This is a genomic window from Neobacillus niacini, from assembly GCF_031457145.1.
Classification (GTDB): Bacteria; Bacillota; Bacilli; order Bacillales; family Cytobacillaceae; genus Neobacillus; species Neobacillus niacini_J.
This window is the reverse complement of sequence record NZ_JAVDVZ010000011.1, coordinates 55,921-113,591: the sequence shown is the minus strand read 5'-3', so window position 1 is coordinate 113,591 and position 57,671 is coordinate 55,921. Positions and strand designations below refer to the sequence as shown.

Sequence of the window (57,671 nt, the reverse complement as noted above, 5' to 3'; positions counted from 1 at the left end):
AATAGTTTTAAAGTGCCAGGCTTCCTATACCCAGTCCTGTCTCTTCCTATTAGCTCATTTTGTCAAATCTAGTGATTGGTAGGAGAAGTGTGAAAGGTGGAAGCCTGATGAAGGTTAAGATGAAAGCTTGGTTAAAACAATATTTTAAAACAATCCAACTAACTACTAGACGAAAAAAATGAACATTCACCAAATAGAGGACTACCTAATTAATGATAAATGTAAGGACTCGATTCGTTATCAAATTGAAAATGGCCACCGTTCTTTTGTTCAAGTTATGAATTCGCTTACGGATGAAGGGGTGGTTTCTCCCATTAAGAAAAGCTCCTTAAAGGTGATGAGATATTTCTTGCTAATGTTGGGGCCACTTTATTGCAGCGATTGCAGCTGACACTGGACGATCTCAAAGCAAGAGTTTATGGGGAACCCTTTGCTTTCTGGCCAGCGCCAACGGAAAAAAAAGGGACAGCATGAAATGATCTCATTAATTGAGCAGACGGAGAAGTTATTAGAAGAATGTGAAAAAGTATAAGGAACTAAGCTAAATAAAAAATCCCGCCAATCGTAGAATTGGCGGGATTTTTTTAGGTTAAGCTTTGCTCATTGCGTATTTTTTCAAGCAAGGCCTGACAGCCGTCTGTAACCAGCTGATAAGTTTCCTCAAAGTCTCCGGTGTAATAGGGATCAGGAACATCTTTGTTATGTTGTGTTAAATCGAGCAAACGAATGATTTTCGGATGTTGAGGTTTTCCGGTAATCTCAAAAATGTTCTTTACATTGCTCTCATCCATACCTATTATATAGTCGAACTTTTCAAAGTCTTCCTTGGCTAACTGACGTCCGACAAGACCGTTTGATGAAACGTTGTATTTTTTTAAAATGGCAAGAGTTCCTTTATGTGGAGGAGAACCTATATGCCAAGAACTAGTGGCAGCGGAATCAACGGTAATTTGGTTAGACAAATTTTCTTTTTTCAGTATGTCACGAAACAATGCTTCAGCCATTGGTGATCGGCAAATGTTTCCCAAGCAAACAAATAGTACATTAATCATTAAATTAACTCCTTTAACCTATTAAACTAAGTTTAATACTCCATAATGACCATTCTAAGTCAGTTATCAAGGATTGTAAAATGAAAAGAACCTTAAGTGGTTCATGATTACCTCATTACTATAAAAGCCATGGCTAGCCTTGCCATGAAAAAAGTTTAACTTAATCAAAAGGGTTGGATTGTTTTTGGTCATAATCTGCTCATCCAAATAGTAGAAATGTTATAAGGATTGTTTTTATCCATATCAATCATTTGGTTGAAGATCCTTCTAAATTATCAACTTATATTAGAATTTAGCTAAATAAGGAGGAGTTTATGTTGAAATCGATTGGAATCTTAGGCGTAGGTCAAGCAGGTGGGAATATCGCAGAAATTGCATCAGCCTTGAATTTTCCAACTGCTTTGATTAATACGAATCAACGTGATGGGGTTGTAAACACCCGGGTAGAAAAAAAGTTTTTCGTTACAGGGTATAATGGTGCTGGTCAAGATCGTTCTTTAGGGTTACGGGCGCTTCAAGAAAACTATAAGGAGATCATTGATTTTGTGACCAGCTCCTTTAAAAACATCAAGCTTCTTTTAGTTGCTTTTTCAACGGACGGTGGCACCGGGTCTGGGATGAGTCCGATGTTAATTGATTTGTTAATTGATCAGTTGCCTGGTGTCAAGGTAGGGGCGATCGCGGTTATCCCTGAGCGAAATGTATTAGCGGGAAATCGCATCAATACCGCCGAGTGTATCGAAGAAATTTCCAATATAGAAGGCATTTCTTCTGTATTCCTCGTCGACAATGATCAAATGCGTAAATTGAAACCACAATCCAGTAAACATGAAATTTACCTTTCTGCTAATCTTCAAGCTATGGAGGCCATAAACCATCTTCTGAAAATAACGAAGAAGAGTTCATTCTTTGGAAATTTCGATGAAACCGATCTAATGAATATCCTTGGTTCAAGAGGAGTAACATTGATCTCTTCCGCTCCGATAACGGACGCGAAAAATACCTCGGAGGTCACCAAGAAAGTGCAGGTTTCTTGGGAGAACTCGATTTTCTGTCCTGTAGAATCACAAGGGGTAATCCGAGCTGGGCTTATCTATGAGGGACCAGAGAACATTTCAAAACTGATTAATGTACCATCCATCTTTGAAAGAGTGGGGGAACCGCTGCAATTATTTGAAGGAACCTATATCACAGAATCTGACCCTACGATCACAACCATACTTGCTGGACTTTCGTTCCCAACACGCCGGATGCTTTCTGTTGAAGAATCCCTAGAAAAAAACAAAGAACGATTAGAGGAACTGGTGAAAAAGGAAAATACTCAAAATTACGAGTCTGGTATCCGATGGGCATCCAACTTAAAACTTATAAAACAGGAAAGAAAGCCAGTATCTATCACTTCCAAGTTAAATAAGTATCAAGGTAATTATAGTGAGTAGAAAGAAACACAGCGGACACATTATAACCAGAAAATACTTTTGTGCAAATTAAAAAAATAAGGCTTACTTCGCTAGGTAAGTTCTACTTTTAACAAAAAAGATACTAACGTTAATAAATCCACACAATTTATTTCAAATACATGAAATAAATTGTGCGGTTTTTTGTTATTCTATCAATTCGGATCAAAGAGTCGTTTCTTTAAATATAGTCTAGCCCCTTAGTTGCTAGGGGCTTTAGCTTTTTGCGTTCCTAATGAGGGAAGCCATATTAGTTTTCTAAAAAAGATGCTGAAAACAACTTGAAGTGTGTCCCTAAAAGCTATGCTTTTGAGACACACTTTTTTTCTAACGGCTAGTGAAAATATTAGCATTTTTAATCCTCTTATTAGGGATTTAATGGTAAAATTAATTAAATTAAAACGAGGTGGGAATCTAATGAGTGATAAAAATAAGATTCAGAGTAAAAAAAAGAATAAGGAAAGCTATATGATTTCGGGTTTTATTGGTGCTGCAATTGGTGCAGTTTTTGGGTTAGTATCTTATGTGAAAGATTGGATCTGATTAGCAGGTTATAATAACTAGAATAGAGGGAGTTGCTTTGTTTGGAAACAATCCAATCTATGTTTAAGCATTTGCATTGGTCTAATCAACGAATTCTTGAAACCTTACATAACGGTGAAGAGAACAAGAAGGCGAATAATCTCTTTTCCCATATACTACATGCAGAAAATGTTTGGTTTACTAGGTTAATAGGGACAGATAGTTCGCATTTACCGATTTGGGCAGAGATTAGTTTAGAATCGTGTTTAGGTCTGGTTAATCAAAATAATCTTAACTATACTGCATTCCTTTCAAATTTATCCAATTTGGAACTTGATCAACTAGTCACCTATAAAAATAGTAAAGGCACAGAATTCCGTAATTCCAAAAGAGATATCTTAACCCATGTTGCTCTTCATGGTCAGTACCATCGTGGACAGATCAATCAGCTTCTAAGAGCAGCAAAACTAGAACCTATAAATGTTGACTTTATTACATTTAGAAGATGATATAGTTATAGATATTTATTAAAAACGAGTGCATGGCACCTTCCAATTCGTTGGTGCCATGCACTCGTTATTTAATTATTTTTTATTGTGTGAAGGGTCACTTAACCATGATTTCAGATATTCAATGAACTTTTTCGTAGCTGGAGCAAGGGACTTAAAAGATGTAGCTGCAATACCAATGGTACGATAATTTTCTCCCTCTAACTTAAGAGTCCGAACGTTTGTTGGAACCTGATGTAAAACCATTTCAGGAAGTATACTGATTCCCATACCATTTCTAACCATTGAAATAATTGCCTGGTCATCTGAAAGTTCAAATTTAATATTAGGGGTAACATTGTTTTCTTTTAAAATTCGTTTTAGATCGTTATCGCTCCCTTTTTTTGACTTGATTAGAGGCTCTTCTTTAATCATTTCAAAACTAATCTCATTTTGTTCAGCAAGCGGGTGTTCATTTGAGAGGATACAGAGCATTTTATCTTTTTTTAATGGAATCACTTCAAAGTTTTGTGAAGTCGGTAGAGACACAAAGCCAAAGTCAACCAAACCAGTTGATATCCAATTCTCGACGGCATCATAATCCCCCTCCAGGAGTTTGACCTCGATAGTAGGGTGAGCCTCATTAAATATTTTCATGATTTCAGGGAGCCAGTGAATGGACACACTTGAAATCGTTCCAATCCGGACTGTACCGATTTCCAGCCCATTGATATTAGCTATTTCTTGAACCATTTCTTCATTCAACATTAATATATCACGTATGTATTTTAAGATGCGCTTTCCGTTATTGGTCAAATGGATACCTGAGCGTCCTCGATTGAGTATAGAAAATCCCCATTCTGATTCAAGGCTGGTAATGGCATGACTTATAGCAGATTGACTTAAACTTAGTGTTTCACCGGCTTTCGTAAGGCTCCCTAATTCCACGACAGTACTAAATATCTCAAACTTAGCAAGAGACAGTTTGACCACTCCTTTTACATGAAATTTATTCATGTCAATCTTCGAAAACATTCATTTTTCTAATCTTAATTTTACAATTATACTTAATAATAATCAATTCGTGAAAGGATAGGTGACCTAAAAATGAATCAAAATAAATTGTCTGGGATAGGATCAAACACCCAATTAAACGCAGATATCATAATGCTGATCGTTACTATGATTTGGGGGTCATCATATTTGTTTATGAAGATGGGTCTCGATTCCTTTCAAGGGTTTAACTTGATAGCATTACGTTTTGGCATAGCGTTTATTTTAGCTGGAGCTGTATTTTACAAGCGCTTCATACATATTGATAAGAAAACATGTTTTTATGGATTTTTATTAGGAACAATCTTGTTCTTCATCATGTCTGTTGTTACGATCGGATTAAAATTCACAACTATTTCAAATGCGGGATTTTTATTTAGCCTTTCAGTAGTATTTGTCCCGTTATTCTTAGCGATCTTTTTTAGAAAAAAACCAGAAAAAAAAGTTGTTTTGGGCGTAGCCGTTTCTATAACAGGAATTGCTCTTTTAACATTAAATCATGAATTAATGATCAATTCCGGAGACTTCTTAATTATATTAGGTGCAGTATTTTATGCCATTTTCATCATTGTTATAGATAAGTTGACGAAAAATTGTGATTCCATCACACTCGGGATTTTACAACTTGGCTTTGCCGGGGCATGGGGGTTACTATTTTCATTATTTTTCGAAAAGCCACATCTGCCTAACACAACAGAATCATGGGTTGCGATATTGGCTTTAAGCATACTTTGCAGTGCAATTGGTTTTATCGGTCAAGCCTATGCTCAAAACTATAGCACACCAACGCACACAGGTTTTATATTTTCATTAGAACCCGTTTTCGCGGCATTATTTGCTTTTATTTTCGTAGGTGAAACACTCCCAGTCAAAGGGTATTTAGGAGCCATTCTTATCTTAGCAGGTGTCTTAACGGCTAAAATCAATTTTAAAATGTTTTTTATGAGAAAAAGATTCAATCAAACAGTTGACTCTTCTGAAGCGTAGGATGATGAGATTGATAGTTATTTATATTTATTTAAAACGAGTGCCTGACCCCATCCAATTCTTTGGTGTCAGCCACTCGTTTTTCTATTAATTTTTATAGCATGGGACTTGATGCTTTCATTAGAAAAATCATTCATTGTTATGAAACCTGATTTGGATGAATATAATCTATTAAAATAGGAAAACAAGTTGTAAATTGGAGGAGGGAATGAAATTTGGATAGTTTAAGATTTAGCCAGTTGAAGGCATTTGTTGAATTGGAGTATATGGGTCGACACGATATCATCCCACAATTCCATTTCCATACAGAAGATTTAAAATGGTTTATTGAGCAAGCGGAGAAAGCTGGGCGTTTTGAACGAACGTTAAGAATGATTGCAGAAGGAATGAACGGGAAGGAATCCAGTGAATTAATTGAAATAGCAAGTAAGGCATTAAAAGATTAGGGATGGGGTGCCTGGCATTTCAGTGTCGAGTTAGAGAGAGTTGAATTTGTTAGGCAGATAAACAAAGGAAATATGCAGATTAAATGGGATCTATGCAGGTATGCGATAAGAATTGGCAGGTGGAGGACCTATTTTGGCAGGTAAGAGGATTTTAATCAAAAAAGGTCATAGAAAAACCACACCTAGATGCAGAATCCACGCAAAATTTCTAGATAAATATCCATATATTTGGAAATCCGAATGCCTATGCCAGGCATTTCAAAGTCGAGTTTGGGTGGGTTGAATTTGTTTGACAGATAAAGAAAAAATGTGCCAAACACCATCCAATATTTTGGTTGGTGCCTGGCACTCGTTTTTTCAGTCGATACATGCACAAAAAACTCTAACCTGAATTTACTGTTTGTTAGTCATTAAGTGAGTATTAAAGGATTTTTATTCGTAGAGGCCAGAAGGACCATCAAAAGATGGCCCTTTTTTACTTAAAATGTCCAAAGATTGTTTATCTGGTTTTATGTATCTTTGAAGTTCCCAAGGATACATTTATTCTTCATTTTATTCTTTATTCCAGGCTGCTGTGTTATTCGCAATTTCATTTTTGTAGGAATCGGCAACTGATTTCGGAATTAAGTCTTCAATAAGTAATTTATCAACAGAAGCGTTCATTTTATTAACCCAGTTTTCCCTAGTTCCATATAGCGTGTTTAGTTTGTCAGCACTAAACATGGTCATAAAATCACTTTGAACCATGTAAGTAGCTAACGGATTATCCGCAAGAGGATGACGGATTCCGCCTATAACATTGCCATGTTCATCTCTTGGGAATTTACCAGTTGCATCTACATTTACCCATTTATCATCAGCAGGTGGGAAGTATTGCTTCGGATCTGCATTAGGATTATTTTTCTTTGCAACAGCATAATCATATAAATTTTGCAACGCACCATTTACAAACATATCGATGTGCAATTCACTTTTAATGGTATTTGGCAGTGTGCTGGTCGGGTATGATCTTGGTTTTACCCCAGCCTTTACAAGCGCATCATTGTTTTGAATGATCGGCGAGATGGCATCAGAGTGAGGGGCACCAGATACCTCATAAAGTCTGAAAATATCATGCTCACTGTTTTGGTCCTTTTTTGTTTTATAAGAAGGGAATAGACCTTTACCTTCTTTGAAGCCAAATTCTGCTTGAGACATAACCACCATGGTCGGAACACCCATTGGCTTATAAATGGTTTTTGGACTTTGATCATTTGTAGCTGGTATTATCGCTGTTGGCTGAATCGCAGTTGGAACTGCTCCAACCCAATTATAGTAGCCATCAAACATGTATTCATCTGTTTTAGCGTTATACAAATATGGTTGGAACACATTTGTGTACGTATTCTCATACATACCGGATTGACTTTGTCCGCCAAGGAATACAAAATCAGGTTTAGTCCCAAGGATTTTCTTGCTTTGTTCATCATCATTTAGTGAGACACCCAGCTGTGAAAGCATATCCCAGAATAAGCCATTTTCGTATTGCCCTTCATTATCGGCGACCCAATCAATGTCTGCATAACGTACAGGATCAAATTTTTTCAACGCTGTTACATTTACATCTTTAGAAGTAATACCAATATACCCATGCCCATTTTGCATGTAGTATTCCCAGCTTCTTCTCCATGTATCTTCCATATCAGAATTATTGGAGGCGTTTAAAATATCTACATAAACTGCACCAGAGAAATTTTCCATATCCTTAGGCATTCGTACGATGATTCGATTTGTGTAATCATAAGGTCCACTTTTGATTGTGGGTACATCATTGCCTTCGACTTTTCCAAGCTCGTAAACATTGGCTTCCCCTGAAAGAAAGAATTCTTTTTCGGTATAATCATAGTCTCCCCAAATATCGACAGAGCCGACTGAATCCAGCATCGAATTATATGGATGGCTTAAGCTTGGGTCTGCCGCAACATCTGGTTCTTGTTGGTGAAAACCGATTTTTTCATAATTAAAAGGCTTTTCCACAATCTTGGTTGGTTTTGTATTAGCAGTATCGTAAATCTTTTGGGCATCTGGTCCGCCAAAGCCTTTCTTTTCATTTGCATATTTGACAAGTTTGTCATAGCCTTCTTTTATAATATATCTTTCTTTTAATAGTTTTTTAGCTTGTTCAATAAATGGCTTTTTGTAATCTTGTGTATAATCAGGATACAATTTTGCTATTTTATCAGCAGTAAAGAATACCATGCTGCCATTTGTCTCAAAAGGCAGGCCATTTCGGCTTGCATAATAAGTGGCGATCGGATACTCAATCATCGGCGCACGAATACCGCCAAGAGCATTACCATGTTCGTCTGTTTTTGGAGAATATATGGTTCTGCCATTTGAATTAGATTCGTTGTAGTTAATCCATTTGTCTTGAGCAGATGGAGCTGGAGTCCCCTTGGTTGCCCATATATGCATGTTTTCTTGAGCAGCATTTACGAAAATTTGGAGATTTAAATCGCTTTCATAATGTCCAGGATCATACACCTTTGGAGGTCTGCCAACCCCGTTTCCAAGAGCAATCTCAGCGCTATTAGGAATAACTGCTAGAGTAGGGTCTGTATGCGGTGTACCTGCCACTTCATAAAATCTAAATTTATTTTTAGCCGTCGAAGAATCTGCTTTTCTTTCATACTCAGGAAAATTTGGTATGTTACCAAAACGGTGTTCAAATTCTGACATGATTACTATATAAGGGACACTTGTGTCTGAGTATGTAACTTTAGGCTGCGGCCCATTTGAATGTACATTTGTTGTACCAGGTCCAACCAAATTCATATACCCGTTAAACAACGGCTTTCCGTTATTAGAATTATTTAGCAATTTATCAAATAATGTAATGTAAGTATTCAAATAAAAGCCTGATTGACTCTGACCAGATAAATAAACATGTTCCGGAGAAAGACCGCCTAATAGATCGCCAGCACTCTCGCTGCGAAGCTTCGTACCCAATTGAGAAAGCATGTCCCAGAAAAGGCCATTTTCATCTTTACCATTTACTTGCCAATTTAGGTCTGCATATCGTTCACTGTCGAACCTTTTTAATGCATTAATGGTATCTGTTTTCGAAGTAATCCCAATATAGGCATGCCCCTCATTCATATACCAATCATAACTTCTTCCAAAGGTATCTTCTAAATCAACACCGCTAGATGCATTTAGTATATCTACATAGACCCGGCCAGAGAATTTAGAAGGATCCTCAGGGAATCGTACAATCATTCTTGTTGTGTAATCATTGTTGGAAGATTTGATATACGGTTCATTTTTTTCATTGATACTATAAACATTTGCTTTACCGGAAAGGAAAAATTCCTTTTCCTCGTAGCCATAGTCATTCCAAATGTCTACTTTGCCGCTAGAGCTATACATAGAACTAAATGGGTGACTAATATCAGTAGGCTCGCTATGGAAAGTCATGCCCTCACCATAAGGTATTTCTTTAAGTGTTGGTAGTGCTTTTATGGAACTCTTGATCTTACCATAATCCTTGTGCGCATTTGCCTTTTCAAGTGAAGGCTGTGCCTGGTTGTTGCCATTAGTGGCGGCTATTGCCGGGAAGCTTCCGCTACTAAGAAGCCCAAATAACAATGTTGCTGATAGAGCTGCTTTGGTAACCTTTTTAGCAAATTTCATAATATCCCTCCATATTCTTTTTCTTCCATAATGCTGTATTTAACAATCACACCCCCATAAGTTGGAAACTACGTTATTTTTATGTAAACGTTTCCAATACCCTTGATTATAAAATTTTCTAAAAAGCAGTGGGCATAGGTTATTTTTAGATGAATTTGTGTTTTTTTAATATTTTGAAAAAACACTAAATTCTACCTATTACTTAATATCTATCAAGCTAGAGAATCAAAATACAAAATGAGTATAGAAGACCTCTTGAATTTGGCTTCTTTGAATGAAAAGTGATATTTCCGAACCCAATTATTTTACATTATTGATTTATTAAAGAACAAAAGACGATAATTAAAAGGGATGGCAGGTCATTAGTACTGAAAAATAGCTTTCTACTGTTACAATGAGAGAATTAATGAAAGAATATTACAGTATGTAGAAAGGAGTTCCACATGAAGCTGATTGATGAGTACTTTGAAACAGCGATGGAAGCCTGGAGTATGATGCAAAAGACTTCGGGTGATGAAGGGGCAGAATGGGCAGAAAGATTTGAACGCTACTTTTATGAATTTATCGATGAATTGAAGAAATGGTGGGCTACCCTCCATCCAAAGCTTACGAATATAGATGAGGCAGAGGAGTTACCTGAAATAAAAAAGTGGTTGGAGCAAATCCCTGCACCTGTTCAACTAAATTTTCTTACAGAATTAGAGGATATTTTGGATGGAATAGACACAGAACGTTTTGATTAAGAAGTTGAGTATGATGGAGATGTGTTGTTGTATTAACGACCAATTCCTATAAAACTAATCTGTGATTTGTACTTTATATATTGTATGCCAGATTAAATAAATATAAAAGAGGATGCTTAGCTTGGAAACAATCCAGTATATATTAAAGCATTTACATTGGGCTAATCAACGAATTCTTGAAACCTTACAAAACGGTCAAGAGAACAAGCAGGCGAATAATCTCTTCTCTCATATTCATCATGCAGAGAATGTTTGGCTTACGAGATTAAAAGGAATAGATAGTTCACATTGGGTAGCAAGATTTATTGAATAAAAACAAATGCCAGGCACCATCCAATTTTTTGGACGGTGCCTGGCACTTGTTTTTTTTATTAATTACTCCTTTAAATTGTTGACTTCATTAAACAATTCATCATAGACACCTAGAAAGGTGTCTACAAGTGGTGATTCTTCATTTTTTCTCCAAACCATGGAAAGGTCCATCGTTGCTGTATCATCTAAAACAGGCCTGAACACAACCCCTGTATTGCCATACTCAAGGGCTAGTGTTGTGACCAGTGATATTCCCATCCCTGTGGATATGAGGGTGAGAATTGTAAAAATCCCTTCGGCTTCTTGGATAACGTTAGGACTAAACCCTGAACGGTTACAAATGGAAATGATGGTATCATAGTAGCCTGGCTCATTTTTACGGTGTGTCATGATGAAAGGTTCACTTTTCAGTTCTCTAATATCTAGTGGTGATGTGGATTTTGCTAATGGATGTGTTGAAGGTAATGCCACTACAAATGGTGCATAGCCGACTAATCGAGAATTCAAGTTGCTGCTTTCAATAGGGGGACATACAAATCCTAGTTTAATCTTGTTTTCTGTTAACGATTGAATCTGACTAGCCGAAGAAAGAAATTGTAAAACGACCTCTACTTTTGAATATCTTGAACGATAGGTTCGAATTAAGTTTAATAGAAGTTTACTCAAAATTCCTGTGTACCCTATAATTAATTGACCTTTTTCACCCTGATGGATTTTTCGAACATCATTACAGGTTCTTTCAAGTTTATTAAGAATTTCATAGGAGTGTTCTAGAAAGTACTTGCCTGCTGGTGTTAATTCCGTATGCCGTTTTGTCCTATTAAATAATTTCACTTCTAACTCTTTTTCTAATTGAGCAATTTGTTGACTAAGGGGTGGTTGACTCATATTTAAACGTTTAGCAGCTCTGCCAAAATGTAGTTCTTCAGCAACTGCAACAAAATAGTGTAAATGTCTCAACTCCAAAATGATCACCTTATTTTTCTAGAATAATATTTTCTGAATATTAATGCGATTGTATCATATATTAGACCGATAAAAGAAGAAAGTGGTAGTATCAAATTATAAAACAGAAAAGTATTCAGATTTTTCAAACGATTAAACTTCGTTGGACTGAATCTAGTTTACTGAAAAAAACTCAAAAGGGGAGGAATCCAATGAATCATTCCATTCTAACTTTAAACGATTTTTTCAACAATTTGTTTCAAAATCATGGAGACAGACTGGCTGTGCATTTTCAACATCAATCATTCACCTATCGTGAACTACACAAGCAAGCTAATAGAGTTGCTCATGGATTGATAAAGTGTGGGGTAAAAAATAATACCAGGGTTGCTCTGTTATTATCCAACACTCCTGAATACTTGATTAGTGAATTAGGAATCTTCTTTGCAGGTGGAACAAAAGTCCCTTTAAACAACATGCTTGGAGAGAACGAAATTCTTTACATTTTAAATGACTCTGATGCAGAAGTTTTAATTGTTGAAGAGCAATTTTTCTCCATTATAAAAAACATCCAGATGGAATTACCAAAAATGAAGACGATTGTAGGGGTTGGCAGGACAGAACATTTGCCCTCTCCATTTATTTCATGGGAATCTTTCCAGGCGAATGAACCAGAAGCTATGTTAACTGTTTCAACTAGCCCTACGGATCTCTCGTTAATCCTTTACACTGGCGGTACCACTGGAAAGCCAAAAGGAGTAGTACATAATCATCAAGGAACCGTTCTAACCTCTCTTTCTATGGCCATTGAGACGACAATGCAAGAAGATGAAAAAATTTTATTGACTACACCATTGCCGCATGCAGCTGGACTTTATTTATACGCGGGTATGGTAAAAGGCGCTCAAATTTTTATTGAAAGTAAATTTGATCCTGAGAACGTATTGGAACATATTGAAAAAAATAAGATTACCTTCTTAAGTACTGTCCCTACCACCCTATATCGATTATTTGATTTTATGGAAGATAAAAAATTTGATGTAAGCTCGATACGAACCATTCAATATGGGACAGCACCTATTGCAGCAGATCGGTTAAGACAGGGCTTGGAAATATTTGGTCAAGTTTTTCTTCAAATTTACGGATTGACTGAAACACAAAGTGCTGCAACATGGCTTAAGAAAGCGGATCACCGCACCGATGAGGAATATCAAAAAATATTACAAAGTTGTGGTAAATCAACGATTATGAGCAGAATTAAGATAGTTGATGAACTTGGAAATGAAGTTAGCCGCGGTGAAGAGGGTGAAATTGCCGTCAAAGCACTGACAAATTTAATTGGTTATCATAAACTTCCTGAAAAAACGGCTGAAACCATAAAAGATGGTTGGTTACACACTGGAGATGTGGGAGTGATGGATGAGAAAGGATACGTCTATCTGCTGGATCGGAAAAAAGATATGATCATTAGCGGCGGCATGAATGTATATTCTTCGGAAGTTGAAAATGTCATCCAAAAGCACCCGGATGTTCGTCAAGTAGCCGTTATTGGTATTCCGGATAAGGATTGGGGAGAAGCTGTCACAGCCTTTATTATCCCTAAAAAAACTCCAATAAATGCTGAAAACATCATGCAATATTGCAAGAATAACCTTTCAAAATATAAGGTTCCCAAAGCAATTAATATTGTTGAAGAACTGCCGCTAACCCATTATGGGAAAGTTGATAAAAAAACATTACGTGCACCTTACTGGGAATTCGCAAGCAGAAATATTTAACCGTTTTCAAAACCAAAATTAATTCGAAGGGGTTTGATGATGATAGCCTACAACACTCTATTGGTAGAACGTAAGAAACCAGTCATTACGATTACGTTTAATAGACCTGAAAAAGCAAATGCCATGAATACACAAATGAATGAGGAACTGGATGAAATTATTTCTGAAATACGAAAAGATTCAGATTATAAATTCATTGTATTTACCGGCAATGGAAAGACATTTTCGGCCGGTGCAGATATGAATGAGCTATTGAACGGAATAGAAGATCATGCGCTAAGTTCTTCCTATATTAGGGAAGATCAGATTAACCGACATGAGTTTTTAAGGAAGTTTGATGCACTCGATCAAATAACGATAGCAGCAATAAATGGTCCGATGTACGGTGCTGGCTTCGTTTTAGCGATGGTTTGCGATTTTCGTATTATGGCAGATAGCGCAACAGCTTGTCTCCCAGAGGTTGAACGGGGATTATTTTTTTCAGGTGGAGGTACACCTCGATTAGTAAATCTTATAGGACCGGCGAAAGCAAAGGAATTAATTATGTTATGTGAAGTCATCGACTCTGCCGAAGCTTTACAAATTGGTTTAGTAAACAAAGTAGTACCTTCTCAGGAATTAACGTTTGCTACTGAAGAATTAATAGGTAAGTTGAACAGGAATCCTTTTTCAGCTATTCGATTAACAAAAAAAATAGTCAATGCAGCAACCCCGAGATTTGAAAATCTACTTTTTTATGAACCAGAATTACAAGAACATATGATGTTGCATGGAGAGGCGAGGGAAGAAATCGATAAATTTGTTGCCAGCCAGAAAGAAAAAAGAAGTCAAAACAGTAAATAAAATAGGGAGGAAACAAAAATGAGTAATGAATCTTTATACCAAAAATCATATTTTTCACGTCTAGGAGAATTTAGTGACTTAACCCCTGATACTTTTAAATATTTTATCAGATTTGATCATTATGCCTTAAAGGAAGGTGCAATTCCTTCAAAATTAAAGGAGTTAATTGCGATAGCTGTCGCCCATACAACTGGATGTCCTTACTGCATCGACATACATGTAAAAAATGCGAAATCTTTAGAGACTTCAAAAGAAGAAATGGCTGAAGCCATTATGGTAGCAACTGCATTAAAAGCAGGATCAGCGCTTGCACATGGGGTGAACGCGCTCAATAGCTTCGATAATACGGATGATGAAGAATTGTATAAACGAGCATATTTTAATAGATTAAAAGAGTTTTCGAATTTAAATGGTGATGTTTTCAAAGCATTTGTGGATTTTGATCAGCAAGCTATGAAGTCTGGCTTACTTAGTGTTAAGGAAAAAGAACTTATTGCGGTTGCAGTGGCACATACTACTGGCTGCCCATATTGCATTGATATTCATACAAAGGGCGCTAAAAGAGCCAAAGCGGTTAAGGAAGAGGTTGCCGAAGCGATTATGGTAGCAACTGCCTTAAAAGCGGGTTCTGCTTTGGCTCACGGTGTGAATGCTTTAAATGCTTTTGATGAATAAAAAAGACTTTCCATATGAAAGGGAGGAAAACTGTCTTGTCAAAAAAACTATTCCTATTGATCACCATAATGTTGAGTATTTCACTAGCTTTACTTGGCTGTGGAAATTCAGCAAATAAAACTAGTTCGGATAAAAACTCAGGTGAAGAAGTATACAAACTTAGTTTTAATGTTCAAATTCCAGCTACCCATAAATTTCATACCGATGTTGTTAAACCGTGGGCGGATCTCGTAGAAAAAGAAACAAATGGTAGAGTTCAGATTGAAATCTATAATAGTGGGGCTCTTGGAACACTTGCTACTGCTTATGATGATATAAAGGGTGGTGTATATGATATTGGATATGTAAGCCCGGGTTTACATCTTGATAGTAATTTATACCCACTAACTATTGGTGATTTACCGTTTGGTATTACCGATAGCGGTGTTAAGGCGAGGGTTTTGGGTAAGCTTAAAGACAAGTATATGAAAGATGCTTTTAATGAATCGACTCTTCTTTCCATATCATCTACGGACTCTTATCAGCTATATAGTAAGGAACCTGTAGAGTCTATTGCAGATGTTAAAGATAATAAGATCATTGTTCAAGGAGCAGAGAGAATCGAAACAGTTAAAGGATGGGATGCAGTACCTGTATCGCTGGGTTTGGAACAAATATATGAATCATTAGAAAAAGACACGGTTGATCAAACTACTTATACATCTGTTGGTGCGCTTGGACTTAAATTATACGAGGTAGCTCCGTATTTAACTAAAATTGATTTAGGTGCAACAACTCTTGTGTTTCTACTAAATTCAAATTCTTTGAAAAAAATGCCTGATGATCTCCAGAAACTTTTTGTGGAAGAGTTAGGTCCTAAATTAGGTGAAATGACTGGGGAAATGTACAAAAATCAAGCAGATTCAGCAATGAAGGAATATGGTGAGCAAGTAAAAAGTCAAGGTGGTAAAGTCATCACATTAGATGGTGCCAAATTGAAAGAGTTTAAGAAACCTTCAAAGAAAATATGGGATGCCTGGGCAGAAGAGGGTAATAAAAAGGGTTATCCTGGTGATGAAATATTGGAGGAATTTAAAACCTTAATTAAAGACGAAGGCGGCGCTCTTCCTTTTTAAACATCACGATATAATGCAAATATAAAAATGATTTTCGACCTAAAAACTAGAAATGGATCTTTTGAATATGATTTTATTATCATTCAAAAGATCCTTCTATCTTTTCTGAATTTCTAATGAAAGAAGGTAGAGTAATGAACCCTATTTTAAAAGTTATACAGTTTATTACCAATATTAATAAATGGGTATCTTATTTCGCTCTTGTTCTTATGATGATCGCAGTTACTTTTTTTTCTATTTCAAGAACTTTTGGCCAACCAATTATTGGAGATATAGAATTAGTTCAGTTTACAATGGTTTTACTTATTATGGGTGCATTAGCCATAACGGAACAATCAAACTCACATATCTCGATAGGACTCATTGTTGATAAATTCCCACCCAGTTTACAAGCTGCGATAAACTGCCTTTCCCAATTATTAACACTCTTGTTTTGTTTTTTAGTTTGTTGGGTTTATATAACTAAAATGAACTTTTTGCAGTCGTCTGATCTGCTAAAAATTCCTTTTTATCCTATTAAGATGTTTTTAATTATTGGTTTCATCGGTTGGGGACTTGAAGCAATTTCAAGATTTTATAAATCCGTTCGAAGCTTTTAATAAGGAGTGAGAAAATGACAGTTGAAGCGGTTGGAGTAATAGTAATTATTTCTGTTTTTATCCTTATGTTTCTAAGAATCCCAATTGCCATTGCTATGGCAATTCCTGCAAGTATTGCTATTTACTATCTAAAAGGATGGGATACACTACTATCAGCTATTGATAGTATCGTATGGTACCAGAGTTACAGCTATACTCTTAGCACAATCCCATTATTTGTTTTAATGGGGCAGTTTTTATATACTTCCGGAATTAGTGAGGAGTTGTTTGATACCTTTAGGAAGTGGTTTGGTAGATTAAAAGGGGGATTGGGGCTTGCGACTATCGGTTCATCAGCGATGTTTGCAGCAGCCTCTGGCTCGAGCGTTGCAAACACTGGGACCATGGGTGTCATTGCATCGAAAGAAATGTTGAAAGCAGGGTATAGTAAAAGCTTGACAGGTGGTTCGATCGTTGCTGGTGGTGCATTAGGCATATTGATTCCACCAAGCACAACATTTATTATTTATGGGATGATAACAGAACAATCAATTGGTGCGCTTCTAACAGCAGGAGTTATTCCAGGTATATTACTGACCATTTTCTTCATGCTTACTATTGTTATCGTTGTTATTGTAAAGCCAAGTATGGTTTCTAATATAGTAGAACCCAGTGTTAGTTGGAAAGAGCGATTTATTTCACTTAAGTCTAATATTAGTATAATTATCATGTTTATTGTCGTTGTTGGTGGTCTTTATCTTGGTTTTTTCACTGCTACTGAAGCGGCAGGGGTAGGGGCTTTAGGTGCATTTATTATTGGCTTAATTCGCAAAAAGTTAACCTTGAAAAATTTTTCAGAAGCCATTATCAGTACGATCAAAACTACAGGATTTATGTTTGCAATTCTATTGGGTGCATTTATTTTAAACTATGTGTTGGTGATCACACGCCTTCCATACATGCTCGCGGATTTCCTTTTTGACAAAAATCTTTCACCAACCATGATATTTATCTTAATCATTATCATGTACATTATTCTAGGGGCACTTATGGATACCTTAGCGATGATGGTTGTAACCATCCCTATTCTTATGCCTGTATTAGAATTGGCAGGATTTGATTTAGTATGGTTTGGAGTTATCATTGTCCTTGTTGTTGAAATGGCCTTAATTTCACCACCTGTTGGGATGAATTGTTTTGTCTTAAAAGGGGTTTCAGAAGATCTAGAATTAGTAGATATCTTTAAAGGAGCATTGATATTCATGATACCAATTCTCCTTCTCATCGTATTAGTATATATTTTCCCTGAAATTGCTCTATTTTTACCTAATACAATGCGGTAATCAGGAAGCCAAAAAAACCCGGATTCATAAATGAATCTGGGATTTTTTTATACCATAAATGTTTAAGGAATTATTCCAACTGTATGTTAACTTTATGCCATAGGCAGGCTTTTAAATTTTGTTACGATCTCTACGAACTGTTCTTCCGTCAATAAACCTAAACACTTAAGCCTCCAGTATTGGCTTTTCCACTAAAGTTGTTACTGAAGAAGATGAAATTGCTCAGTTACAAGAAAATGCAGATAAGGCTCTCTACAAATCAAAAACAAAGGGACGGAATCGAGTTGAGTTTTAGAAAGTAGTCTTAGCTTAAATTTCTATATGAACAACCAGGCACATCATTTATTAATAAGATGTGCTTATAGTCTTTGCAATAAATATTAAATTTTTAATTTTATCGAACGAAACCTCACCAACATAATGATTATCAAGATTTACAACAATCGGAACAAGCTCTTTTCCCGGAATGAATGAACGATCTTAAACATATAAAAAACCAATAGAGGTGTAATCGTAAACGATCCTTTCAAAATGAAAATAGGGGAGGATTTAATGGAAGTTCCAAGCAACGATAAACGCAGATATATGCCAGGAATTGATGGACTTAGAGCCATAGCTGTCATTGGTGTTATTCTTTACCATCTGAATATCCCTTGGTTTCAGGGTGGGTTTTCTGGAGTAACGGTTTTCTTTGTTTTATCTGGGTACTTGATTACGGACATCCTTATCGATGAGTGGAATAAAAACAATAGAATTAACTACCTGCGCTTTATGATCCGGCGGTTTCGCAGGCTGGCTCCAGCAGTATTGGTTATGATTTTTATCATTACCGTTTGGGTAACATTCACAGATCATCCTTCGTTTGAAAAATTACGATCTGATTTTTTGCCTTCACTTTTATATGTTACAAATTGGTGGTACATTTTCCATGAAGTTTCCTATTTTGATTCCTTTGGTCCGGCATCACCTCTTACTCATTTATGGTCCTTGGCGATTGAGGAGCAATTTTATCTTATTTGGCCTTTGTTTATCATTCTTGGTTTTACCTTCATAAAAATAAAAAGGTATCGGATTGCCGCTATCCTAGTTGGAGTTGTCTTTTCTGCTTGGTTAATGGCATATCTCTATATACCGGGTGAGGATCCTTCTCGTGTGTATTATGGAACAGATACAAGAGCCTTTTCTCTTCTTCTAGGAGCTGCTCTGGCTTTCTTATGGCCAAGTCAAAGATTATCTAAAACCTTACCAAAACAGGCTAGTATTGTCCTTGAAAGTGTCGGAATAACAGGGTTAGTGCTAATTATTATCATGTTTTCAATCACGTCACAATTTGACCATTTTCATTATCAGGGAGGTATGCTTCTTTTATCCATACTTACCATTTTAGTCGTAGCGGCATTAGCACATCCAGCTAGTAAGTTGGCGAAATGGTTGAGCGTTAAGCCTCTTCGATGGATTGGAGTACGTTCCTATGGTATTTATTTGTGGCATTATCCGATTATTATCTTAACAACACCGATTGTGAATACAGATGGACTAAATGTTTGGCGGATAAGCTTACAAATAGCTGCTACATTGATTGTTTCGGCTTTGTCCTATCGATTTGTGGAAACCCCCATTCGAGCAGGGCGGTTAAAATATACTCTAACAGGATATAAAAAACTGACTATCGTTCATCAAAGGATTGTTTTAGGTAGCGGCGCTGTTTTATTAGCATTCATATTAGGAATAGGAGTAGTGTTTGTCACGAAAACAAACGTCAAAGTAGCTGTGAAAACACCATTAACACTAGCACCTTTGGATGAACTAGTATTTAGCCAAGAGCAGCCAGACCCAGGGGCTGTTGAGGCAATCACAGAACCGGATTTGAAAACCGTTACAATTATTGGTGATTCCATTCTCTATGATGTTGCTCCTTTCTTTAAAAATCATTATCCAGAAGCAATTATCGATTTCCGTGTTGGACGGCAAATGTCTGAGTTGCCGGAGGTGATCAAAAATCTAGAGAGCAATAGTCAATTAGGGGAATATGTAATTATTCAAGTCGGTACCAATGGACCTTTTGTAAAAACTGACCTGGTAAATGTAATAGAAGGTCTGGGTAATAAAAAGGTGATTTTAGTAAACTGTCGAATACCCAGGCCATGGGAATCGACTGTGAATTCTACATTAGAAGAAGTGGTTAATAGTATGCCCAATACCGTTCTCGTAGATTGGTATCGTGCAAGTGCAGGACATGCGGAGTTTTTTGCAAATGATGGCGTTCATTTATCGAAGTCAGGCGGAGAAACATACGCTAATCTATTAGTGGAAAAATTGGAAGACTAAGAATTTTATCATTGAATGGACGATAACCTCAGTAATGAAACTGGGGTTTTTCTTTTAATATGTTGGGAAATTACAGAATGTATGTTCTGTTTTTGGAAGTTATGATATACTAAAAAGAGCAATAGACAAGGGTATCTCAAGGGTGGTCGGCACACTCCCAAACCAGAAAGGGGGTGCTGCTGATTGACGGTTTTTGAAACGTTTATGATTATGTTTGGATTTGCAAGTTTAATCGTAGCCATACTGTCATTTAACCAAAAAAAATAATCCACCCTTGAGTTGATGGCTCAGATGGATTATCCTACCCTAAAAGCCGACCCCTACCTGAGGGACCGTCTATTGCTGGACCGGACATGTTTCCACCATGTTCGGTCTTTTTTAATTTATTCAATACTTACTTTTATTATAACTGAAATAAATGAAAATAATAGTACTTATTTCTTATAGATATGGGGTTCTAATCGGAAATGTCGATATTTGTTTATTTTATTTTGAGTCATTTCCATCTATTTGGAAATTATAATAAACACTTCCATAATACGGAATAAGCAAATACACAGACAACAAAGGAGAGCTTCATGAGGAATATTGCTGCTTTATTTTCCATGTTAATGCCCGGATTTGGTCAACTCTATAATCGACAGTTCCTGAAGGGCGTTTTTCTTCTCATCGTAGAACATTATGATAATGTATTTGGAAAAATTAATACGGCTATTCATCTGGATTTTAACGGCTTCCACCAAAAAGCATTAGAGGCAGCCAATTTCCAATACGTGTTATTTTATCCTGGATTTTATGCATATACGGTGTGGGACGCATGGTACTTTGCAAAGCCTCATGCCAACAAAGCAAAATCCGGCATCCCTTTTTTGATTGGTGGATTTCTTGGTGAGTTTGGTGTTATCTTTGCATTCCCCTTACCAATTCCCACTCTTACCGTTGGTTTGTTAATGATCGTACCCATGATTACTGGCATGATTATTTTCAGAAATCAATAAAAAGGCTTTTCCGTACTGTGTAGTACAGCGACTTAACTCATGAAGATTGAGATAAAGTAGGATCTTCATTCTCGTTCATATTTACATAATCTAAATGACTGAGTTCTTTTGGTAATGTAATGGTGACTGTAGTCGACCTATTTGGAACACTCTTTATTTCGAATTTTCCATTGTGATTTTGAATGATTTTTTTGCTGACCATTAAACCCAAACCAGTTCCCTCTGTTTTGGTCGTATAGAATGGTGTCACTAATAAATCCGTGGTATTGAGGACAAAACTACCGAGTACACCGAAAAGATTAGTCCTCAATCCGAGGTATTGAGGACAAAACTAACTTGTATAACGAGAGGGTTAGTCCTCAATTGCTAGTTTAATCGTAGCCATCCTGTCATTTAACCCAAAACACACTTGAGTTTATGGCTCAGGTGGATTATCTGCCGTAGTTTAAAGTCAGAATTTTCTTTGCAGTAAATGGTATAATTTTCATATAAATTTACGTTCTTTGGATGTATTGGAGGAGAATTATGAAGATTGTGATTGCCGGGGGTTCTGGGTTTATCGGTCAAAAGTTAACGGATCTGCTTCTAGCTGAAGGGCATACGATTGTGATTTTAACAAGAAAGGAGAAGAAATCATCTATAAAGGTGCAGTATGTTAAGTGGCTTTCTGATGGTGCTTCACCAGAAAATGAAATAAAAAATGTGGATGCTTTTATTAATTTGGCTGGTGTTTCCATCAACGATGGGAGATGGAATAAGAGTCATCAGAAGCAAATTTATGGAAGCAGGATGACAGCAACAGATGAGTTACTACGAATCATCTCCTGCCTGACCGAAGAGCCTTCGGTCTTAATCAATGCCAGTGCCATCGGCATTTACCCAGCATCTGTAAAGAATGTGTATACCGAAAATTCAACGGAAATAGCGGATGATTTTCTAGGTAAAACTGTACATGACTGGGAAAATAAAGCGAAGCAGTTAGTTGAGCATTCGATTAGAACTGTATTTATGCGATTTGGTGTGGTGCTAGGGAAGGAAGGTGGGGCACTTCCACTTATGGCACTGCCTTATAAATTATTTGTCGGAGGGAAAGTGGGTTCAGGTGAACAGTGGGTATCCTGGGTACATGTAACCGATGTTGTTAGAGCCATCTGTTTTGCTTTAGAGAATAATCGGTTGAGTGGAGCAGTCAACGTCACATCACCTTCTCCTCTTCAAATGAACGATTTTGGTAAGACCATTGGTGCTGTTTTGCACCGTCCACACTGGTTTCCTGTACCTTCTTTCGTCATGAAAACAGTCCTTGGACAAAAAAGTGCACTCGTTTTGGAAGGTCAACACGTTATGCCTCAAGTATTAATGGAGGAAGGATTTGAATTCACGTTCCCATCACTAAAACCTGCTTTGGAGGATTTACTTACTTTTCATGTATAAGATTCAAACTTGTCTTTCTATTTCAAAAAAAAGTAGTAGCCCCCCACAATTGAGAAGGGCTACTACTTTTTCTTTTTGACCTTGACTATCCCTTTACCAAAATTGTCTCTTTCAAAATAGCATATAACAACATCATCGACTTGTATGTTATCACCCGATACGATGCTTCCTGCAGAAAAAATAATCGCCGTTCCATCATCACTTTCACCGTAGTATTGATTCTCTTTAATTTTGCTAATAGTATATTCTATAGTTATGTACTCGGAGGAATCATTGTTATCATTGGTTACTGTAGATGTGGACTGTGATTTTACTAAAACTAATACTACTAAGATTATTGAGAGTGTCCCAAGGATGATCATTCTTTTTAGCATAAAGACTCTACCTCCACTATGTATTTTAAGAGATAAAGGAGGAAAGTAAATCCGACTATTCTCCTTTTTACTTAAAATAAAACACTTTTCTTGAAAATTAAACCAATCTAACGATTTTTGATAAATTGACATATCAAAATTCTTAGACTATTATAAGAACTAATTTATAAGATTTTTACTACTAGGGGTGCCCTGATAAACGGGCTGAGAGAAAAACGATAAGTTTTTAACCCTTCGGACCTGATCTGGATCATACCAGCGTGGGAAAGTAGCCAAGTGAAAATATCCTTTTTCTCTAACTATTTTAGCCAGGTCCATTAACATGGAGCTGGCTTTTTTGTGTTTAACAGAGTAATAGGAAACTTATAAGGATACTTACGAAGGAGGAATTACTATGAATTGCAGCGAAATGAGTTTAATTTTACAAAGGGTAAGAGAGGAGAACCCGCTCGTACATAATATTACCAATGTGGTAGTCACCAATTTTACGGCAAATGGACTTCTTTCCCTAGGGGCGTCTCCAGTAATGGCGAATGCTTCTGAAGAGGTAGCGGACATGGTAGGTATTTCTCGTGCCCTCGTCCTGAATATTGGCACATTAAATAGGGAATTGGTCAGCTCGATGATTTTGGCTGGAAAAACGGCAAACGAACTCGGAATTCCGGTCATCTTTGACCCCGTTGGTGCAGGAGCTACTCCGTTCAGAACAGAAATGGCGCAACTGATTATCAATGAGGTGAAGATATCTGTATTGCGGGGGAATGCCGCTGAAATTGCCAATGTTTTAGGGGAAAAGTGGGAAATCAAGGGTGTTGATGCTGGTGAACAGCAAGGAAATAATGTGGAATTGGCCATAAACGCAGCGAAAAAGCTAAACACCATTGTCGTGATTACCGGCAAAGAAGATGTCCTGACAACTGGCGAGACAACGTACCTAGTGTCCAATGGACATCATCTGTTAACTAAAGTTACAGGTACCGGCTGTCTATTAACCTCCGTTATCGGTGCATTTGCAGGAGTGGAAAAGAATCTTGTCCACGCTGCATTATCTGCTTTAACCTTTTATGGGATTGCAGCGGAAAAGGCAATCGAAAAGGTAGGCAATATGGGACCTGGCAGTTTCCAAATCGAGTTCTTAAATCAACTTGCCCTTGTTACTTCAGAGGATATCCATCAATTCGCTTCATTCAAACAGTTATAAGGAGTGATCACCATGAAAAAAGCATTAACAATCGCCGGTTCCGATAGCGGCGGCGGTGCAGGAATTCAGGCAGATTTAAAGACCTTTCAAGAGTTAGAGGTTTTCGGTATGTCTGCTATAACTGCGGTAACAGCCCAAAATACGTTAGGGGTTCAAGCCGTTTTTCCAATGACAGCGGAGGCAGTTATTAAGCAAATCGAATCGATTGGGGAAGATATCGGTACAGATGCCCTTAAAACCGGGATGCTGTTTAATGCGGAAATCATCAAAGCGGTTTCTGAAAAAATAGAATACTATAATTGGAAAAATGTCGTGGTCGACCCCGTTATGATTGCTAAGGGCGGCGCATCGTTGCTCCAAATCGAGGCCATTTCGGCCTTAAAACAATATTTACTACCCCTTTCGATGGTCGTTACACCGAATATCCCAGAGGCAGAGGTTTTAACGGAAATGTCGATTATAACCGATGAAGATAAATGGGAAGCTGCGAAACGACTTTATAATTTAGGAGTTAAGAATGTCGTCATAAAAGGCGGGCATGATGAAGACCAAAATGAATCGATAGATTTATTGTATGATGGGAACGAATTTACGACTTTTACGAGTACAAGAGTTCTGACAAAGAATACACACGGCACAGGCTGTACGTTTTCAGCGGTTGTCACAGCTGAACTTGCAAAAGGTTTAAGTGTATTTGAAGCGGTATCGAAAGCGAAGAATTTTATCCAAGCAGCGATTGAAGATCAACTCCAGATTGGTCAAGGACATGGTCCAACCAATCACTGGGCATATCGAAAAAGAAATGAACTGAAAAGGTAGGAGAGCAGCATGTCGAAGACCGGTATTGATGCCATAAAAGAGGCATTGAAAGTCTACTTTATTATGGGCAGTCCAAACTGTAAGAATCATCCAGTCCAAGTTTTGAAAGAAGCCATTGAAGGCGGAATCACCCTATTTCAATTTCGGGAAAAGGGAATCGGAGCGTTAACGGATGATAAAAAGGTTGAACTTGCAAAAGAACTTCAACAAATATGCAGAGAGCAGCAAATTCCTTTTATTATTAATGATGATATTGGATTGGCAATCGCACTAAACGCGGACGGTGTTCATATCGGTCAGGATGACGAGCCGATAGAGGAAGTCAGAAAGAGGATTGGCAGCGATAAAATCATTGGAGTTTCTGTACATAGTTATGATGAAGCTATGACTGCTTTAGAGGGTGGAGCCGATTATTTTGGAATCGGACCTATTTTTCCAACCAGTACAAAAGAAGATGCAAAACCTTCAAACGGAACGAAGCTTATTGAAGAATTGCGAGCGAGAGGTGTAACACTTCCGATTGTTGGAATAGGCGGAATCACGGCCGAAACCGCAGGGTCAGTCATCAAAGCGGGAGCAGATGGTGTATCGGTAATTACTGCCATAAGCCATGCTCATTCCGTTACAGAAGCCGCTAAAGCATTAAGAAAAAGTGTCTTAGAAATCTAATAAAATTTCATACTAGCACTGGGGGAGCCGAAGTTGGCTGAGATTAGACTAGGAATGGTCTTAAACCCCTGAACCTGATCTGGGTTATACCAGCGTAGGGAAGTGAACTATACATCCATTTAACGGATTATTAACGGAAATGGACAACGTATAAACAGGTTATCCCCCAGTGCTAATAAAAAACTTGGAGGGATTTTTTTATGAGAAAAACACATAAGCTCACATTGACTGCGATGATGATCGCGATTGGCACACTCTCGAGTAATTTATTCTATATTCCGATTGGATTCACAAAGGTGTTTCCGATTCAGCATTTCTTGAATGTTTTGTCTGCTGTTCTATTAGGACCGGTTTATGCCGTTGCGCAGGCATTATGTGTCTCAATTCTACGAAATATGATGGGAACCGGATCCATCTTTGCATTTCCAGGAAGTATGGTTGGTGCCTTATTAGCGGGGCTCCTCTTTATGAAAACCAGAAAGATCTATATGGCGTTTTTCGGTGAAGTAATTGGAACGGGCATTCTTGGGGCGATTCTCTGCTACCCAATTGCAACTCTATTAATGGGTCAAGAAGCAGCCGTGTTTGGATTTATACCGTTATTTATTTTTAGCTCGATCGCCGGTGGACTGATTGGAGCCATCATCCTTTCCATTTTCTTAAAGAAGAAGATAGCAGTATTTACTCAAAATGGAACACCATTGAAATAGAAAGGAAGTAACTTCATGGAACAACAGCAGATCATAAACCAACTAATGACTATTATTTCATTAGATTCGCTTTCAGATGATGAATTTAATCAAACAGCCTTACAAATTTTCGCTTATCAATACACCAATAACCTTCCATTTCGGAAGTTCTGTCAGCAAAAAGGAAAAACCATCCGGACGGTTAAATCATGGAAGGACATACCGGCTGTGCCGATTAACGCTTTTAAGGAGGTACCACTATCCTGTACGCCGCCAGAAGAAGCGGAAAGGTATTTTATGACGAGCGGCACTACAAAAGGTGTGAAAGGGAAGAACTATCATCCCACCTTACAAGTATGGAATCTTTCGATGAAATCCTATTTTAAACAGCGTTTTATGAAAGAAACCGAAAAAATTCGGATGGGCATTCTGTTCCCTACGGAAGATGAAATGCCAAACTCTTCATTAGCACGATATTTATCACTTGCTAAACAAAAGTTTGGTACTGAAGAGAGTCACTATCTTCTAGGTGAAAATGGGATTGACCTAGAGAGGCTTATTCAAGAACTGGAGCAGGCAGAACAGTCCGGTGAGCCTTATGCATTATTAGGTGCCTCCTTCAGTTTTGTTCATCTGTTTGAAGAACTAGCAAAAATTGGCCGCAGCTTCCAATTGCCGCCTGGAAGTAAGATTTTGGATACAGGGGGTTTTAAAAATCAGTCAGAAGAATGGGAATTGGATAAATTTTATCAAGAATTATCGAGATTACTAGGTGTTCCAAGAAATGATTGTATCAATATGTATGGAATGACCGAATTAAGTTCACAGCTTTATGATTCTGGAAATGAACGAATTCCATCTGTTAAATCCGGTCCACATTGGCTCCAAACGAGAATTATTCACCCGTTCACAGGTGAAGAAGTGGCCGAAGGGGAACGCGGGGTTATTGTGCATTGTGATCTAGCAAATTTTAATTCTGTCACGACTATTCTGACCGAAGACTTAGGCATGAAGGTGGCTGGGGGTTTTCTTCTCTTAGGCAGGGTACAGGGTACAGAGGCGAAGGGTTGTTCGATTGCCGTTGAAGAATTTATCCAGTCTGCAAAGGGAACAACATTATGAGAGAAAGAGTTGGATACCTTCCCGATATTGGTGAAGAGGTAGTAGAGTCCAAGATTCTTACCTTTACGGAAAAAGGTGAGAGTCTTGAAGTAGAAGCGCCGCTTCTTACTATAAAGCAAATGCAGCAGGTCGCAGAAAAGGTTAAACGAGCAAGCGCTGAAGTGTTAAAAAACATGACGATTGCGGAGATTATTTCAATCATTGACACCACCATTGAAGTCATGCTCAATCGGAATTCAACCTACCGGAAAAAAGCAGAAAGGCTGTTGCCGATTGTTACCGGATACGATGAAGAAATGATTCGACTGGGGCTTACATCCTTTTTAAAAAAGTTTCGAAAACATGAGCTGCAGCGCTTCGTGGTCGAGGACTTAGGAAATCCCTTGCTGCTGGATGATTTTCAACCTCGCATAAAGAGAGGATTTTCTAAAGCAGTTGGACCTGAATTAATTCTCCATGTATGGGCCGGAAATGTTCCAGCACTCCCGTTATGGAGTCTGATTTCTGGATTATTGGTGAAGTCAGGCAACATTGGAAAAGTATCCAGTGCCGAGCCGTTGTTTGCAGGTTGGTTTGCTCAGGTTTTAGTCGAGGTTGCTCCCCACTTAAAAGATTGCCTAGCAGTTGTATGGTGGAAAGGGGGAGATGAGGAACGTGAAAAGGAGATGTTTACGTATCCAGATGTCGTGGTCGGCTATGGAGGTAATCAGTCGTTAGACTCAATGAGCCGTAGAATCCCTGTCACCACTCGTTTTCTGCCATTCGGTCATAAAATCAGTTTCGGGATGATTAGCAAAGCGGCACTAGACTCACGAAAAGCATTAACCACGGCTCATCATGCCGCCTTTGATATTATTCAATTTGACCAACAGGGCTGTTATTCTCCACATATTTTCTATGTTCAGAAAGGGGGAAATGTATCACCCGTCGAGTTTGCCCAGTATCTCGCCCAGGAACTCGAAAGCTATCAAAAGAGATACCCTAGGCGCACCCTTTCCCTAGAAGAAATGACCGCCGCTATCCATTGGCGTAACCAAGAAGAAGTATCATCCTATACAAACACTACTAAACAAGTATTTGGTCATACTGACAATCATTGGACCGTTGTCTATGAAGAAGGTGCACCGTTCTCCCCAACCTGTTCCAATCGTGCAGTGAAGGTGATTGCTTTTGAAAAGATAGAAGATATTATGCCAAGTATTACACCCTATCGAACTTTTTTACAGAGTGTAGGTGTGGCTGCAGCCCCGAAGGAACTTTTTCACTGGGCTGAAAAGTTAGGGAATGTAGGGATAACAAGGGTGACCTCTTTAGGAAAGATGACTTCTCCTGAGTCAGGCTGGCATCATGACGGCCGCTTTAATTTACTAGATCTCGTTCAAATGGTTGATATTGAGCATTCAGCGGAAGAGTACGCAGAAAATTTTGCAGCTTATATCGATTAGGAGGCTTCAAATGGCTTTTTTAAGTTTACAAGATGTGACTTACAGTTATGCAAACAATAATTTGATTGTCGATGCTGTAAGTTTAGAGATAGAAAAAGGAAAGTTTCATAGTTTACTAGGTAAAAGCGGATGTGGAAAAACAACCCTATTAAAACTCGCAGCAGGATTATTAATACCGGAAACGGGATCAATCCAGTTACATGGAGCTGTAATCCAACCTTCAGAAAAGATAGGGTTTGTGTTCCAAGCACCGACACTATTGGATTGGAAAACAGTGATCGATAATGTTCTTCTTCCTGTTTCTCTAAAACGAAAAGTGACAAAAGCGGATGTGGAAAAAGCCGAATCCCTATTAGCCTTAATGGGTCTATCCCATTTAAAAAAGGAATATCCCACAAGGCTCTCTGGCGGGCAGCAAAGTCGAGTTTCTATTGCAAGAGCGCTCATTCAAACTCCATCTATGCTTTATTTGGATGAGCCTTTTTCAGCTCTCGATGCGATTACGAGAGAGGAGCTTCAAGTGGATCTTCTTCGGCTTTGTGAACTCCATCAAATGACTGTGTTATTTGTTACCCATGATATATCCGAAGCTGTTTATTTGTCTGACCGGATTGCGGTAATGGATAAAGGAAGAATCATCTATGATTTGCCAGTCTCGTTACAAAATCGGCACACACCAGAATTTCGATATTCCGGACAGTTTAATAAGCTTTGCTTGGAAATCCGGACTGCCATTAGTGGAGGACTATGATGAAAAGAGTATCGATTTATTCATGGTTATTATTCATCTTGATTCTATTCGTCTGGGAAGTGCTCGCTAAGCAAATGTCCGAACTAGTCCTTCCAGCACCGTCCGTGGTTGTCGAAACCCTTATAGAAGGATTAATGAGTGGTTATTATACCCCGCATATTATCCGGACAAGCCTTGAGATTGTCATCGGACTGTTTCTCGGAAGTTTGTTGGGAATGTTGACTGGAATTTTAATGGGGGAAGTAGAATTTATCCGAAAGCTATTATTTCCGTATGTTATTGCAAGTCAGGCTGTTCCAAAGCTTGCTCTTGCACCACTATTTATACTTTGGTTTGGTTTTGGAATGACATCAAAGGTTGTAATCACAGCATTAATATGTTTTTTCCCGTTAATGGAAAATACAGTGACCGCCATTCAATACACTGATCGTCAAAAAATTGAGCTATTTCGGGTGCTAGGGGCAAACAGGTGGCAAACCCTATTTAAATTAAAAATACCCGCAGGCTTGCCGAGTATCCTCGCCGGCTTCCGTGTAGCAGCTGTTCTAGCGGTGGTAGGTGCCGTTGTCGGTGAATTTATCGGCGGAAGTGAGGGATTAGGCGCCTTGATTATTGCTTCGCAAGGCATGATGGATACTCCCTTGATGTTTTCCGTGCTTATTTTAGTCACGATCATTGGAACGCTTATTTATCAAATCATTTATTTAATTGAACAAAGATTATTCCGATATAAGAATGGGTCCTAAAAAGGAGATTTAACGCAATGAAAATGAAAGCTATGATAACAGGAACTATCATTTTATTATTGGTAATGGTCGGTTGTGGATCAAAAAATACGGAGCAGCAAGCCGCTGCAGAAAAAGAGTTAGATAGAGTAACAGTGGCAAACTGGAGTCAACCGATTTCAGAACAAACGAATCTGCTTGTCGGAGAAGAAAAGGACTTTTTTAAGAAACAGAGTTTAAGTGTTGAGTTGATCCCGGGTGCTGGGGGAGGGGATGCAATTAAGAATATAATTTCAGGTAAGGCCGATATTGCCTTCACAGATCCAGGATCGCTCTATTTCGCCTTAAATCAAGGGGAGAAATTAAAGGTTATTTATAATATTTATCCACAAAACGTATTCAATGTCGTTTCTTTAAAGGAAAGCAATATCACGAAACCAGAGGATTTAATGGGGAAAAAGATTGGCGTGTATAGCCTTTCCAGTGGAACTAGGCAAAATCTTCTTGTTCTGTTAAATCAAGCAGGACTTTCCGAAAAGGACGTTACGATTGTTGAAACAGGTCTATTGAATTTTGCACCGCTCTTGCAAGGGCAGGTCGATGCAACGGCTGCAACCGACACTGGCTTGGTGACCGCAATGGAAAAAGGACTTGTGGATGTAAATGTGCTAGAAGTAAAGGATTATCTCAATGTCCCAAGCGATGTCTTCGTGGTAACGGAAAAAACGTACAACGAGAAAAAGGACATGCTGAAAAAGTTTATTGAAGGCTATCAAACAAGTGCAAATTGGATGATCAACCAGCCAGAGGAAGCGGCTGATTTGGCTGTAAAATACGCCATTGATGGCAAGAATCAAAAGCACAATTTAGAAATTATTAAACTACGAAACGAATCTAGTATTTCGAATGCAACGAGTGAAAGAGGTTTGGGCGCATTAGAAAAAGGTGTGTTACAACAGGGTGCTGACACGTATAAAAAATTAGGGCTAATAGACAAGGATTTGAATATGGCGGACGTGATCGTCGAAGACTTCCTTCCTAAAATGAAATAGGGGGGCTAGCAAATGATGAGGAAATTCGAAAATAAAACAGTACTCGTTACAGGTTCTAGCAGAGGAATCGGTGCCGCCATCGCAAAAGGTTTTGCGAAAGAAGGGGCGACCGTTATTGTGAATTATGTTCAAAATGAACAAGCAGCTGAAAAAACAGTTGCCTCATGTCTTGAGCTTGGTGGTGATGCGTGGGCGATTCAAGCTGATGTAACATCTGAATCTGATGTTAAAAGGATGATGGAGCAAATTGAACTCGAAGTAGGAAAATTAGATGTGGTCGTCAATAATGCCTTTAAACCCTACGTATTTAATCCAGATACACGTAAAATGTTTACACAGTTAAAATGGGCAGACTATCAAGAACAAATCGATGGAGCACTGAAATCTAGCTACTATGTTTGCCAAGAAGCCATTCCTTTGATGAAAAGACAAACCAAGGGCAGCATTATTAATATCGCCACAAACTTAGTGAATCGGCCACTCGTTCCTTATCATGACTATACAACCGCTAAATCAGCGTTAATCGGGTTTAGCCGTAATCTTGCCGTTGAAGTAGGAGCTTTCGGAATCAGGGTCAATTGTGTTGCACCTGGATTGGTGTATCCAACCGATGCAAGCCGTGAAACAAAAGAAGAGGTAAAGGAAATGATCATCGGGCAAACCCCGCTAAGAAGAATCGCAACACCGGCGGATATCGTCGGGCCAGTTCTTTTTTTAGCCTCTGAGTGGAGTCAGTTTATGACCGGACAGACACTAGTTGTCGATGGCGGTCTGGTCATGAGTTAGGGTAGGAGTAAAACCAAAAGTAGCATAATCCGAAAATGCTAGAGAAAGTAAGAGTGTCCGGCACCGCTGGTGGACAAATGTCCATCCATGTTGCCGGACACTTTTTTTATAATAAAAGGCCCCCATTGCTGTTGTCTCAATTACCATTTATCAAGAGAACATTCTTTTCTCATCCTGGCTGGGGCCTTGAAGCAATAAAAATAGGCTTTTGTTTCAGTAGCAATACCCACCTATAATACATATTTTGTTGGGGAAGGTAATGCAGTGTATTTACCTATTTATTAGTTTCTTCTTTGCCCATTTCAAGTAGCTGCAGCCCTTTTTAAATATATAAGGAGGTAATAAAAATGTATGATTTCCAAAGTCAACTTCAGGGGTTAAGTCTTGGTGATTTCCAAACGACCGAGGCAGTTCCTTATGACCCAAGCACGTACTATACTGATCCTACTCGATTTGGTGGTCTTGGCGGTGTTGGTGGTCTTGGCGGTATTGGTGGTCCTGGCGGTATTGGTGGTATTGGTGGTTTTGGCCGATGTTCTAGTTGCTTTAGGTGCTTTAACTGTTTTAACTGCTTCAATTGTTTTCACAATTGTTTTCACAATTGCTTCCACAATTGCTTCCACAATTGCGGCGGACATCGCTGCGGAGGGCACAATTGCGGTGGCGGGGGCCGTTGCGGCGGTTGATCGTTTTCCGTTTATAACGAAAACTCCGGTTTCATATGGAGAGGAGAAGGGCCCCTACAATGATTGTAGGGGCTTTTCTCTACAATAATTAACATAAGGGACAAATTAAGATACATAGGATGATAGTGATAATAAATAAATATGAAAAAAGCTAAGGCTAAGGAGGAGCGAAATGGCGAATATGAACCCTTCTATGCGTCTGAAAGTGAAAAGGGACACGTTTTTTCTCCCTGATCCAGACAGTGGTGTGTTTTTTCGGAACAATGTAAGCTCGTTCCGTATGGAAGGAAGTATGCTTGATCAATGGGTTGAAAAGCTGATCCCAATGTTTAATGGCGAGTACACCTTGGAGTATTTGACAAACGGTTTGCCGGTGGCATACCGAGATAGAGTGTTTGAAATTGCAGAAGCACTATATCGAAATGGGTTTGTTCGAGATGTAAGCCAAGACCGTCCGCATCAATTGAAGGAACAGGTTCTAAAAAAGTATGCTTCACAAATTGAATTTGTGGATAATTTGCTTGATTCGGGTGGGTTCCGTTTTCAGAACTATCGTCAAGCGAAAGTGTTAGCAGTAGGCTCTGGCCCTTTTTTTGTTTCGTTGGTTGCGTCGTTACTTGATTCCGGATTGCCCAAGTTCCAAATGCTGATTACTGACAGTGATCAGACCAATAGACAGCGCTTGATGGAACTCGTGGCACATGCCCGTAAAACAGACGCGGAAGTGGAGATAGAGGAGGTCACACTTAACAAGCAGGGGGAAAGTTCCTGGGAGGAAATAGTGAAACCGTTTGATTATATTTTATATGTGTCAGAAATGGGTGATGTAGAGGAACTCCAACTTCTACATAGGGTTAGCAGGGAAGAGAAGAAAGTGTTTCTCCCTGCTATCTGTTTAGAGCAGGCGGGTTTAGCGGGTCCGGTAGTGTATCCAGAGTCTGAGGGGGATTGGGAATCAGCATGGCGCCGTATTCACCAAGGGGCTCTCTTCAAAGAACAGAAATTTTCAACTTCCTCTGCTACACCCGGAGCCATGTTGGCGAATGTAATTGTATTTGAGTTGTTTAAAGACGTTACGGGTGTGTCCGAAAAGGAACAGAAGAATCGATTTTTTCTTCTAGATTTGGAAACGTTAGAAGGAAACTGGCATTCGTTCATGCCTCATCCACTGGTGACAGGACAAACATCATCTAGATTGGTTGAAGATTTAGATATTCGACTAGCAACAGGTTCGGAAAGAGGTGATCCGGGTAAATTACTTCTTGCCTTCAACGAGTTGACCTCAAAGGAAACCGGAATTTTCCATATATGGGAGGAGGGTGATTTAAGGCAACTGCCGTTAGCTCAGTGCCGAGTTCAAGCAGTCAACCCATTGGTAGAGGGGCCAGCTGAACTGTTGGATGATATTGTTTGTACAGGACTGACACATGAGGAGGCAAGAAGGGAAGCGGGGTTGTCCGGAATTGAAGCGTATGTATCACAAATAGTCGGGTTGCTCGATCTACCACCAGAAGTGGAGGTGGGAGCAGGTGAATCATTCGCGGAAAGTGTTTGCCGAGGATTGCAAAAATGTTTGGACGAGGAGTTGGTCATACAAAGTCTTAATCAGGAGTATTCAGTCCTCCCAGTGCAGTTAAGTACGGTAGAAGATGAACGCTGTCGTTTTTATTTGCAGGCACTGACGACATTAAGGGGAGCCCCGGCTATTGGGATCGGTGAGGAAGTGTCTGGATTCCCGGTTGTGTGGATTGGTACAAATGACGGATGGTATGGCAGTGTCGATTTGAATATAACAATGGCATTACGAAATTCGCTCCAACAGGCAATTTTCAATGTGCAAAATGAAGAGGAATTCGTTATGGTACGATCATTGGCGGTTTCGTCCATGATTTTGGATGAAAAAGTGCCGCTCAGCATTGAAATTCCTGCGTGTGAAGAGAGAATAGAGTCCGAGAACTTGCTGACTGCTATGGAGATCTTGGAACGGAATGGGCATCAGCTCTTGGTGTTTGAACTAGGTCTTGAACCTTTTTTGCAAGAGGAATTGGCAGGGGTCTTTGGGGTATTGGTTCAAGAGGAGGGGTTAATGTGAGTGCTGTCATGTTGGTTGTAGGAGAAGGGCTGCTGGCAGACCGCATGTGTGAAGAACTGTCATCCCAATACATGGTTTTTCGCCAAAGCAATTTCGGGGCAATCGTACCGGGAAGGGTTGATTTGGCATTGGTTTTACATGATGCCTGGAATCCTATTGTTCATCAAAAAGCAGAAGAGATGTTTCGACAAACCAACACTCCTTGGCTTCGTGGCTTTGTTACTTTTGGAGAGGGGGTAGTCGGTCCTTTTGTTCAGCCGGGTACACCAGGATGCTCTCAATGTGCTGAAATGCGGCGTATTATATCAGCACGCGACCGCAGAGAATTGTGGAAAATACAAAAGAGGTTGGAGTTATCTGGAGGAATGCAGCAGGAAGCTTGGGCATCGCGCTCAGGAATATTACAGATGGCCCACTTAATCGGGGCTGAGGTACAAAGAATTATGAATGGTGATGATTCTTATTCTGAAAGAAAGGTTTGTTTCATCAATCTGAAAACATTAAAGAGTTCTTGGCATAGGTTTCTGCCCGTCCCCTTGTGTCAGGTTTGTAGTCAATTACCTGACGATTCACCAGCCATGGCTCGAATTTCACTTCAGCAAAGTCCGAAGTTTACCAGCGACAGTTATCGCAGCCGTTCATTAGATGACCTGAATAACGTTCTTGTTAAAGACTATCTCGATAATCGAACTGGTCTTTTAAATGATAAAATGGTTAACCTCGTGCATACATTTGCTGATGTAAGTGTCAATTTACCCTTGTTCGAAGGGGACGAGGGCACAGCAGGCAGGACGAACTCTTACGCGGTAAGTGAGTTAACGGCTATTTTGGAAGGCTTGGAGCGGTACTGTGGACTTGAACCTCGTGGAAAAAAGACAGTGGTCCATGACAGTTATAACCATTTGAAAAATCAGGCCCTCAATCCGATTGAGGTTGGTGTACACGCCAAAGAACAGTATGAGAGACCAGGTTTTCCATTTACAGAATTTGATCCAGATTTTCCGATTGATTGGGTATGGGGATATTCGTTTTTGCAGGAGCGTCCGATCCTGGTTCCAGAGCTGCTTGCCTATTACAGTTTGGGAGGCAGGTCACAAGGATTTGTCTACGAAACTTCCAACGGATGTGCATTGGGGGGAAGTCTAGAAGAGGCCATTTTCTACGGTATTTTGGAAGTGGTGGAACGTGATTCGTTCCTAATGACATGGTACTCACAGATGTCCCTCCCGCGTATGGATCCAGCCTCCATTGAAGACCAAGAGCTTCAGCTAATGATTGAACGGATGCGTGCGGTCGGGGGATATGATTTATATTTGTATAACTCAACGATGGAGCACGGAATTCCAAGTATTATGGCCATCGCTAAAAACAGAAAGCAAAAAGGAATGAATCTCATCTGTGCGGCCGGATCTCATTTGGACCCGGTACGGGCAGTGAAAACGGCGGTTCACGAGTTAGCTGGCATGATGCTGTCATTGGATGAGAAATTGGAGGCAAATGAGGAAGAGTATATACAAATGTTAGATGATTCTTCATTGGTACAACAAATGGATGATCATGGCATGCTTTACGGTTTGCCGCAAGCGGAAGAGCGTCTTCAGTTTTTGCTAGAGGATAATCGTCCATTACGATCTTTTGAAGAGGAATTCAAGTGGGGGTCTGAACATTTAGATCTTACCGAAGATCTTCAGGATATTCTTCAAGAGTTTCGCCGATTAAATCTCGATGTGATTGTGGTTGACCAGACGACACCTGAAACACTCCGAAACGGACTGTATTGTGTAAAAGTGCTGATTCCAGGGATGCTGCCGATGACATTCGGACATCACCTTACTCGTGTAACAGGGTTGGAGAGGGTGTACAGAATACCTATGGAACTTGGATATTCAAATGAACCGCTGACAGCCGAACAGCTCAATCCACATCCGCATCCGTTTCCATAAGCGCATCACTAGGAGTGATAGAGAATGATTCTTGATGAGTTTCTGCACAATTTACACTTTGACATTGAAAAGGCAAGTATACCCAATTGGGAAGTGGATTGGGAAGATAAACCGCTTCCCTATAAACTATACCGCGGGTTGCCTGTGGTTCCATTGTCTCTAGAAGTACCACTGACACTTGAAGGACAGAAACAACCCGCAGCACCTGACCTATCTAAAATGGGTCATTTTCTTTGGTATGTTTACGGCCTTACTCAATTTAGCCAATCGGTCTATAGCTTGGATTCTTCAGAGAAAACAACAGAACTAATGCAATCAAAAAGAAGGTTTGCTCCTTCAGGCGGAGCGCTGTATCCAAATGAATTATACGTTTATTTGAAAATCGAGGATTTGCCGGTTGGAGTGTACCATTATGATGTGGCACACCACCGCTTAGTATTACTGCGAGAAGGAAATTTCGATTCCTATATTACTAGAGCTCTTGGTAATCGTTGTGACGTTTCAGCATGTTTTGGGACGGTTATTGTATCAACCATGTTTTGGAAAAATTTTTTCAAATACAATAACTTTGCCTACCGACTGCAGGGGTTGGATGCGGGCGTCTTGATTGGACAATTATTGGAAGTATCGAAACGGTTTGGATTCGAATCTGGGGTATACTTTCAATTTCTTGATCGAGCCATGAATCATTTGCTCGGATTATCTGAACGTGAGGAGAGCGTATATGCAGTCATCCCGCTATCGGTGGAACCAACCATTTGGTCAGCCAACGGGAGTGAAAAGGACAGAATGGTATCTGCAGCACAGTTGTGCCGAGAATTGATATCGATTGAGCCGGATCACTACGCTCGGTCACAAAGGGTTAAAGAGTATCCGATGTTAACCAAGTTAAATGAAGTGTCCATGCTGGATGATACAACCTCTTTTTCGATGATCGGAGCGAAGGAGAATGTGAATTGTGGTGGTAGTATGGTAGCTCTGCCTCAGGCGAAGAGGCTATCATATGATCTGGGGTCTGCTTGCCGAAAGCGATTTTCTCCAGATATGGATTTCATTATGGGAAAGATAAGTCAACTCGAATTGGCAAATCTGCTGCACGAGGCGACGGATTCCTTTTCGTATCGAAATGATTTAGAGGCAGTCCATCAGAAACACGAGCCGCGTGTCTCACTCAATTTCTGTTTGTATAATGTTGAAGGAATTCCTAATGGTGCGTATCAATATGACAGTATTACTCATGCATTACATCAGGTCCATCTTGGAGATCAAAGACTCCTGCTACAATCGGGTATGTCGTTATATAATGTAAATTTGCTTCAAGTACCACTTTGCTTTCATGTCACAGGGGTAAAGGATTACTATAAAAATACACTCGGTTACAGGGGATATCGCATTCAACAAATGGAGGCAGGAATGCTCGTGCAACGATTGCTCTTATCGGCAGCAGCAATTGGAATGGGGGGCCACCCGCTCCTCGGATATGATTCCAACCTGAGTGATAAAATTTACGAGTTGGACTCACAAGAAAAAACCAGCTTAATCCAAATTCCAATCGGTCCCTATCGACATCGTCCTTGGTTAATGGGTGGTTTGTATAATTGATAGCTTTACTTATTAATAGCCATGTAAGAAATATCCTGAATGAATATAACAAAAGACTCAGCAAAATAAAGATTTACTTTGTTAAGCAGCTTGGAACTCTAAAAATTGGAAAATAACAGTGGTCCCCCCGGAGATATCCTGAGAAAGGGGGCTACTGTTATTTTATTTCTTATCAGAGTTAGTTATTGTTAATAGAGTCAAAACCTTTTTTATCCCTGGATTATAGATAGATTGTTCATAAACTGTCTCATTTTCCCTGGCATCATTGAACCAGCAAGAAGCTGGTACTACACCTTCTCTAATCTCTTCCTTTTCATTTGGGTTCGTAAAAAAGCTCGCTGCTTTACTTCTATTGTCAACTCTCTCAAATGAAACTAGACTACGTCTCCCTTGAAATCTTTTTATTATTTTAGAATTTTCCGATTGGACAACCGCATATTTTTCATCTGCAAAATCCACTAATCTGTTTACTAGCAGGAATAGTGACACATTATATTTATTATCAGCAAGTTCTTTTAATTTTTCAATTGTAGCATTTTTATCAATAAAATCAGTAGTTAGTTCTTCGGGAGGTAAAAGAATGTTGAAAGCAAACTGATTTGCTTCCATGGTTTCCACTTCTTCCGTTAATAGGGTGGAGTGGCCGAATACCATTTCGTTTGGATTCTTTTTCTTAACCTCTTCATGTTCGAATTTTCTAGCAATATAGCTTGACTTTAAGTGCCATGGCAGAACGTAATGTCCTATTAATGCTGCTAACGTAAATTTTTTTCTAGTCTCAAATCGCTTTTTATTGTCCAAAAGGATAATGGGGTGATCCACTTGAATCAGGATACCCTCGCCATCATCTAAATCATCTTCAAACACCTTTATTCCTACTTCTTTTGCCAAACCATAGACATCGATAGGTAAACGACGCCCTATTTTTTCTTCAAGATAATAATTAGCATATTCTGAAGGAGTTTCAAAAAGAGTATCCATTTTTACATTCCTGCCAGTTGCTAGAAACATAGCATACTCAACTAATTTTTCCTTATCTTGTTCCTTCAATGAATTCACGATTCGAAGGATTACCCTGTCATTTTGTTTAAGGGGCTCTTGTGTTTGATCTTTAATTAATCCAGAAACTAAATATTCAGTAGAAACCTTCAAGGCAAAAGATAATTTTCTTAAAGCTTCATAGGAAGGACGCCTTGCCCCAGACTCATATTGGCTTATTGCTGGCGGTTTAAGACCAACTTGATTTGCCAAGTCTGCCTGTGACATATTTAGTTCCTTTCTTCTATTTTTTATTCGTTCATTTATCGAGTTGGGCATTTTCGAGAACCCTTCCTTAACAGTTGTTATGTTAATAATAACACATAGAAATAATCATTGACAATGTTCCTTAACATGGGTTATGGTAGTTAACAGATAGTTATTTTACTTTTCACACTTAGGCAACTAGATAATCCACACTATTGAGGAGGAATAAAGATGTATTTTAAAAATTATGAAAATAGCCTGCGTAACCTGCCATTAAAAGATGTATATGGAAAAGAGGATTTTTTAAGAGAAGAGTTTCTCTATGCAAAGGATGGAAAAGTACAAGTTTACTGGGCTCCATTTGAATACATTAACAAAGAAGCGAAAGTCATCATTCTTGGGATTACTCCTGGTTGGACGCAAATGGAACTTGCCTTTAATTACGTCCGTCATCATATTGATGAAGAAGATTATGAACAGCTTATTTCCAATGCTAAAAATTATGCTAGTTTTGGCGGGACGACCATGCGAAAAAACCTCATTGATATGCTCGATGGCATAGAACTGAATAAATATTTGAATATTTCTAGCTGTGAACAGCTTTTTAATGAAAAACATTCTTTACTACATACATCATCTGTCCTGAGATACCCAGTGTTTATTGATGGGGAAAATTATAGCGGCAGCAGTCCAAAGATTTATAGCCAAGAAATCTTCTTGAACATGATCGATGAGTTATTAGTTCCTGAACTAAATCAGGTAAAAAATGCTGTTATTATTCCTACCGGTAAAGTAGTCTCCGATGTACTTAAATATCTGGTAGACAAGGGGAAAATTGAACATAAAACCATTCTCTTCAATTTCCCGCATCCATCTGGAGCGAACGGTCATCGCAAAGAGCAATATGAAAATAATAAAAATATTTTTAAAGAGCAGTTAGGTACAGCTTCAGTAACTAGGCAATTTGAGGGCGTAATTAACCAGTTGAGACCCTCAGAAGACCAAATGTCTGAACTTATTAATCATTTAAAAATAATTGGTGAAGAATTGAAAAGAGGCAATGACCTAAAGGAAAGGGAATCGTATTTTGAAAAACGATTATCACGTCTTGCAGACGAAATTGAACCATATGATCACAAAATCGCTTTGGTCATTGAACACCTATTGAGATAAAGACAAAAAGGGAGAGGGAGTGCACATGGAATTGGAACTGAAAAATATTTACAAGAAAAGCTTATTTGTTGAATTAATGAAACTTGGCAATGATTTTCACCACAGCATGAGAAATAAGTACAACCCCAAATATCAAGTGTACGTGATGGTGGATACTCCGAAGTTAAGGAAAGATATGGTGATGTTATCAGGTCAAACCTACATTGAAGAGTACTATGGGGAAAAATAAAATCGGAATCATTATCATTTTTGCCACTTTAGTGTTGGCGATTGGACTATCTGTTTTTACCAATTTCGTAGGTACAGAGAATGCGAATAAGCCGAACGAAAAAAGGGAAGAAATGGACGTTGTTGAAACATTGACCGCTGCCATTGATCAAGTTGTAAAGAAGGAAATTGATGTTGACAAAGAATTTCCCTTAGATATGACGGAAGATGATATTCAAAACGCAATCCATCATATGAGTCATGCTAAGGTATATGCAGTCGAGAAATGGAGTCACTTAGAACCAACTCAAAAAAGGATCGATAAATTACTTTATGTGGTCGAACGAAATCAAACCGTTTTAGATTATGGTGATTTATACATACGCATCCTAGAAAAATGGCAAGCTGGTAATTTTAGCAATGCTGTTACAGACCATAATAGTATTTGGGATCTTCAAGGAGGAACAATAGGGGAGGCAACCAGGTTGCTTACGGAAGATGAACAAGCTGCTTATAAACAAAAACACTTTTAAGTGTTTTGGAACTGAATAATCTGTGAGGCCAATCCAAAGTGTCCCGCACCGATGTAGATGAATGTTCATCCAAGGTGCAGGACGTTTTTTTATGCATAGGGATTATTCCCCAATACGTCATTGACTAAATAGGTATCTAGATTTGTTTTTATTATGTGTTTAAAAAATTTGGGTATTATAGCTTTATAGTTTTAATTTATATTTGTAATATAGAAGAGTATAGGGGAAATTCAAATAATAGAACACATATATTGTCAGTTAAAGGGAAGTGTTAGCTTAATGCTTTACATCAGGAATATTGAGAAAATCATTGAAGAAACTTTAAATCAGCACAAATTAGATATTAACTATGAAATTAACAATAAACTCACTGTACCTATGAGTTATAACGTTTCTACTAATACGATAAAATTTAATTATCTTCAAGTTAACGGTTATATTAATAAAATTAGAATTAAAGAGACAGATGAAAACTTTGTTAAAATTATTCTTTATCATGTGATTGGATATTATTTAGATTTTAAGAAAAACAAACATGATTTGAGGACCTTAAAGTATGGTGAAGACTACGAAATAGCAAAGCTTAAAATGGAAATAGAAACGAATGCTTGGGTGTACGGAAGAACATTGGTGCCTGAACGATTGTTACAGTCATATGATCAAGTACGTGAATTAGATAAAGACCTGGTACATGGTCAACTAACAAATATATAATAATCATTTTACTCCGTGATGAATACTTTATCTAAAGTGATAGAAAGAACCTAACTTTTTAAAATTTATGTCACTTAACATGAGGTGTAAATATTTGAAGGCAGATGCTGTTTTTGAAGGCGGAGGAGCTCGGGGTATTGCTTTTGTCGGAGCGATTCAAGCAATGGAAGAGGAAAAGGTCGAATGGCAAAGAATAGCTGGAACATCAGCGGGAGCCGTAATTGCTGCACTTTTGGCTAGTGGCTATAAGAGTTATGAAATTAGAAAACATCTGAGCGAACTCGATTTTTCAAAGCTTCGGGGCAGGACTTTTATTAATCGAATTCCCATTTTCGGAAGTTTACTAGAACTAATAATTCATCTTGGAATATATAAAAATGATTATTTGGAAACATGGGTGGATTCACTTCTTTCCGAAAAAGGGATTAAGACATTTGCAGATCTTCCAGATGGAAAGTTGAAGATTATTGCATCGGATGTTTCGAATGGGCAAATGCTTATTTTGCCAGATGACTTAAGTCGCTATGGGATGACTCCTGCTGATTTAAAAGTTTCAACCGCCGTGATGATGAGTACTTCAATACCATTCTTCTACCGTCCGGTTATTTGGAAATCAAAAGATCGTAACAAATCCTATATTTTAGATGGCGCTTTACTTAGTAACTTCCCAATTTGGATTTTTGATAAGGACCACCCACGGTTTCCAACGTTTGGCTTCCGTTTCGTGAAAGAGAAAGTGAAAATAAATGCCGTTATACCTACACCGCTTCACCTTTTCAAAAATATTTTTAAAACAATGCTTCAAGCTCATGATTTACGACATTTGAAAGAAGAAACATTTGAACGCACGATTCAAATTCCGACTGGGGACATAAACGTAACTGATTTTGAACTGAATAAGGATGAAATTGATTTTCTCTATCGATCAGGCTATACTTCAACAAAAGAATTTTTATCGAAGTGGGATTTTGAACAATATAAGGCTAAAAGAATAAAAAGAGTAAAGAACAAATAGTAGATAGAAACGTAGAGGTGGGAGGCTAAAATTCCTCGAGCCAGTAGTGCTTCGGGGAATTTTTCTTGTAAAATGGTATAATTTTTATTAAGTCTAAAGCTCCTATTCTTTCGATATTATTAATTTATAGATAGATTGTTATCGTAATTACCCCACGCAAATGGGGTTTTTCTTTATGATTTTCGCTATCTTGTATCTTATATCAAATTAGCTTGTAACAGCCAATCTGGCAGTTTCGTTCAAAACACGAACATTATGAGTTATATTTTTTATATTTTCCACTAAACACGAATGATAACGTGTTTATATAAAATATTATTCATATTTTGTTGAATAACTCCGATTACCTTGTTATACTGACCATAGTAACTAATAATAAAACTTCCACCAGTTAACTGTTTGAAATTATTCTGCTAAGCTAGCAATTATTTTATTGTAATATATCTTAATATTCACTATAATTCTATTTATTAGAATTTATTGTCTAATTGGGGATGTGGGGGATTATTATTAGAGCAACTCAGGGCATAGCGCAAATATAAATACCTATGGAACGGCGCAAAATTATCTTATACAAGTGGGGGAAGCATTATGAAAAATCTACTGAAAAAGTGGAATCAAATCAGTATCGTAAGACAAATTGCTATTGGTTTAATTATTGGTATCATCCTGGCTGTAACGGTTCCACAAGTTGCAAAGCCTATTGTCATTTTAGGCTCATTATTTGTAGGTGCTTTAAAAGGAATAGCACCCATTTTGGTACTCTTCTTGGTTATGTCGGCCATCGCTCAACACAAAAAAGGTCAACAAACAAATATGAAATCTATTATTTCACTGTATCTACTAGGAACATTTTTAGCTGGATTAATTGCGGTTATTGTAAGTTTCATATTTCCGGTAGGTATCACTCTTACAAAGGGTGCTGAAGATTTGGCTGCTCCTGGCGGTGTGGTAGAGGTTCTTAAAACACTACTATTGAGCGTTGTCGATAATCCAGTGAAAGCCATTTATAATGCGAATTATATTGGTATTCTTGCTTGGGCGATTGTCTTAGGTTTGGCTTTAAAAAATGCCCCAGATACAACAAAAACCATGATTTCTAATTTTTCTGATGCCGTTTCCAAAATGGTTACATGGGTCATTAAGTTTGCGCCATTAGGAATAATGGGTCTTGTCATTGAGTCGATTACAACAAATGGACTTGAGTCTCTGTTAAGTTATGGAAAATTACTAGTCATTTTGATTGGCTGTATGCTCTTTGTAGCTTTTGTTGTCAATCCACTCATTGTATTCGTGAACGTACGTCAAAACCCATACCCGCTCGTATTCAAATGTATTAAGGAAAGTGCGGTTACCGCATTTTTTACTCGTAGCTCTGCTGCAAACATACCAGTAAACTTAAAATTATGTGAAAAACTAGGTTTAGATAAGGATACTTATTCGGTGTCGATTCCACTTGGTGCAACGGTCAATATGGCAGGTGCGGCGGTAACGATTTCTGTATTAACACTTGCAGCGGTTCATACACTTGATATTCAAGTCGACATCCCTACAGCGATTATCCTTAGTGTAGTATCAGCAATCTGTGCCTGCGGTGCTTCAGGAGTTGCAGGAGGCTCACTATTATTGATTCCGGTAGCATGTAGCTTATTCGGAATTCCAAATGATGTTGCTATGCAGGTAGTCGGAGTTGGCTTTATCATTGGTGTTTTACAAGATTCAGTTGAAACAGCTCTTAACTCTTCAACAGACGTTCTTTTCACTGCAACAGCTGAATATAAGAAGAGAATCAAAGAAGGAAAAAGTGTTAACATTAATAAAGTAGCTTAATTATGATCATCCCCTTTGTGGCTCACAAAGGGGATTTATTATGCCAAAATTTAACTTAAATATCATAAAGTTGTCACTATCTTCACGCCGCTCTTAAATTTACAGACGTATAATTATAGTGAAGATATGTTTTATATATGGAGAGGATGATAATGATGTTAACAGATTATTCAAGAATCGTTGTAGCATATGATCATTCAGACTTAAGTAAAAAAGCGTTAAAGATGGCAATGAATTTGGCAAAGCAGGATAAACTCATTCAATTGAATGTAGTAACTGTCATGCAGCCTGTAAGACCCTTACCTTACTCCTCATACGGGTATGCATTAGCTTTAAACCGTGAATCTCAAGAAAAGGAATTCCAAGCCATTCGAGATGAGATTACGGAAGAATTAAAGACACTCCCAAATAAATCAAAATTACTATTATTAGAGGGTCTGCCAGGGCAAATGATTGTTGAATTTGTAAAGGAATATGATGCCGACCTTGTTGTGATGGGAAGCAGGGGATTAAGTGGACTGAAGGAATTATTCTTAGGAAGCGTTAGTCATTATGTGGTTCAAAAGGCACCATGTCCAGTTTTCATTGTAAAATAAATCTAACATATGTTAAAAAAGCTTGCAGAAGAAGTCCGTTTGGACCAATCTACAAGCTTTTATTTTTTAAAACGAAAGGGATAAAATCCTCATAGCTGTCAATGTGGAAATCTGCTTCAATGTGGTGATTTTGAAAGGCGACCGTTTTAATCTTTAACATTCTTGCAGGTTCTAAATCTAACTCCCGGTCACCTACTACCAAATCAATATGGTACTTTTTCAAAACATATTCATAAGAAGCAGTATGAGGCTTTCTCTCGAATCCTTGTTCTTCAACCGAAACAATTTCATTAAAATATTTTCTTAAATCATATTTATCAAGCAGGTAGATAGAAGATTCCATATCTCGGTGAGTAACGATGATATTGTTTTCAACGGCTTCTAAAACCTCTTTTAAATGCTTAAAAGGCTTACTGTATAATATGGAGTAATGTTTATCTAACCGTTTATATTCTGCTCTGTTCGTTTCATCAATTTCATAATGCTTAAAGGCTGTCTTCGAATCAATCTTTAACCATTTTAATACTTCTTCACGATCGAGATCCCGCTGACTTAACTTCACAAATCCTTCGACCAATGCTGGATATGTATCAAAAAGAGTACCATCAAAATCCCACAATATGTTCATATTAATCCCTCAAATCTATGTAAATTCTCTAAAGATAATACTTTATCACGAAGATGAGGATAATACCATATAGACACTAAAACGTTTGTGTAGTTTTCGAATGTATTTTCTTGTTAATTATTTCTGATATTAGAATATAGGATATAAAGTTATTATTTGTTCATTTTCAGAAAGAAGTGATTTAGGATGGGAGAAAGAAAAAAGAGTGAAGCTTCATCGATTTTGAAACAGGCATTAGCGGTTAACAGGAAGCCTTTTCCATGGTTAAAAGCTTTTTCTGCTGGATTAGCTGCAAGTTTACCCGTTATAATCGGCTTGCTCTTTGGTCATTTAGAATATGGATTAATTGCGGGATTGGGTGGATTCACCTATTTATATGTGTTCAATATTCCCTATGCACAACGTGCTAAAAAGTTATTTTTTGTAGTGCTTGGAATGACATTTGTTACTGTATTAGGTACCATTACAGCTCCTTATCCTCTTGCTGTAGCCATATTAATGGGGGTGATAGGGGCCACAGCTCTTTTTATTTTCGGAGCCTTACGAATTGCAGGACCTACTGCTATCTTTTTTGTTTTGGTCTTTGCGATGACTTCAGGGATGACTGTGGATCCGGAACTTGCTCTCATACGTGCAGGTCTTGTCTTTGTAGGTGGCAGTCTATCATGGGTAATTGCGATGATTGGTTGGTTTTTTAATCCTCATGGTCCAGAGGAAGATGTCATTAATAGAGTCTATTTAGAGTTGGCGGTATTTATAGACTCGGTAGGTACAGGCACCTTTGATGAATCGAGACACAGTATGATGTCTGTTCTCAATGATTCAAATGAAACTCTTACCGTAGGGTTTATTTCATGGTGGGAAACGGATTTATTTAAACGGTTGTATCTATTAAATCAACAGGCTAACACGATATTTACCTATATCCTCAATCATTTTTTGGACACTCGAGAAAAACTGCCTCCGGAATTAGGACAGATGGTTAGAGAACTTGCCCATTCATTTAATCGGAAGGAGACTGACGCTGCTTATAAAAGGATTCTTCAGCCGAGTGAACTGGATGAGGAGGTAAGTCAGTTATTTTCCATGGTTTATGATGCAGATGCACTAATGAATGAACCCGTTACAAAAATTAATCAATCCATACAAATATCCAAATTATCAGCGAAGACAAGATTTGGAGGTGCCTTTGACAAAAACTCCATTGTGTTTATCACAGCTTTACGTTTTGGTTTTATTACCATTATTGCTGCAATCATTGCCTTTGAGCTTGATCTAGCACGTTCTTATTGGGTTCCGTTATCGTGTGTGGCTGTCATGTCGGGGGCTACTATTGTGTCTACACATCACCGCGCCATTCAAAGAGGGATAGGTACAGTCATAGGTATTCTAATTGCTAGCTTGATTCTTGCCTTGGAACCATCCGGATATATCATTGCGATTTTTGTCCTTATTCTGACATTCATTACTGAGCTGTTTATTGTAAAAAATTATGGGCTGGCAGCTTTATTCTTTACACCAAATGCTCTTTTGATGGCTGAAAGTACATCGGAAGGCAGCTTTAGCTTTGCTTATTTTGCGTCAGCCAGAATCATAGATGTAATTATCGGGAGTATGATAGGTCTAATTGGTGTTTGGTTGGTAGGAAGAAAGTCTGCATCCAGTCGTATTCCACATCTAATTACCAAAACGATAAGGTCTCAGGCACAACTGTTATTGGTCCTTTTTTCCGAACTAGGAGATGGCTTTTCTGCTAGTAAAAGTGAAGAGTTAAAAAAAATGCGAATCAATATCATGAATTTAAAAACAATGTATAATACAGCTTCGGGAGAAATTCCCGTTAATAGAGAAGCGTTGGATTATTATTGGACAGTTATTTTTTCCATCGAGCATTTAGGCTTTCTCCTGGAGGATTGTTCAAAAATGGAGAAACGTCCAATCCTATCCGATACAACTCTTTCACAACTGCTTTACGCCTGTGAAATGATGGCCAATGCTGCAAACCAAAAATGTTCACCGTCAATCAAAAATATCCCTGATATAGAGGGATTGCCAAGTGTACAAAGAGAATTGATCCATTTGCAGAAGGCACTTATTTCGAAGATTTAAAGAATTCATCCATTAAGCTTGTAGAACATCTTCAAATGGATGAAATCTACGTTTTTAAGACCGATGAAGACCAAATTCCTTAGGAAAAACAGGGGAAATGGTCTTCATAAAGGTGATGAAGACCAAATCTCTTTAGAAAAAAAGAGAAAATGGTCTTCATAAATGCGATGAAGACCATGTCCCTTTGGAAAAACATATAAAGTGTTCTTCATAAAGCGATGATCCCCAAATTACCACCATTTCCACCACTTTTTTTGACTGGTGGCGGCGATCTGCCTTATTGTTTCTTCAATCATTTTACTTTCTGCGACCAGTTGCTCTGTTCGTTCTACAACTTTTAAAATCTGATTGATTTTCTCTTCTAGATAGGCCTCCCGAATTGCTTTTTCCTTTAAAAGTTTGATTAAATCACCGTTCACTTGCTCTAAATGTTCTATACGTTCTACTAGTTCATCATGGTTACAACCCTGCTCTATAAGCCTGTCATTCGTTTTTTGTTGGGTTGTTATTGTTTTTACATCATTGACCGCTTTTTGTTCCTCAAAATCTCTCGTTAGCACTGCTTCGACTGAACGATCCGCAGTCATACCTTCCTGCTTACTCAATTCGATTAATTTGCGGAGTGTGTTTACATCCTTTTCAACATAGCCCCTATGACCTCTATTGTTGCGGTGAATGTGATACCCATGTCCTTCCAAGAGAGTGGCATACTTCCGTAATGTGCTGCTATCAATTCCCAGCAATTCCTGTACGTTACTAGGGGAATATAGTTCCGTCAAACGGTTACACCTCCGCTATTAAACTTATTTGAAAAATAGATCAAAGGCTATTGTAATTAGCCAGCCAAGAGTAAGAGTAACGGATAAATATGTACCCACATAAACTAATAAATCTACCATGATTCCTCCTATTCTTTTTTTGACTTTAAGTTAAAGCCATTATAACAATTGATTTTTAAAAATTTGTCGAACTAGGCGATAGTAATAGAATTGTAAAAAGAAAGTTAACTCACTTTAATAAAAGAAACAAAAAGGTATTAACTATTACAAACTGTAGGATATTGTACTGTTTTCATCTTCAATTCGTTATGATTTTTTACCCATTTTTTATCCTTAATAATAGGTATCACTTAACTAGACAACAAAATTAATGTTCCGTAGACTAAAAACTATACTATTTTTAAACAACCGCTTCGTTCATGTCTTGTCAAAACAAGAAGGGATGGGGATGTCGGTCCTAATCTATTAAAAGGAATTGATATAACTTCTAATAAATCTGAAGAAGTTCGTAAGCACCACAAATTCGTGTGAAACAACTCATAGAGGAAAACGGGGGAGACTACCATGTTTGAATTTGATACAGGAATGGACCAATTGGCAACCATTAAAGTGATCGGGGTTGGTGGCGGGGGAAACAACGCCGTCAACCGTATGATTGAGGATGGAGTTGGAGGAGTAGAATTTATTGCTGTTAATACAGATGCACAAGCGATCAATCAATCGCGAGCTGCAATCAAGATGCAAATCGGTTCCTCGTTGACCAAGGGTCTGGGCGCAGGTGCCAATCCTGAAATAGGAAGAAAAGCTGTGGAAGAAAGTAAACATCAAATCGAAGACGTGTTAAAAGGGGCAGACATGGTCTTTGTAACAGCCGGAATGGGCGGCGGTACAGGCACAGGGGCAGCACCAGCCATTGCGAGTATTGCCCGGAAGCTTGGTGCACTGACCATTGGGGTAGTAACTCGTCCTTTCAAATTTGAAGGCCATAAGCGTGCTGTCAATGCAGAACGTGGAATATCCGCTATGAGGGAAGCAGTCGATACGTTAATCATTATTCCAAACGATCGCTTATTGGAGATTGTTGATAAAAAAACACCAATGATTGAAGCATTCCGTGAAGCAGATAATGTATTACGTCAGGGTGTTCAAGGGATTTCGGACTTGATTGCGGTTCCAGGGTTAATTAACCTTGATTTTGCCGATGTGAAAACGGTCATGTCACATAAAGGAACTGCCTTAATGGGGATTGGAATTGCTAGTGGCAGTAATCGTGCTGCCGAGGCTGCGGAGAAAGCATTAAATAGTCCGCTACTGGAAACTTCCATTAATGGAGCCCATGGTGTGATTATGAACATAACGGGCGGTAACAATTTGAGTCTTTTTGAAGTCCAGGAAGCAGCAGAAATGGTGGTTTCGTCTTCAAACGAGGAATTAAATATGATATTTGGTTCGGTGATTAACGAAAACCTGCATGATGAAATTATTGTTACCGTCATTGCCACTGGATTCACTGATCAACAGGAGGAAGTCGTACATAAGCAACCACAGCCAGCAATGGAGGAAATCTCCCATACATATCAAAGGGAACAACAAATACACTATATACAGCCCGAGACCGTTCATTATAATGAACCGGTTAATGATTATGGTGACCCGATAAATAATTATGACCAACACCCAGAACAATCAGATGAATCTCTGGAAATACCATCCTTCTTGCGTAATCGAAGAAACCGAATAAATAGATATAAATAATGGCTCTTTTCTAAAATTTTGTTGCTTTATGGAACAAACTTTAATGATTGTACTATGTTTCTGCAGAAAACAGCCTAAATAATAGCAAATGTAATTGAAAGTCCATACTAATCCTGCTGCCAATCCCGGCGGCCTTTTTTTTGAACAAATTTTAACTTTCATTTCTTCAGGTATTATGATTGAAAAAATATCAAGTATTACTATTTTCATGTCTTCACAGTATAATCAGGAATGGGAGATGAGACAAATGAATAAAAAAGATATCGCTAATATCCGAAAGCAATTTAAATTAAATAATCATCTAATGAATTTACGAGAAATCTTCAATGTTTATGTAAAAAAAGAATCAGGTGAGATTTACCATCAGGTCAGTCAACCATTTCAAATGTTAGACCAAGAAACACAAGAATTATTTTTAACGAACTTTAAAAAGGTTTTGACCGGTAATCTTGATGCTAAATTATTTGAGCTCAAGTTTATGCGAGATGTGGAATACAGCACACAAGCCATCCTCTTTGAAGGATTAAAAGAGAAACTTACGGAAGATTGGAAAGAAAACATGCTGCAAGTCGTAGAGAAAATGTTTGCGAATACAGCTTATGAATTTGACACAGTGGTCACGTTTATTCGGGGAGAGTATCGTAAGGTTACCAAGAAACGGGATTTGGAATATGAACAAGGCGGGGACGATGAGGTTTATTCCAACGAATTTGTGTTATGCAGTCTCAATAAAACCGATCAGCCTAAGAAATCTTTGATGTTTGATTATATTGAAAAAGAATTCAAGTCTTATAACGTGGTGGATCCGATTATTAATTTAGAATCTCCATTATCAGGATTTCTGTTCCCTGCGTTTAATGACAATGCTGCGGATGTTAACCGTATCCTTTATTATTCAGGGAAAGTAAATCAGCCGGATATCAACTTTATTGAAGAAGTTCTCAATTGTGAAGATATCATAACTGCCCAGGAAGATAAGGATAGCTTCGATTTGATTTTGAGGGAAGTAATTGGAGACGAAGTGGATTCTAGGGTCATTTCAAATGTTTATGAGGAAATCGATAAAGTCGTTCAGGAAAACATTGAAAATGAAGAAAGTGAAACTCCTATGCTCGATTATCGCGACGTTGAACGCATTTTAACGGTAAGCGGAGTCGAAAATGTTGATACTGCTAAGGTTGAACATGCCTTCAAAAGTGTCGTAGCTGATGAAACCCATGAATTCAAAGCAAACACGTTAGTTCCTAAATCGATAAAAATTAGTACGAAGCTAGCTGATGTAACCATCAATCCAAAAGACTTGAAAAATGTAAAATATATCACGTACGAAGGAAAACGCTGCCTATTATTGGAAGTAGATGAAGAGGTAGTCGTTGAGGGATTTCGCCTGGAGACGAAAACCCTTTAGTGGATTTTGAGGGACAGGTTTCCTGTAATGTAATTTAGTTGGTTCTCTATTAGGAGAGACCAACTATTTTTGTTTTGCATACAAATGGAGGAATGAATAGCAGAATAAAAATACGCGATACTAATTAGTACTATTAATAAAAGGGGTATCCGTATGAAATTTCTAGTCATTGGCGCTATTACCATGGGTGCGATTGTTTTCTCCTTATTACCAATTTTATCTGCCCATTATTTCGAACCCACAATAAAAGACTCTATAAGATTTAATGTATATTTTCTTCCTCTTAGTTTTATAGGAAATATTGTTCTGTCTTGGGGTTTTATCCAAGGCAGTAAAACATTTGGAAATACGGTCATGCTAGGTGGACTTCAAACAGGTATATATGCCGTTATGGTTACCATTTTATCTATTTTTGTATTACAACAAAAAATTTCAGTCTATTCCATTTTAGGTATTATTCTAATTGGCATCGGTACGGTCTTTTTAAATAAATAAAAAGCTTGATAATTCAAGCTTTTTATTTAAGTGCCTATTTAACTACCCTCAAGCCTTTTCCTTCATGAATCTCTTGAATTCCTTCCTGACAAACTCCATAGGAACGCCAAGAACATGTTTCACAGATTACTTGAATATCGGAGGGGACGACAAACTTTTTGATACGAGATTCAATATCCTCCCAATTCAAAATTTGTCCGATAGTAAGCCCCATTTTTTCTAAAATAACAGCATCTCTATCAAAAATATTCATGTCTTGGCAGTGGTAGGTACCTGTGTTAGGGTATTTTTTACACAACTGATCAGGTCCGTTTACAAGCTGAATTAATGTCTTGGGATTTTCTCTCAAGGTCTGATGCAAACGTGTCATATTTTTAACGTATTCTTCGGAATAGCCCATTCCCCGATAACCCAAGAGGCAAAAAAGATGGTGCCCTCGCAGCTTATACATAATTCTCCCCCCTAGTTTACATGTACGAATTAAAGTTAACTAATATGCGTTTCGAGTTAACATTTTTTCTATATCATAACATATCAGTTGGAAAGTTAATTAAATTTCTTTAATAGAAAAGGAAGAGATTGAACACATGTGGGATTTAATTGAGAAGGGGATTGCTGCGGTGATAGAATTATTTTAGTATAAGAGTTTTTAGCGGATGCCTTCTGCGATAGTTTCACTTGGTTCAAGTAACTACCTCGTTTGGCTATCCGCCTTTTCTATTTATTAACGGTTTTCAATATATTTTACGACATCTCCGACCGTTTGAAGCGTCGCTGCAACTTTGTCACTTATTTCGATTGCGAATTCATCTTCAATTTCCATCGTCAGGTTCACCATATCTAGCGAATCAGCTTGGAAGTCGTCTTTGAATGTTGCTTCCGGGCTAATATTTTCCATTTTGACACCGAGTTGGTCTGCAATAATAGGTTTTAACTTTTCATAGGTTGTCATCGGCCATCCTCCTAATAATTCATATCACCTATTATATCAACCTATATCAGAACATAAAACATTAAGTAAGTACTATTTTTTATTAATTTTCATCGTTCCAATCTTTTAGTTGTATTTGTTTATAATGGAATAGACTTAACTAGGAGGTGTGCAAATTGAATAATATATTTTTGCCATTGAGTTTATGGAGATGCACCAATTACTTTTTTCCATAATAGGTGAGTTTATCTGGATTAAGGGTAATATACATTTCGTAAATACTATCATTGCCTATATAAAAACTAATGATACTGTGAAGGGTACCATTCACATAATTGACGATTGCTGGCTGACCATTAACATTTTTGATTTCAAAATAAAAACCTTTTGGCGCTTTTTTTACGATACCGTACAATAATGCCAACACATTGGACCCAGAAATTACCGGGCGAACTGCTGCCTTAACCTTGCCGCCGCCATCAGAGTATAGTGTAACATGCTCTGAAAGCAGCTCTAATAGTGCAGCTGTATTTTGTGTCTGAAACGCTTCTATAAAGCGATGAATGATAGATTTATTCTTTTCGTAGTTTAGGCTTTCATTTTCCACTTGTGCAATCTTTTGCTTTGCCCGGCTGAAGATTTTTCTACAGTTTTCTTCTTTCTTTTCTATTATATTTGCAATCTCTAAATAGGAGAAATCCAATACCTCTCTTAAAAGCAGGACGGCTCGTTCATCAGGTGACAGATGTTCCATCATCCGTAAATAAGCAATACTCAAACCTTCATTCTGAAGAACATATTCTGATGGATTAAACTCATCTGATGTCTCTAACACTAATGGTTCAGGGTTCCATGGTCCCACATACTGTTCTCTTTTATACCTTGCTGATTTTATTACATCAAGACATCGGTTTGTCATCATTTTGCAGAGATATGCTTTCTTATTTTCCATCACTTGCTCATCCATTTGATACGCTTTTAAAAAGACTTCATGAATAATGTCTTCTGCTTCCACTATGGAGCCTAACATTCGGTAACCAATTGAAAATAGTAGGGGTTTATATTGGAGATAATCTTCGTTACTTATTTGCACTTTTTTCACCTCATTGCTTCTTGAATGATTGCTTCAGCTGCTTGTTTGCCGCTGCTGATTGCTCCTTCTGACAAAATGTAATCAGGGGAAACCCAATCTCCTGCTATATATAATCCTGGAATTCCTGTTTTAGAACGATGGAGTGTTTGCTCGTCACCTAATTTTGGCAAGCGTTGGTTAACCGTTATTTGCGGGATAAACCGACTCGTAATCACATAGTTTTGCCAGCCAGGCTGCAATCTTTCTAAAAATTGTTCCAGTTCTATTTTTATACTATTTCCATCTATCTCATCTTCAGGGTGGTAGTATCTAAATACATGCAGTATGGTGCTCTTATTATCTTGAGAAAGTCTTGCTGCATTTGAATGGACGGAATAATAGAGGGGATCTGTTAGACCTAGCGCGAACAAAACCTGTGGGTTAGGAAGCTTTGTTAAAGCGACATCTAATGTCGCACCCTTGACAGCGGTAAAACCATTTTGCGATATAGAGCTCATTTTAGGCAGCATTTTGTAAAGTTCGTCAGGACCCGTTGTATTGAGCACATACTTCCCGAGAATTTCCTCACCATTCGATAGCAGTACTTTAAAATAATCATCAACCTTGATTATTTGTTTTACCGTCGTTTGTGGCTGAACTTGAACACCAGTCATGACTGCTTTATTGTGAAGTTGGTCAATCATTGTCTGCCATCCGTTGTCTAAATAAAGAACCCCACCTGCGACAAGCTGTAAGTGAGACAACATTACTTTAGCACTCACCACTTCTGGGGCATGACAGTAGGTTGAGAGACGCCCAAGCAAAAAAAGCAAGGACTGAACTTTTTTAGAATGTGTTGTTTGCTTTACCCATTGTTCGAATGTATGCTGAACTAACTTTTCCTTATTAATTGTCATCACCTTCATTAAAACCTTAACCCATTCAATCCGTTCCTTACAGTTTAATAGACTTGTTGTTAAAAGTCCTAAGGGAGAGAAGGGGGCAGCATATTCAATATTGTTTTCTAATAGTGTGCCAGCTACTTTTGGTGATTTCCCACTTAAGTTCACACCTAATTCTTCAAGAATCGGTTTGGCTACTCCTTTTTTATAAAGAGCATGGGGACCGAGATTGAAATACTGTTGTTTCATCTCATCCGTTCGAGCCCTCCCGCCAACCTTATTTCCCCTTTCTAACAGTAAAATAGAGAAACCAGTTTTAGCTAAATAATTTGCCGCCACAAAACCTGAAAGCCCACCGCCAATTATCACAATATCCCATTTTTTAGTCATATAAAAACCTCCATCTGTTCATTCATCACTCATAACGAGTAGGGAAGTAACTTTGTGACAGAATTTTTTTAAATCGTTTGCAAAAAGAATGAAAGGAAGCTTTCAGTGGAGTATGATTAATACTATTAGGAAGTGATAAGAAAAAAGGTGGTTTATACATTGAAACTTCAATGGAATCTGTTTATTGCGTTTTTTAGATCTGGAATGTTGGGGTTTGGAGGTGGACCCTCGACGATTCCACTTGTACATAAAGAGGTCGTCGGTACCTTTAAATGGATGAATGACCAAGAATTTAGTGAGGTAATCGCTATAGGCAATACACTGCCAGGGCCAATCGCGACGAAGATGGCTGGATATATTGGATACCGTGTCGGGGGAGTTATGGGGTTAGTTACCGCTTTACTTGCCACCGTATTGCCAACGATTCTTTTGATGTTACTGTTATTAGCTTCTTTTAAACAATTTAAGGAACACCCGAGAGTTCAGGGAATGACGAAGACGATAGTCCCGATTGTAGGAGTGATGATGGGTGTGTTAACCTGGGAGTTCTTTAAGAAAACAAAGAATGACTTTGGATGGAAATGGGGTTTGCTACTGCTAATTGGGTGTTTTATCGTAATGGAAATTCTCAATGTTCATCCTGGTATTCTTATTGGATTCTTGTTAGTTGCAGCTTTCATCGTTCCAGTGAAGAGTAGGAAGGAGAGCCTATGATTTATGTACATATTTTTATTGCCTTTTTTATACCGGGAATGGTTGGATATGGCGGCGGTCCGGCTTCGATTCCATTAATTGAACATGAAGTCGTTACCCGTTATGGATGGATGACCACCAGTGAATTCAGTGAAATATTAGCCATTGGAAATGCGCTCCCAGGTCCAATCGCTACGAAAATGGCTGGTTACATTGGCTATGAAGTAGGCGGTGTACTTGGTTCCGTCGTTGGTGTATTTTCCACGGTCACACCTTCCTTGTTTCTAATGATTGTACTGATGAAGTTAATTTTTCGTTACAAAGATTCTCCAAGAGTTAAAAGATTATCAAAGATTGTTCTTCCAGCCGTAGCTGTTCTCATGGGAAGTTTAACTTTTGACTTTTTTCAAACTTCCTATTTCTCCAATGGAATATGGGCAACTGTAGTGATTGCCATTTTGAGCTTTTTGC

General features: G+C 38.2%; 58 protein-coding genes and 2 riboswitches (2 of these 60 only partly in view). Of the genes, 45 read left to right on the top strand and 13 right to left on the bottom strand.

Going from position 1 to position 57,671, the window contains the following annotated elements; translation table 11 throughout:
• Window positions 1-584 precede the first annotated feature (584 nt).
• Window positions 585-1,052 carry a low molecular weight protein-tyrosine-phosphatase gene (locus tag J2Y03_RS21610; RefSeq protein WP_310198138.1) on the bottom strand — a complete coding sequence of 156 codons (468 nt, stop codon included), beginning with the start codon at window positions 1,050-1,052 and terminating at the stop codon, window positions 585-587.
• A 317-nt stretch (window positions 1,053-1,369) separates the two neighbouring features.
• Here J2Y03_RS21610 and J2Y03_RS21605 point away from each other — a divergent pair, with 317 nt between their 5' ends.
• The 3 genes from J2Y03_RS21605 (at window position 1,370) to J2Y03_RS21595 (ending at window position 3,540) form a co-directional block, all read left to right on the top strand.
• Window positions 1,370-2,491 carry an FtsZ/tubulin family protein gene (locus J2Y03_RS21605; protein ID WP_310198134.1) on the top strand — a complete coding sequence of 374 codons (1,122 nt, stop codon included), beginning with the start codon at window positions 1,370-1,372 and terminating at the stop codon, window positions 2,489-2,491.
• A gap of 435 nt (window positions 2,492-2,926) precedes the next feature.
• Window positions 2,927-3,052: a hypothetical protein gene (locus tag J2Y03_RS21600; RefSeq protein ID WP_310198132.1), complete on the top strand. Its 126-nt coding sequence runs from the start codon at window positions 2,927-2,929 to the stop codon at window positions 3,050-3,052.
• A gap of 41 nt (window positions 3,053-3,093) precedes the next feature.
• Window positions 3,094-3,540, top strand: a complete 447-nt coding sequence (locus tag J2Y03_RS21595; RefSeq protein ID WP_310198129.1) for a DinB family protein — start codon at window positions 3,094-3,096, stop codon at window positions 3,538-3,540.
• Between the two features lie 75 nt (window positions 3,541-3,615).
• Here J2Y03_RS21595 and J2Y03_RS21590 read toward each other — a convergent pair whose 3' ends face one another.
• The gene (locus J2Y03_RS21590) at window positions 3,616-4,503 is read right to left on the bottom strand and encodes a LysR family transcriptional regulator (RefSeq protein WP_310198321.1); all 888 of its coding nucleotides are present in this window, start codon (window positions 4,501-4,503) and stop codon (window positions 3,616-3,618) included.
• Between the two features lie 123 nt (window positions 4,504-4,626).
• Between J2Y03_RS21590 and J2Y03_RS21585 the strand changes: the two genes are divergently transcribed.
• Together J2Y03_RS21585 and J2Y03_RS21580 are read left to right on the top strand one after the other, a co-directional pair.
• Entirely contained in the window at window positions 4,627-5,559 is a 933-nt protein-coding gene (locus J2Y03_RS21585) for a DMT family transporter (protein WP_310198126.1), read from the top strand.
• 215 nt (window positions 5,560-5,774) lie between these two features.
• The gene (locus tag J2Y03_RS21580) at window positions 5,775-6,005 is read left to right on the top strand and encodes a hypothetical protein (protein ID WP_132093696.1); all 231 of its coding nucleotides are present in this window, start codon (window positions 5,775-5,777) and stop codon (window positions 6,003-6,005) included.
• A 552-nt stretch (window positions 6,006-6,557) separates the two neighbouring features.
• On the opposite strand, the gene J2Y03_RS21575 is transcribed toward J2Y03_RS21580, so the two are convergent.
• Window positions 6,558-9,677, bottom strand: a complete 3,120-nt coding sequence (locus J2Y03_RS21575) for an alpha/beta hydrolase domain-containing protein (protein WP_310198121.1) — start codon at window positions 9,675-9,677, stop codon at window positions 6,558-6,560.
• 443 nt (window positions 9,678-10,120) lie between these two features.
• On the opposite strand from J2Y03_RS21575, the gene J2Y03_RS21570 reads away from it, so the two are divergent.
• Complete coding sequence (locus J2Y03_RS21570) at window positions 10,121-10,420, top strand: hypothetical protein (protein ID WP_310198118.1); 300 nt, start codon at window positions 10,121-10,123, stop codon at window positions 10,418-10,420.
• 121 nt (window positions 10,421-10,541) lie between these two features.
• Complete coding sequence (locus J2Y03_RS21565; protein ID WP_310198115.1) at window positions 10,542-10,733, top strand: hypothetical protein; 192 nt, start codon at window positions 10,542-10,544, stop codon at window positions 10,731-10,733.
• 62 nt (window positions 10,734-10,795) lie between these two features.
• On the opposite strand, the gene J2Y03_RS21560 is transcribed toward J2Y03_RS21565, so the two are convergent.
• The gene (locus J2Y03_RS21560) at window positions 10,796-11,692 is read right to left on the bottom strand and encodes a LysR family transcriptional regulator (protein ID WP_310198113.1); all 897 of its coding nucleotides are present in this window, start codon (window positions 11,690-11,692) and stop codon (window positions 10,796-10,798) included.
• A 197-nt stretch (window positions 11,693-11,889) separates the two neighbouring features.
• On the opposite strand from J2Y03_RS21560, the gene J2Y03_RS21555 reads away from it, so the two are divergent.
• From J2Y03_RS21555 to J2Y03_RS21520, 9 genes are all read left to right on the top strand, one after another.
• Window positions 11,890-13,455 (top strand): long-chain-fatty-acid--CoA ligase, encoded by a 1,566-nt coding sequence (locus J2Y03_RS21555; protein ID WP_310198111.1) that lies wholly within the window; start codon window positions 11,890-11,892, stop codon window positions 13,453-13,455.
• Between the two features lie 39 nt (window positions 13,456-13,494).
• Window positions 13,495-14,298: an enoyl-CoA hydratase/isomerase family protein gene (locus tag J2Y03_RS21550; protein ID WP_310198108.1), complete on the top strand. Its 804-nt coding sequence runs from the start codon at window positions 13,495-13,497 to the stop codon at window positions 14,296-14,298.
• Window positions 14,299-14,316: 18 nt separating this feature from the next.
• Window positions 14,317-14,973, top strand: a complete 657-nt coding sequence (locus tag J2Y03_RS21545; RefSeq protein ID WP_310198106.1) for a carboxymuconolactone decarboxylase family protein — start codon at window positions 14,317-14,319, stop codon at window positions 14,971-14,973.
• A 35-nt stretch (window positions 14,974-15,008) separates the two neighbouring features.
• On the top strand, window positions 15,009-16,088 hold the full coding sequence (gene dctP / locus J2Y03_RS21540) for a TRAP transporter substrate-binding protein DctP (protein WP_310198103.1): 1,080 nt from the start codon (window positions 15,009-15,011) through the stop codon (window positions 16,086-16,088).
• A 116-nt stretch (window positions 16,089-16,204) separates the two neighbouring features.
• A complete protein-coding gene (locus J2Y03_RS21535; protein ID WP_310198100.1) occupies window positions 16,205-16,687 on the top strand; it encodes a TRAP transporter small permease in 483 nt (160 codons plus the stop codon).
• 14 nt (window positions 16,688-16,701) lie between these two features.
• On the top strand, window positions 16,702-18,009 hold the full coding sequence (locus J2Y03_RS21530) for a TRAP transporter large permease (protein ID WP_310198099.1): 1,308 nt from the start codon (window positions 16,702-16,704) through the stop codon (window positions 18,007-18,009).
• A 552-nt stretch (window positions 18,010-18,561) separates the two neighbouring features.
• Window positions 18,562-20,337, top strand: coding sequence for an acyltransferase family protein (locus J2Y03_RS21525; protein ID WP_310198096.1), 1,776 nt, complete (start codon window positions 18,562-18,564; stop codon window positions 20,335-20,337).
• A gap of 183 nt (window positions 20,338-20,520) precedes the next feature.
• Window positions 20,521-20,604 carry a putative holin-like toxin gene (locus J2Y03_RS28980; RefSeq protein WP_396954243.1) on the top strand — a complete coding sequence of 28 codons (84 nt, stop codon included), beginning with the start codon at window positions 20,521-20,523 and terminating at the stop codon, window positions 20,602-20,604.
• A 311-nt stretch (window positions 20,605-20,915) separates the two neighbouring features.
• Window positions 20,916-21,335 carry a hypothetical protein gene (locus J2Y03_RS21520; protein WP_310198093.1) on the top strand — a complete coding sequence of 140 codons (420 nt, stop codon included), beginning with the start codon at window positions 20,916-20,918 and terminating at the stop codon, window positions 21,333-21,335.
• Between the two features lie 37 nt (window positions 21,336-21,372).
• Here J2Y03_RS21520 and J2Y03_RS21515 read toward each other — a convergent pair whose 3' ends face one another.
• Window positions 21,373-21,645 carry an ATP-binding protein gene (locus tag J2Y03_RS21515; protein ID WP_310198091.1) on the bottom strand — a complete coding sequence of 91 codons (273 nt, stop codon included), beginning with the start codon at window positions 21,643-21,645 and terminating at the stop codon, window positions 21,373-21,375.
• Between the two features lie 215 nt (window positions 21,646-21,860).
• On the opposite strand from J2Y03_RS21515, the gene J2Y03_RS21510 reads away from it, so the two are divergent.
• A complete protein-coding gene (locus J2Y03_RS21510) occupies window positions 21,861-22,769 on the top strand; it encodes a TIGR01777 family oxidoreductase (RefSeq protein WP_310198088.1) in 909 nt (302 codons plus the stop codon).
• Between the two features lie 62 nt (window positions 22,770-22,831).
• Here the strand turns inward: J2Y03_RS21510 and J2Y03_RS21505 are convergent, their stop codons facing one another.
• The gene (locus J2Y03_RS21505) at window positions 22,832-23,143 is read right to left on the bottom strand and encodes a hypothetical protein (protein WP_310198085.1); all 312 of its coding nucleotides are present in this window, start codon (window positions 23,141-23,143) and stop codon (window positions 22,832-22,834) included.
• A gap of 173 nt (window positions 23,144-23,316) precedes the next feature.
• Window positions 23,317-23,427, top strand: a riboswitch (TPP riboswitch).
• A 110-nt stretch (window positions 23,428-23,537) separates the two neighbouring features.
• Between J2Y03_RS21505 and thiM the strand changes: the two genes are divergently transcribed.
• The 14 genes from thiM (at window position 23,538) to J2Y03_RS21435 (ending at window position 38,725) form a co-directional block, all read left to right on the top strand.
• Window positions 23,538-24,344 (top strand): hydroxyethylthiazole kinase, encoded by an 807-nt coding sequence (gene thiM, locus J2Y03_RS21500; RefSeq protein ID WP_310198083.1) that lies wholly within the window; start codon window positions 23,538-23,540, stop codon window positions 24,342-24,344.
• A 12-nt stretch (window positions 24,345-24,356) separates the two neighbouring features.
• A complete protein-coding gene (gene thiD, locus J2Y03_RS21495) occupies window positions 24,357-25,163 on the top strand; it encodes a bifunctional hydroxymethylpyrimidine kinase/phosphomethylpyrimidine kinase (protein WP_310198079.1) in 807 nt (268 codons plus the stop codon).
• Between the two features lie 9 nt (window positions 25,164-25,172).
• Entirely contained in the window at window positions 25,173-25,832 is a 660-nt protein-coding gene (gene thiE / locus J2Y03_RS21490; RefSeq protein WP_310198077.1) for a thiamine phosphate synthase, read from the top strand.
• A gap of 10 nt (window positions 25,833-25,842) precedes the next feature.
• Window positions 25,843-25,950: riboswitch (TPP riboswitch) on the top strand.
• 82 nt (window positions 25,951-26,032) lie between these two features.
• A complete protein-coding gene (thiW, locus tag J2Y03_RS21485; RefSeq protein WP_310198075.1) occupies window positions 26,033-26,542 on the top strand; it encodes an energy coupling factor transporter S component ThiW in 510 nt (169 codons plus the stop codon).
• 15 nt (window positions 26,543-26,557) lie between these two features.
• On the top strand, window positions 26,558-27,643 hold the full coding sequence (locus J2Y03_RS21480) for a LuxE/PaaK family acyltransferase (protein ID WP_310198072.1): 1,086 nt from the start codon (window positions 26,558-26,560) through the stop codon (window positions 27,641-27,643).
• Window positions 27,640-29,088 carry an acyl-CoA reductase gene (locus J2Y03_RS21475; RefSeq protein WP_310198069.1) on the top strand — a complete coding sequence of 483 codons (1,449 nt, stop codon included), beginning with the start codon at window positions 27,640-27,642 and terminating at the stop codon, window positions 29,086-29,088. The genes J2Y03_RS21480 and J2Y03_RS21475 overlap by 4 nt, the downstream gene beginning before the upstream one ends.
• A gap of 10 nt (window positions 29,089-29,098) precedes the next feature.
• On the top strand, window positions 29,099-29,839 hold the full coding sequence (locus J2Y03_RS21470; RefSeq protein WP_310198066.1) for an ABC transporter ATP-binding protein: 741 nt from the start codon (window positions 29,099-29,101) through the stop codon (window positions 29,837-29,839).
• Window positions 29,839-30,585, top strand: a complete 747-nt coding sequence (locus J2Y03_RS21465; protein ID WP_310198063.1) for an ABC transporter permease — start codon at window positions 29,839-29,841, stop codon at window positions 30,583-30,585. The genes J2Y03_RS21470 and J2Y03_RS21465 overlap by 1 nt, the downstream gene beginning before the upstream one ends.
• A 17-nt stretch (window positions 30,586-30,602) precedes the next feature.
• The gene (locus J2Y03_RS21460; RefSeq protein WP_310198060.1) at window positions 30,603-31,616 is read left to right on the top strand and encodes an ABC transporter substrate-binding protein; all 1,014 of its coding nucleotides are present in this window, start codon (window positions 30,603-30,605) and stop codon (window positions 31,614-31,616) included.
• A 12-nt stretch (window positions 31,617-31,628) separates the two neighbouring features.
• On the top strand, window positions 31,629-32,402 hold the full coding sequence (locus J2Y03_RS21455; RefSeq protein WP_310198057.1) for a 3-oxoacyl-ACP reductase: 774 nt from the start codon (window positions 31,629-31,631) through the stop codon (window positions 32,400-32,402).
• A 347-nt stretch (window positions 32,403-32,749) separates the two neighbouring features.
• Entirely contained in the window at window positions 32,750-33,088 is a 339-nt protein-coding gene (locus J2Y03_RS21450; RefSeq protein ID WP_310198056.1) for a heterocycloanthracin/sonorensin family bacteriocin, read from the top strand.
• 172 nt (window positions 33,089-33,260) lie between these two features.
• A complete protein-coding gene (locus tag J2Y03_RS21445; RefSeq protein ID WP_310198053.1) occupies window positions 33,261-35,180 on the top strand; it encodes a putative thiazole-containing bacteriocin maturation protein in 1,920 nt (639 codons plus the stop codon).
• Window positions 35,177-37,123 carry a TOMM precursor leader peptide-binding protein gene (locus J2Y03_RS21440; RefSeq protein WP_310198050.1) on the top strand — a complete coding sequence of 649 codons (1,947 nt, stop codon included), beginning with the start codon at window positions 35,177-35,179 and terminating at the stop codon, window positions 37,121-37,123. Before J2Y03_RS21445 ends, J2Y03_RS21440 begins: the two co-directional genes overlap by 4 nt.
• A gap of 24 nt (window positions 37,124-37,147) precedes the next feature.
• Complete coding sequence (locus J2Y03_RS21435; RefSeq protein WP_310198048.1) at window positions 37,148-38,725, top strand: SagB family peptide dehydrogenase; 1,578 nt, start codon at window positions 37,148-37,150, stop codon at window positions 38,723-38,725.
• A 162-nt stretch (window positions 38,726-38,887) separates the two neighbouring features.
• Here the strand turns inward: J2Y03_RS21435 and J2Y03_RS21430 are convergent, their stop codons facing one another.
• Complete coding sequence (locus J2Y03_RS21430) at window positions 38,888-40,042, bottom strand: helix-turn-helix domain-containing protein (protein ID WP_310198026.1); 1,155 nt, start codon at window positions 40,040-40,042, stop codon at window positions 38,888-38,890.
• A gap of 159 nt (window positions 40,043-40,201) precedes the next feature.
• On the opposite strand from J2Y03_RS21430, the gene J2Y03_RS21425 reads away from it, so the two are divergent.
• The 7 genes from J2Y03_RS21425 (at window position 40,202) to J2Y03_RS21395 (ending at window position 46,038) form a co-directional block, all read left to right on the top strand.
• On the top strand, window positions 40,202-41,143 hold the full coding sequence (locus J2Y03_RS21425) for a uracil-DNA glycosylase family protein (protein ID WP_310198022.1): 942 nt from the start codon (window positions 40,202-40,204) through the stop codon (window positions 41,141-41,143).
• Window positions 41,144-41,168: 25 nt separating this feature from the next.
• Complete coding sequence (locus J2Y03_RS21420) at window positions 41,169-41,372, top strand: hypothetical protein (RefSeq protein WP_132093560.1); 204 nt, start codon at window positions 41,169-41,171, stop codon at window positions 41,370-41,372.
• On the top strand, window positions 41,359-41,883 hold the full coding sequence (locus J2Y03_RS21415; protein WP_310198019.1) for a DUF6241 domain-containing protein: 525 nt from the start codon (window positions 41,359-41,361) through the stop codon (window positions 41,881-41,883). Before J2Y03_RS21420 ends, J2Y03_RS21415 begins: the two co-directional genes overlap by 14 nt.
• Window positions 41,884-42,162: 279 nt before the next feature.
• Window positions 42,163-42,597 carry a hypothetical protein gene (locus J2Y03_RS21410; RefSeq protein WP_132093554.1) on the top strand — a complete coding sequence of 145 codons (435 nt, stop codon included), beginning with the start codon at window positions 42,163-42,165 and terminating at the stop codon, window positions 42,595-42,597.
• A 94-nt stretch (window positions 42,598-42,691) separates the two neighbouring features.
• Window positions 42,692-43,612, top strand: a complete 921-nt coding sequence (locus tag J2Y03_RS21405; protein ID WP_310198320.1) for a patatin-like phospholipase family protein — start codon at window positions 42,692-42,694, stop codon at window positions 43,610-43,612.
• 591 nt (window positions 43,613-44,203) lie between these two features.
• A complete protein-coding gene (gene sstT / locus J2Y03_RS21400; RefSeq protein ID WP_310198015.1) occupies window positions 44,204-45,442 on the top strand; it encodes a serine/threonine transporter SstT in 1,239 nt (412 codons plus the stop codon).
• A 152-nt stretch (window positions 45,443-45,594) separates the two neighbouring features.
• Window positions 45,595-46,038, top strand: a complete 444-nt coding sequence (locus J2Y03_RS21395) for a universal stress protein (RefSeq protein WP_310198013.1) — start codon at window positions 45,595-45,597, stop codon at window positions 46,036-46,038.
• Between the two features lie 49 nt (window positions 46,039-46,087).
• On the opposite strand, the gene J2Y03_RS21390 is transcribed toward J2Y03_RS21395, so the two are convergent.
• Window positions 46,088-46,666, bottom strand: coding sequence for an HAD-IA family hydrolase (locus J2Y03_RS21390; RefSeq protein ID WP_310198009.1), 579 nt, complete (start codon window positions 46,664-46,666; stop codon window positions 46,088-46,090).
• A gap of 186 nt (window positions 46,667-46,852) precedes the next feature.
• Here J2Y03_RS21390 and J2Y03_RS21385 point away from each other — a divergent pair, with 186 nt between their 5' ends.
• Window positions 46,853-48,775, top strand: a complete 1,923-nt coding sequence (locus tag J2Y03_RS21385; RefSeq protein WP_310198007.1) for an FUSC family protein — start codon at window positions 46,853-46,855, stop codon at window positions 48,773-48,775.
• 230 nt (window positions 48,776-49,005) lie between these two features.
• On the opposite strand, the gene J2Y03_RS21380 is transcribed toward J2Y03_RS21385, so the two are convergent.
• Complete coding sequence (locus J2Y03_RS21380) at window positions 49,006-49,554, bottom strand: MerR family transcriptional regulator (RefSeq protein WP_310198004.1); 549 nt, start codon at window positions 49,552-49,554, stop codon at window positions 49,006-49,008.
• A gap of 564 nt (window positions 49,555-50,118) precedes the next feature.
• Here J2Y03_RS21380 and ftsZ point away from each other — a divergent pair.
• The 3 genes from ftsZ (at window position 50,119) to J2Y03_RS21365 (ending at window position 53,212) form a co-directional block, all read left to right on the top strand.
• Window positions 50,119-51,309 carry a cell division protein FtsZ gene (gene ftsZ / locus J2Y03_RS21375; protein WP_310197999.1) on the top strand — a complete coding sequence of 397 codons (1,191 nt, stop codon included), beginning with the start codon at window positions 50,119-50,121 and terminating at the stop codon, window positions 51,307-51,309.
• Between the two features lie 247 nt (window positions 51,310-51,556).
• Entirely contained in the window at window positions 51,557-52,717 is a 1,161-nt protein-coding gene (locus tag J2Y03_RS21370; protein ID WP_310197997.1) for a DUF4317 domain-containing protein, read from the top strand.
• Window positions 52,718-52,870: 153 nt separating this feature from the next.
• The gene (locus tag J2Y03_RS21365; RefSeq protein WP_310197995.1) at window positions 52,871-53,212 is read left to right on the top strand and encodes a hypothetical protein; all 342 of its coding nucleotides are present in this window, start codon (window positions 52,871-52,873) and stop codon (window positions 53,210-53,212) included.
• 34 nt (window positions 53,213-53,246) lie between these two features.
• Here the strand turns inward: J2Y03_RS21365 and J2Y03_RS21360 are convergent, their stop codons facing one another.
• The 4 genes from J2Y03_RS21360 to J2Y03_RS21345 form a co-directional block, all read right to left on the bottom strand.
• Window positions 53,247-53,663 (bottom strand): DUF1284 domain-containing protein, encoded by a 417-nt coding sequence (locus J2Y03_RS21360; protein WP_310197993.1) that lies wholly within the window; start codon window positions 53,661-53,663, stop codon window positions 53,247-53,249.
• Window positions 53,664-53,936: 273 nt separating this feature from the next.
• Window positions 53,937-54,164 carry an acyl carrier protein gene (gene acpP / locus J2Y03_RS21355; protein ID WP_310197991.1) on the bottom strand — a complete coding sequence of 76 codons (228 nt, stop codon included), beginning with the start codon at window positions 54,162-54,164 and terminating at the stop codon, window positions 53,937-53,939.
• 199 nt (window positions 54,165-54,363) lie between these two features.
• The gene (locus J2Y03_RS21350) at window positions 54,364-55,245 is read right to left on the bottom strand and encodes an RNA polymerase sigma-70 factor (RefSeq protein ID WP_310197989.1); all 882 of its coding nucleotides are present in this window, start codon (window positions 55,243-55,245) and stop codon (window positions 54,364-54,366) included.
• Window positions 55,242-56,507, bottom strand: coding sequence for a phytoene desaturase family protein (locus J2Y03_RS21345; RefSeq protein ID WP_310197986.1), 1,266 nt, complete (start codon window positions 56,505-56,507; stop codon window positions 55,242-55,244). Before J2Y03_RS21345 ends, J2Y03_RS21350 begins: the two co-directional genes overlap by 4 nt.
• Before the next feature lie 159 nt (window positions 56,508-56,666).
• Between J2Y03_RS21345 and J2Y03_RS21340 the strand changes: the two genes are divergently transcribed.
• Window positions 56,667-57,221 (top strand): chromate transporter, encoded by a 555-nt coding sequence (locus J2Y03_RS21340; RefSeq protein WP_310197983.1) that lies wholly within the window; start codon window positions 56,667-56,669, stop codon window positions 57,219-57,221.
• A protein-coding gene (locus J2Y03_RS21335) for a chromate transporter (RefSeq protein ID WP_310197980.1) crosses the window boundary here: on the top strand, window positions 57,218-57,671 show its 5' portion. Its footprint extends 77 nt past the window's final position; 454 of the gene's 531 nt are visible here — the first part of the coding sequence; its start codon is at window positions 57,218-57,220; its stop codon lies beyond the right edge, outside the window. Before J2Y03_RS21340 ends, J2Y03_RS21335 begins: the two co-directional genes overlap by 4 nt.
• On the top strand, window positions 57,634-57,671 hold the beginning of the coding sequence (locus tag J2Y03_RS28975) for a DUF3231 family protein (RefSeq protein ID WP_396954240.1). Its footprint extends 244 nt past the window's final position; only the first 38 of its 282 coding nucleotides appear in the window; its start codon is at window positions 57,634-57,636; its stop codon lies off the right edge, out of view. Before J2Y03_RS21335 ends, J2Y03_RS28975 begins: the two co-directional genes overlap by 115 nt.

What these genes read in the sequence shown, in the direction of transcription:
- J2Y03_RS21435 (WP_310198048.1), top strand. Translation starts at nt 37,148, where the DNA reads ATGATTCTTGATGAGTTTCTGCACAATTTACACTTTGACATTGAAAAG.
- J2Y03_RS21455 (WP_310198057.1), top strand. Translation starts at nt 31,629, where the DNA reads ATGATGAGGAAATTCGAAAATAAAACAGTACTCGTTACAGGTTCTAGC.
- J2Y03_RS21470 (WP_310198066.1), top strand. Translation starts at nt 29,099, where the DNA reads ATGGCTTTTTTAAGTTTACAAGATGTGACTTACAGTTATGCAAACAAT.
- J2Y03_RS21345 (WP_310197986.1), bottom strand. Translation starts at nt 56,507, where the DNA reads ATGACTAAAAAATGGGATATTGTGATAATTGGCGGTGGGCTTTCAGGT.
- J2Y03_RS21415 (WP_310198019.1), top strand. Translation starts at nt 41,359, where the DNA reads ATGGGGAAAAATAAAATCGGAATCATTATCATTTTTGCCACTTTAGTG.
- J2Y03_RS21445 (WP_310198053.1), top strand. Translation starts at nt 33,261, where the DNA reads ATGGCGAATATGAACCCTTCTATGCGTCTGAAAGTGAAAAGGGACACG.
- J2Y03_RS21370 (WP_310197997.1), top strand. Translation starts at nt 51,557, where the DNA reads ATGAATAAAAAAGATATCGCTAATATCCGAAAGCAATTTAAATTAAAT.
- J2Y03_RS21575 (WP_310198121.1), bottom strand. Translation starts at nt 9,677, where the DNA reads ATGAAATTTGCTAAAAAGGTTACCAAAGCAGCTCTATCAGCAACATTG.
- J2Y03_RS21475 (WP_310198069.1), top strand. Translation starts at nt 27,640, where the DNA reads ATGAGAGAAAGAGTTGGATACCTTCCCGATATTGGTGAAGAGGTAGTA.
- thiE (WP_310198077.1), top strand. Translation starts at nt 25,173, where the DNA reads ATGTCGAAGACCGGTATTGATGCCATAAAAGAGGCATTGAAAGTCTAC.
- J2Y03_RS21365 (WP_310197995.1), top strand. Translation starts at nt 52,871, where the DNA reads ATGAAATTTCTAGTCATTGGCGCTATTACCATGGGTGCGATTGTTTTC.
- J2Y03_RS21535 (WP_310198100.1), top strand. Translation starts at nt 16,205, where the DNA reads ATGAAAGAAGGTAGAGTAATGAACCCTATTTTAAAAGTTATACAGTTT.
- J2Y03_RS21520 (WP_310198093.1), top strand. Translation starts at nt 20,916, where the DNA reads ATGAGGAATATTGCTGCTTTATTTTCCATGTTAATGCCCGGATTTGGT.
- J2Y03_RS21410 (WP_132093554.1), top strand. Translation starts at nt 42,163, where the DNA reads ATGCTTTACATCAGGAATATTGAGAAAATCATTGAAGAAACTTTAAAT.
- thiW (WP_310198075.1), top strand. Translation starts at nt 26,033, where the DNA reads ATGAGAAAAACACATAAGCTCACATTGACTGCGATGATGATCGCGATT.
- J2Y03_RS21610 (WP_310198138.1), bottom strand. Translation starts at nt 1,052, where the DNA reads ATGATTAATGTACTATTTGTTTGCTTGGGAAACATTTGCCGATCACCA.
- J2Y03_RS21530 (WP_310198099.1), top strand. Translation starts at nt 16,702, where the DNA reads ATGACAGTTGAAGCGGTTGGAGTAATAGTAATTATTTCTGTTTTTATC.
- acpP (WP_310197991.1), bottom strand. Translation starts at nt 54,164, where the DNA reads ATGACAACCTATGAAAAGTTAAAACCTATTATTGCAGACCAACTCGGT.
- thiM (WP_310198083.1), top strand. Translation starts at nt 23,538, where the DNA reads ATGAATTGCAGCGAAATGAGTTTAATTTTACAAAGGGTAAGAGAGGAG.
- J2Y03_RS21395 (WP_310198013.1), top strand. Translation starts at nt 45,595, where the DNA reads ATGATGTTAACAGATTATTCAAGAATCGTTGTAGCATATGATCATTCA.
- J2Y03_RS21460 (WP_310198060.1), top strand. Translation starts at nt 30,603, where the DNA reads ATGAAAATGAAAGCTATGATAACAGGAACTATCATTTTATTATTGGTA.
- J2Y03_RS21525 (WP_310198096.1), top strand. Translation starts at nt 18,562, where the DNA reads ATGGAAGTTCCAAGCAACGATAAACGCAGATATATGCCAGGAATTGAT.
- J2Y03_RS21600 (WP_310198132.1), top strand. Translation starts at nt 2,927, where the DNA reads ATGAGTGATAAAAATAAGATTCAGAGTAAAAAAAAGAATAAGGAAAGC.
- J2Y03_RS21425 (WP_310198022.1), top strand. Translation starts at nt 40,202, where the DNA reads ATGTATTTTAAAAATTATGAAAATAGCCTGCGTAACCTGCCATTAAAA.
- J2Y03_RS21545 (WP_310198106.1), top strand. Translation starts at nt 14,317, where the DNA reads ATGAGTAATGAATCTTTATACCAAAAATCATATTTTTCACGTCTAGGA.
- ftsZ (WP_310197999.1), top strand. Translation starts at nt 50,119, where the DNA reads ATGTTTGAATTTGATACAGGAATGGACCAATTGGCAACCATTAAAGTG.
- J2Y03_RS21385 (WP_310198007.1), top strand. Translation starts at nt 46,853, where the DNA reads ATGGGAGAAAGAAAAAAGAGTGAAGCTTCATCGATTTTGAAACAGGCA.
- J2Y03_RS21550 (WP_310198108.1), top strand. Translation starts at nt 13,495, where the DNA reads ATGATAGCCTACAACACTCTATTGGTAGAACGTAAGAAACCAGTCATT.
- thiD (WP_310198079.1), top strand. Translation starts at nt 24,357, where the DNA reads ATGAAAAAAGCATTAACAATCGCCGGTTCCGATAGCGGCGGCGGTGCA.
- J2Y03_RS21510 (WP_310198088.1), top strand. Translation starts at nt 21,861, where the DNA reads ATGAAGATTGTGATTGCCGGGGGTTCTGGGTTTATCGGTCAAAAGTTA.
- J2Y03_RS21570 (WP_310198118.1), top strand. Translation starts at nt 10,121, where the DNA reads ATGAAGCTGATTGATGAGTACTTTGAAACAGCGATGGAAGCCTGGAGT.
- J2Y03_RS21430 (WP_310198026.1), bottom strand. Translation starts at nt 40,042, where the DNA reads ATGCCCAACTCGATAAATGAACGAATAAAAAATAGAAGAAAGGAACTA.
- J2Y03_RS21555 (WP_310198111.1), top strand. Translation starts at nt 11,890, where the DNA reads ATGAATCATTCCATTCTAACTTTAAACGATTTTTTCAACAATTTGTTT.
- J2Y03_RS21420 (WP_132093560.1), top strand. Translation starts at nt 41,169, where the DNA reads ATGGAATTGGAACTGAAAAATATTTACAAGAAAAGCTTATTTGTTGAA.
- J2Y03_RS21360 (WP_310197993.1), bottom strand. Translation starts at nt 53,663, where the DNA reads ATGTATAAGCTGCGAGGGCACCATCTTTTTTGCCTCTTGGGTTATCGG.
- J2Y03_RS21390 (WP_310198009.1), bottom strand. Translation starts at nt 46,666, where the DNA reads ATGAACATATTGTGGGATTTTGATGGTACTCTTTTTGATACATATCCA.
- J2Y03_RS21480 (WP_310198072.1), top strand. Translation starts at nt 26,558, where the DNA reads ATGGAACAACAGCAGATCATAAACCAACTAATGACTATTATTTCATTA.
- J2Y03_RS21585 (WP_310198126.1), top strand. Translation starts at nt 4,627, where the DNA reads ATGAATCAAAATAAATTGTCTGGGATAGGATCAAACACCCAATTAAAC.
- J2Y03_RS21465 (WP_310198063.1), top strand. Translation starts at nt 29,839, where the DNA reads ATGAAAAGAGTATCGATTTATTCATGGTTATTATTCATCTTGATTCTA.
- sstT (WP_310198015.1), top strand. Translation starts at nt 44,204, where the DNA reads ATGAAAAATCTACTGAAAAAGTGGAATCAAATCAGTATCGTAAGACAA.
- J2Y03_RS21505 (WP_310198085.1), bottom strand. Translation starts at nt 23,143, where the DNA reads ATGCTAAAAAGAATGATCATCCTTGGGACACTCTCAATAATCTTAGTA.
- J2Y03_RS21450 (WP_310198056.1), top strand. Translation starts at nt 32,750, where the DNA reads ATGTATGATTTCCAAAGTCAACTTCAGGGGTTAAGTCTTGGTGATTTC.